At 32.9% G+C, this 57671-nt stretch carries 53 protein-coding genes and 1 tRNA gene (2 of these 54 cut by a window edge); 24 read left to right on the top strand and 30 right to left on the bottom strand.

Annotation, left to right across the window (positions count from 1 at the left end):
• A protein-coding gene (locus BOW57_RS12720) for a SusD/RagB family nutrient-binding outer membrane lipoprotein (protein ID WP_129054734.1) crosses the window boundary here: on the top strand, positions 1–1272 show its 3' portion. 231 nt of this gene lie to the left of the window's left edge; the window shows 1272 of its 1503 coding nt (coding positions 232–1503); the start codon falls outside the window, past its left edge; its stop codon occupies positions 1270–1272.
• 177 nt (positions 1273–1449) lie between these two features.
• Here the strand turns inward: BOW57_RS12720 and BOW57_RS12715 are convergent, their stop codons facing one another.
• Positions 1450–2355: a DUF6607 family protein gene (locus BOW57_RS12715; RefSeq protein ID WP_089057946.1), complete on the bottom strand. Its 906-nt coding sequence runs from the start codon at positions 2353–2355 to the stop codon at positions 1450–1452.
• A gap of 104 nt (positions 2356–2459) precedes the next feature.
• Between BOW57_RS12715 and BOW57_RS12710 the strand changes: the two genes are divergently transcribed.
• The 11 genes from BOW57_RS12710 to BOW57_RS12660 all read left to right on the top strand — a co-directional run bounded on the left by BOW57_RS12710 (position 2460) and on the right by BOW57_RS12660 (position 17032).
• Complete coding sequence (locus tag BOW57_RS12710) at positions 2460–4574, top strand: TonB-dependent siderophore receptor (protein WP_129054732.1); 2115 nt, start codon at positions 2460–2462, stop codon at positions 4572–4574.
• Between the two features lie 17 nt (positions 4575–4591).
• Complete coding sequence (locus tag BOW57_RS12705; RefSeq protein ID WP_129054730.1) at positions 4592–5683, top strand: HmuY family protein; 1092 nt, start codon at positions 4592–4594, stop codon at positions 5681–5683.
• Positions 5684–5960: 277 nt separating this feature from the next.
• On the top strand, positions 5961–7442 hold the full coding sequence (locus tag BOW57_RS12700; protein ID WP_129054728.1) for an SGNH/GDSL hydrolase family protein: 1482 nt from the start codon (positions 5961–5963) through the stop codon (positions 7440–7442).
• Positions 7443–7524: 82 nt separating this feature from the next.
• Complete coding sequence (locus BOW57_RS12695; protein WP_241687441.1) at positions 7525–8856, top strand: GDSL-type esterase/lipase family protein; 1332 nt, start codon at positions 7525–7527, stop codon at positions 8854–8856.
• Between the two features lies 1 nt (position 8857).
• Entirely contained in the window at positions 8858–10537 is a 1680-nt protein-coding gene (locus tag BOW57_RS12690; RefSeq protein ID WP_129054724.1) for an MBOAT family protein, read from the top strand.
• Between the two features lie 290 nt (positions 10538–10827).
• Positions 10828–12180, top strand: a complete 1353-nt coding sequence (gene ffh / locus BOW57_RS12685; protein ID WP_129054722.1) for a signal recognition particle protein — start codon at positions 10828–10830, stop codon at positions 12178–12180.
• Positions 12181–12327: 147 nt separating this feature from the next.
• On the top strand, positions 12328–13215 hold the full coding sequence (locus tag BOW57_RS12680; RefSeq protein ID WP_129054720.1) for a bifunctional 5,10-methylenetetrahydrofolate dehydrogenase/5,10-methenyltetrahydrofolate cyclohydrolase: 888 nt from the start codon (positions 12328–12330) through the stop codon (positions 13213–13215).
• A 219-nt stretch (positions 13216–13434) separates the two neighbouring features.
• Positions 13435–14361: a magnesium transporter CorA family protein gene (locus BOW57_RS12675; RefSeq protein ID WP_129054718.1), complete on the top strand. Its 927-nt coding sequence runs from the start codon at positions 13435–13437 to the stop codon at positions 14359–14361.
• Positions 14362–14678: 317 nt separating this feature from the next.
• Positions 14679–15293: a hypothetical protein gene (locus BOW57_RS12670; protein ID WP_129054716.1), complete on the top strand. Its 615-nt coding sequence runs from the start codon at positions 14679–14681 to the stop codon at positions 15291–15293.
• Positions 15294–15297: 4 nt separating this feature from the next.
• Entirely contained in the window at positions 15298–15588 is a 291-nt protein-coding gene (locus tag BOW57_RS12665) for a transcriptional regulator (RefSeq protein ID WP_089055859.1), read from the top strand.
• Between the two features lie 58 nt (positions 15589–15646).
• A complete protein-coding gene (locus BOW57_RS12660) occupies positions 15647–17032 on the top strand; it encodes a DUF4173 domain-containing protein (RefSeq protein ID WP_129054714.1) in 1386 nt (461 codons plus the stop codon).
• Between the two features lie 46 nt (positions 17033–17078).
• Here BOW57_RS12660 and rluF read toward each other — a convergent pair whose 3' ends face one another.
• The 5 genes from rluF to BOW57_RS12635 form a co-directional block, all read right to left on the bottom strand.
• Positions 17079–17903, bottom strand: coding sequence for a 23S rRNA pseudouridine(2604) synthase RluF (gene rluF / locus BOW57_RS12655; protein WP_129054712.1), 825 nt, complete (start codon positions 17901–17903; stop codon positions 17079–17081).
• Positions 17904–18051: 148 nt separating this feature from the next.
• Complete coding sequence (locus BOW57_RS12650) at positions 18052–18396, bottom strand: antibiotic biosynthesis monooxygenase (protein ID WP_129054710.1); 345 nt, start codon at positions 18394–18396, stop codon at positions 18052–18054.
• 66 nt (positions 18397–18462) lie between these two features.
• On the bottom strand, positions 18463–19323 hold the full coding sequence (locus BOW57_RS12645; RefSeq protein ID WP_089055863.1) for an alpha/beta fold hydrolase: 861 nt from the start codon (positions 19321–19323) through the stop codon (positions 18463–18465).
• Positions 19324–19508: 185 nt separating this feature from the next.
• A complete protein-coding gene (locus BOW57_RS12640; protein WP_089055864.1) occupies positions 19509–20288 on the bottom strand; it encodes a zinc ribbon domain-containing protein in 780 nt (259 codons plus the stop codon).
• 3 nt (positions 20289–20291) lie between these two features.
• The gene (locus BOW57_RS12635; protein WP_129054708.1) at positions 20292–21386 is read right to left on the bottom strand and encodes a Nif3-like dinuclear metal center hexameric protein; all 1095 of its coding nucleotides are present in this window, start codon (positions 21384–21386) and stop codon (positions 20292–20294) included.
• A gap of 126 nt (positions 21387–21512) precedes the next feature.
• On the opposite strand from BOW57_RS12635, the gene lpxK reads away from it, so the two are divergent.
• Entirely contained in the window at positions 21513–22538 is a 1026-nt protein-coding gene (gene lpxK / locus BOW57_RS12630) for a tetraacyldisaccharide 4'-kinase (protein WP_129054706.1), read from the top strand.
• The gene (locus BOW57_RS12625; protein ID WP_129054704.1) at positions 22510–23322 is read left to right on the top strand and encodes a purine-nucleoside phosphorylase; all 813 of its coding nucleotides are present in this window, start codon (positions 22510–22512) and stop codon (positions 23320–23322) included. The genes lpxK and BOW57_RS12625 overlap by 29 nt, the downstream gene beginning before the upstream one ends.
• Before the next feature lie 9 nt (positions 23323–23331).
• On the opposite strand, the gene BOW57_RS12620 is transcribed toward BOW57_RS12625, so the two are convergent.
• The 3 genes from BOW57_RS12620 to lipA all read right to left on the bottom strand — a co-directional run bounded on the left by BOW57_RS12620 (position 23332) and on the right by lipA (position 27477).
• Complete coding sequence (locus BOW57_RS12620) at positions 23332–25500, bottom strand: ATP-binding protein (protein WP_129054703.1); 2169 nt, start codon at positions 25498–25500, stop codon at positions 23332–23334.
• A 26-nt stretch (positions 25501–25526) separates the two neighbouring features.
• Complete coding sequence (gap, locus tag BOW57_RS12615) at positions 25527–26525, bottom strand: type I glyceraldehyde-3-phosphate dehydrogenase (protein WP_089057963.1); 999 nt, start codon at positions 26523–26525, stop codon at positions 25527–25529.
• Positions 26526–26610: 85 nt separating this feature from the next.
• Entirely contained in the window at positions 26611–27477 is an 867-nt protein-coding gene (lipA, locus tag BOW57_RS12610) for a lipoyl synthase (RefSeq protein WP_129024572.1), read from the bottom strand.
• 256 nt (positions 27478–27733) lie between these two features.
• Between lipA and BOW57_RS12605 the strand changes: the two genes are divergently transcribed.
• Together BOW57_RS12605 and BOW57_RS12600 are read left to right on the top strand one after the other, a co-directional pair.
• Positions 27734–28603 (top strand): M48 family metalloprotease, encoded by an 870-nt coding sequence (locus BOW57_RS12605; RefSeq protein WP_129054700.1) that lies wholly within the window; start codon positions 27734–27736, stop codon positions 28601–28603.
• 213 nt (positions 28604–28816) lie between these two features.
• Positions 28817–29689, top strand: coding sequence for a M48 family metalloprotease (locus BOW57_RS12600; protein ID WP_129054698.1), 873 nt, complete (start codon positions 28817–28819; stop codon positions 29687–29689).
• 71 nt (positions 29690–29760) lie between these two features.
• On the opposite strand, the gene BOW57_RS12595 is transcribed toward BOW57_RS12600, so the two are convergent.
• From BOW57_RS12595 to BOW57_RS12540, 12 genes are all read right to left on the bottom strand, one after another.
• Complete coding sequence (locus tag BOW57_RS12595) at positions 29761–30141, bottom strand: PH domain-containing protein (protein WP_129054696.1); 381 nt, start codon at positions 30139–30141, stop codon at positions 29761–29763.
• 51 nt (positions 30142–30192) lie between these two features.
• Entirely contained in the window at positions 30193–30927 is a 735-nt protein-coding gene (locus BOW57_RS12590) for a DUF4184 family protein (protein WP_129054694.1), read from the bottom strand.
• A gap of 129 nt (positions 30928–31056) precedes the next feature.
• Positions 31057–31884, bottom strand: coding sequence for an energy transducer TonB (locus tag BOW57_RS12585; RefSeq protein WP_129054692.1), 828 nt, complete (start codon positions 31882–31884; stop codon positions 31057–31059).
• A 154-nt stretch (positions 31885–32038) separates the two neighbouring features.
• Complete coding sequence (locus tag BOW57_RS12580; protein ID WP_089055874.1) at positions 32039–32590, bottom strand: RNA polymerase sigma factor; 552 nt, start codon at positions 32588–32590, stop codon at positions 32039–32041.
• Positions 32581–33687: a glycosyltransferase gene (locus BOW57_RS12575; protein WP_129054690.1), complete on the bottom strand. Its 1107-nt coding sequence runs from the start codon at positions 33685–33687 to the stop codon at positions 32581–32583. The genes BOW57_RS12580 and BOW57_RS12575 overlap by 10 nt, the downstream gene beginning before the upstream one ends.
• An 84-nt stretch (positions 33688–33771) precedes the next feature.
• Entirely contained in the window at positions 33772–34386 is a 615-nt protein-coding gene (locus BOW57_RS12570) for an FMN-binding negative transcriptional regulator (protein WP_129054688.1), read from the bottom strand.
• A 67-nt stretch (positions 34387–34453) separates the two neighbouring features.
• Complete coding sequence (murB, locus tag BOW57_RS12565; RefSeq protein ID WP_129054686.1) at positions 34454–35467, bottom strand: UDP-N-acetylmuramate dehydrogenase; 1014 nt, start codon at positions 35465–35467, stop codon at positions 34454–34456.
• 110 nt (positions 35468–35577) lie between these two features.
• Positions 35578–36681 (bottom strand): histidinol-phosphate transaminase, encoded by a 1104-nt coding sequence (locus BOW57_RS12560; protein ID WP_129054684.1) that lies wholly within the window; start codon positions 36679–36681, stop codon positions 35578–35580.
• Between the two features lie 75 nt (positions 36682–36756).
• Positions 36757–37815: a glycosyltransferase gene (locus tag BOW57_RS12555; RefSeq protein WP_129054682.1), complete on the bottom strand. Its 1059-nt coding sequence runs from the start codon at positions 37813–37815 to the stop codon at positions 36757–36759.
• Positions 37816–37893: 78 nt separating this feature from the next.
• Complete coding sequence (locus BOW57_RS12550; RefSeq protein ID WP_129054680.1) at positions 37894–38574, bottom strand: DUF2461 domain-containing protein; 681 nt, start codon at positions 38572–38574, stop codon at positions 37894–37896.
• A 10-nt stretch (positions 38575–38584) separates the two neighbouring features.
• A complete protein-coding gene (locus BOW57_RS12545; protein ID WP_129054678.1) occupies positions 38585–39283 on the bottom strand; it encodes a thioredoxin domain-containing protein in 699 nt (232 codons plus the stop codon).
• Positions 39284–39480: 197 nt separating this feature from the next.
• Positions 39481–40560 (bottom strand): DNA replication/repair protein RecF, encoded by a 1080-nt coding sequence (locus tag BOW57_RS12540; RefSeq protein ID WP_129054675.1) that lies wholly within the window; start codon positions 40558–40560, stop codon positions 39481–39483.
• Between the two features lie 243 nt (positions 40561–40803).
• Here BOW57_RS12540 and BOW57_RS12535 point away from each other — a divergent pair, with 243 nt between their 5' ends.
• From BOW57_RS12535 to BOW57_RS12510, 6 genes are all read left to right on the top strand, one after another.
• Complete coding sequence (locus tag BOW57_RS12535; protein ID WP_089055883.1) at positions 40804–41583, top strand: hypothetical protein; 780 nt, start codon at positions 40804–40806, stop codon at positions 41581–41583.
• A gap of 84 nt (positions 41584–41667) precedes the next feature.
• Complete coding sequence (gene ribH, locus BOW57_RS12530) at positions 41668–42240, top strand: 6,7-dimethyl-8-ribityllumazine synthase (protein ID WP_089057981.1); 573 nt, start codon at positions 41668–41670, stop codon at positions 42238–42240.
• 346 nt (positions 42241–42586) lie between these two features.
• Positions 42587–44521, top strand: coding sequence for a DNA mismatch repair endonuclease MutL (gene mutL, locus BOW57_RS12525; RefSeq protein WP_129054673.1), 1935 nt, complete (start codon positions 42587–42589; stop codon positions 44519–44521).
• Positions 44518–45330: a rhomboid family intramembrane serine protease gene (locus tag BOW57_RS12520; protein WP_164973705.1), complete on the top strand. Its 813-nt coding sequence runs from the start codon at positions 44518–44520 to the stop codon at positions 45328–45330. The genes mutL and BOW57_RS12520 overlap by 4 nt, the downstream gene beginning before the upstream one ends.
• A gap of 45 nt (positions 45331–45375) precedes the next feature.
• The gene (locus BOW57_RS12515; protein WP_129054671.1) at positions 45376–46239 is read left to right on the top strand and encodes a rhomboid family intramembrane serine protease; all 864 of its coding nucleotides are present in this window, start codon (positions 45376–45378) and stop codon (positions 46237–46239) included.
• Between the two features lie 18 nt (positions 46240–46257).
• A complete protein-coding gene (locus BOW57_RS12510; protein ID WP_164973704.1) occupies positions 46258–47304 on the top strand; it encodes an endonuclease/exonuclease/phosphatase family protein in 1047 nt (348 codons plus the stop codon).
• A 70-nt stretch (positions 47305–47374) separates the two neighbouring features.
• On the opposite strand, the gene BOW57_RS12505 is transcribed toward BOW57_RS12510, so the two are convergent.
• The 8 genes from BOW57_RS12505 to BOW57_RS21055 all read right to left on the bottom strand — a co-directional run bounded on the left by BOW57_RS12505 (position 47375) and on the right by BOW57_RS21055 (position 53864).
• Positions 47375–47989, bottom strand: a complete 615-nt coding sequence (locus BOW57_RS12505; protein ID WP_129054669.1) for a WbqC family protein — start codon at positions 47987–47989, stop codon at positions 47375–47377.
• An 88-nt stretch (positions 47990–48077) separates the two neighbouring features.
• On the bottom strand, positions 48078–49631 hold the full coding sequence (gene lepB, locus BOW57_RS12500; RefSeq protein ID WP_129054667.1) for a signal peptidase I: 1554 nt from the start codon (positions 49629–49631) through the stop codon (positions 48078–48080).
• 67 nt (positions 49632–49698) lie between these two features.
• A complete protein-coding gene (gene dapB / locus BOW57_RS12495; protein WP_129054665.1) occupies positions 49699–50400 on the bottom strand; it encodes a 4-hydroxy-tetrahydrodipicolinate reductase in 702 nt (233 codons plus the stop codon).
• A gap of 37 nt (positions 50401–50437) precedes the next feature.
• Positions 50438–51007 (bottom strand): DUF5683 domain-containing protein, encoded by a 570-nt coding sequence (locus BOW57_RS12490; RefSeq protein WP_089055891.1) that lies wholly within the window; start codon positions 51005–51007, stop codon positions 50438–50440.
• A complete protein-coding gene (locus tag BOW57_RS12485) occupies positions 51007–51909 on the bottom strand; it encodes a ParB/RepB/Spo0J family partition protein (RefSeq protein ID WP_089055892.1) in 903 nt (300 codons plus the stop codon). The genes BOW57_RS12490 and BOW57_RS12485 overlap by 1 nt, the downstream gene beginning before the upstream one ends.
• Before the next feature lie 5 nt (positions 51910–51914).
• Positions 51915–52682 (bottom strand): ParA family protein, encoded by a 768-nt coding sequence (locus BOW57_RS12480; protein WP_089055893.1) that lies wholly within the window; start codon positions 52680–52682, stop codon positions 51915–51917.
• A gap of 304 nt (positions 52683–52986) precedes the next feature.
• Complete coding sequence (locus tag BOW57_RS12475) at positions 52987–53391, bottom strand: septal ring lytic transglycosylase RlpA family protein (RefSeq protein WP_129054663.1); 405 nt, start codon at positions 53389–53391, stop codon at positions 52987–52989.
• 287 nt (positions 53392–53678) lie between these two features.
• Positions 53679–53864, bottom strand: a complete 186-nt coding sequence (locus BOW57_RS21055; RefSeq protein WP_129054754.1) for a PepSY domain-containing protein — start codon at positions 53862–53864, stop codon at positions 53679–53681.
• A gap of 134 nt (positions 53865–53998) precedes the next feature.
• On the opposite strand from BOW57_RS21055, the gene BOW57_RS12465 reads away from it, so the two are divergent.
• Positions 53999–56398, top strand: coding sequence for a TonB-dependent receptor (locus tag BOW57_RS12465; protein ID WP_129054661.1), 2400 nt, complete (start codon positions 53999–54001; stop codon positions 56396–56398).
• 206 nt (positions 56399–56604) lie between these two features.
• Here BOW57_RS12465 and BOW57_RS12460 read toward each other — a convergent pair.
• Positions 56605–56679 (bottom strand) — tRNA-Pro (locus BOW57_RS12460).
• Between the two features lie 177 nt (positions 56680–56856).
• Here BOW57_RS12460 and trxB point away from each other — a divergent pair.
• Positions 56857–57671 carry the 5' portion of a thioredoxin-disulfide reductase gene (trxB, locus tag BOW57_RS12455; RefSeq protein ID WP_089054099.1) on the top strand. 133 nt of this gene lie beyond the right edge of the window, so only the first 815 of its 948 coding nucleotides appear in the window; the start codon lies at positions 56857–56859; its stop codon lies beyond the right edge, outside the window.

The raw sequence follows: 57671 nt of genomic DNA, 5'->3' as shown, positions 1-57671 counted from the left end.
TATCAATGGACAACTAGAAATATCTCAGGAAATCATTGGAATGCTTATTTCTCAGGAACAACAACAAATGATGGATCTTTAAGCGATTTAGTGATGGCAAAATCAGCAGTAGAAAATGAATTTATTTTAGTTTCTGATCCTGATTTTGTATCTAAAACAGCAATAAAAAAGAACCAGCTTGCTTTAATAGATATTTTAACGGTTTACTCTTATCAGATTTTAGTTGATACTTTTGGAGATATTCCCTATTCAGATGCATTAAAAGGTTCAGGAAATTATCTTCCAAAGTATGATAAAGCAGTGAATATTTATAAGGATTTAATTGTGCGTCTTGATAAAGATATGACAGATATTGAGACAGGATATGCCGCATTTGGAAATGCAGATGTTATTTATAGAGATAATTTAACTTCTTGGATAAAATTTGCAAATAGTATTAAATTGAAATTAGGGATAAATCTTAAAGCTTCGGGTCTGGAGGATGTTATTGCAGACGCCGCAATTATTTCTGCATCAAAAAATGTATTTGCATCTAATGCTGATAATGCGAAAATAGCGTACGAGAAAAATGTACCAAATACTAATCCGCTTTTTGTAGATTTAGTTTTTGGAGGCAGACATGATTTTGTACCAGCGAAACCATTTGTAGATGCATTAGTTGCTAAGAACGATCCTAGAACAAAAGCTTATTTTGCTCAAAACTTACAAGACGAAGATGGAAATCCGTTGCCATATAAAGGCGGGGTGATTGGAGTTAAAAATAGTTTTGGGAAATTTACACATATCAGCGATCTAATTCAAGCACCTGATTTTAAAGGAACTTATTTGGATTATGCAGAAGTTGAATTTTTATTAGCAGAAGCAGTAGAAAGAGGTATTTCAGTATATGGGACAGCAGAAAGTCATTACAATAATGCGATCAAAGCTTCAATGCAAGATTGGGGAATATCAACAGCTGCTGCTGATACTTACTTAGCACAGTCAACAGTTGCTTATAGTACTGCTGTTGGGACTTGGCAGCAAAAAATTGGCGAACAAGCATGGTACGCTATGTTTAATAGAGGTTTTGAAGGATGGACGTTTACAAGAAGGTTAAACTTCCCAGCCCTTACGCCGCCGCCTAACGCTGATGCGGCTGCAAATGGACAAATTCCTTCAAGAATGGCTTACCCAATTCGAGAACAGACTTTAAATGCTACAAATTACAATGCGGCAGCGGCTGCAATTGGAGGAGATAAGTTATCTACAAAACTATTTTGGGATAAAAACTAAATAGTTTTGATCTTTCAAAGTAACTATGCATTGTTTGATTTTAACTATTTGAATTAGTTGTTGGTAAAATTATAAATGCTAAACCGTTTGAATTAAATTTCAGACGGTTTTTTGTTTACAGTAAAAAGCCGATAGTCCTAAAACTATCGGCTTTTTTACAACTAACACAAACATTTTTTATTTTACGAACTTGTTGATGATTGCATCACTCTCAGCTTTTGTTGCGTTTGGTTTTAAGTCAAACAAAAGTGAGTAAAGTGCTTTTCTGTCAACTTTAGCTTCTAAGTTTAAATCTTGATGTCTGTCGAATAAAGTTTGCCACTTATCACGAACATTTTTCCAAAGTGCATTGTTTGCAACCCACCATTTTTGACCAGCGATACATTTAATATCTGGTACTTTTGTGTAAACATCAAATCCCTTTTCTTGAGCTAACAAAACATCTTTCCCGCTGTCATCTCTAATCAATTTGTCATTATCTTGCTCATGATTCCAGCCAGTTGCCGTGATTTCATGAATGTTTCTTCTTTTTAAAACATTGTAATCATTACGGTGAGTTTGCTCTCTTCTTGGTAACGGTGCATCAGCAACATTTGCCCAATAATCTTTTCCGTCAACATGTACCCAAGTTGATGATCCTTCATATCTTGGACTGTCATCTACTTGATATACTTTTTGAGTCCATTGTCCTTTTACGGCTTTTTTATCCAGTTTTTTATACTTCCAAGAAGTTCCTTTGTCAAATGAATATAAGTCTGTGTTTTCGTAAAGCCAATCTTGTCTCCAGTGTTTAATAATCATATCATCACTAACAATTAATAAGTGCTGCATTACAATTTTGTTAGGAGTGTCTTCTAGCAATTCTACCCATTCTAAAGCAGATTCATGCTTAGTTTGTGAAGGTTTGTATGTTGCTGAATCTTTAGCATATTGAAAAGTTTCTGCAAAATTAAATTTCACTTCATAACAACCGCACATTGATTTGATCGATTTAATGTCTTGCTGTTTTTTTGCGTCCTGACTGAAACCAAGGCTGCATGTCAAAGCCATAATGGCTGAAAAGTAGAGGCTTTTTGAAATCATAACTTATTGTTTTGTTTTTAAATTTTTGCAAATATATAAATTTTATTTAGAACAATTAAAAATAGTTATATATTTGCACCGATTATTAAGATTGAATAAAAATAATGAAACTAAAATTTATCCTTTTTGCAGCATTGCCTTTTTGTCAAATTTCTTTTGCACAGCAAAAAGATACTATTGCTTCACGAGAAAAACTTTCTGAAGTGGTTGTTACCGGGCAGTTTGAGCCCCAATCAATTAAGAAATCGGTATTTAATGTACGTGTGATTTCAAATCAGGATATACAAAATTTAGCAGCAAATAATTTGGCTGATGTTTTAAATCAATATTTAAATATTACAGTAAGACCAAGTGGAACAAGCGGTCGATCTACAGTTTCTTTATTTGGATTAGATGCACAGTATTTTAAAATTTTGATAGATAATGTTCCATTGGTTAATGAGGCAGGTTTAGGAAATAATATTGATTTATCACAAATCAATTTAAATGATGTTGATCATATTGAAATTGTTGAAGGTTCAATGGGAGTTACCTATGGAGCTAATGCTGTAAGTGGTGTTTTAAATATTATAACTAAAAAATCTTCGAAATATAAATGGGGAATTACAGCATCAGTTCAAGAAGAAACGGTTAGTGATGAATATTCTCTTTTTAAGGAAGGACGCCACGTACAGGCTTTAAAAGTATCTCATACATTTAATAAAAATTGGTATTTTTCATTAGGTGCCAATCGAAATGATTTTCAAGGATATTTGAGCGATAAAAATGGAATTGATTATAGTGAAAATGATGGTACAAGAGGATATAGATGGCTTCCAAAAGACCAGTTAAACGGTTCGGCAGTAATCGCATACCATAAAGATAATTTTCGATTTTTCTACAAATTCGAGTATTTGGATGAAAATGTAGATTATTATAATAGTACAGTACAATCTGGATACAATTCTACTTTGGGTTCGTATCGTTATGCTGATGATAAACGATATTTAACAAATCGTTATTTTCATAACTTAAATGCGACGGGTAAACTGTTTTCACAATTGAATTACAATGTTTCTCTTTCTCATCAAAAACAAGCGCGTGATGTAGAAGATTTTAGATATTACTTATCTACTAAAACAGAAGCAAATAATGTTACGGTCAAAGATCAGTCGATGGAAGTACTTTATTCTACAGGAACGTTGAATAACTTTTTTTCAGACAAAAAAGTTGATCTGCAAATTGGATATGAGTTTGTCAATAATCGTGGTTATTCCCTTGTTCAAGAAGCAAATAATATTATGTCGCCCGTTCGAAAAACACTTGAAAACTATGATTTTTTTGCTTCTTCAGAAATCATGGCAACGCAGCGATTTTCTATTAGACCAGGAATACGATTTTCTGCGCAATCTCAATTTGATAATCAATATGCTTCATCTCTTGGTTTGAGATATTTGTTTGATAAAGGGATTGAACTTCGAGGCTCTTACGGAAGCTCATTTAGAACGCCGACTTTCGAAGAGTTATATTCAAAACAAATCTTTGACGGGCATTTTTTTACTGGAAACGAAAATCTTATTCCAGAAACAAGTATGTCTTATGAAGCTAGTCTTAAAAAAACAACTGTTTTTTCATCAGGAATTCAACTTTCAAACACGTTTGCTGGAAGTTATTTAGATGTTGATGATAGAATTGATATGGCTTTGGTAAGATTCAATCCTGACACAGGTAATCCAGAATACGAATACGTTAATATCAGTAAATACAGAATGTGGAATTTCTCGACAATGAATCAATTTAAAAAAGGCAATCTATCTTTTAATTTTGGTGCAGCGATTGTTGGAATTTCTCAAGAGATAAAAAATCAAGAATTTACATCAGACGATAAGTTTCTTTATTCCTTTAATTTAAATGCAAGTGCATCGTATGTAATTCCGAAATGGAAAACTATAATTTCTGGTTATTATAAATACAATGGCAGAACACAGCAGTTTGTAGAAGGTTCGTCATCTTATCTTTTATCTACAATCGACCCAAGCAATTGGCTTGACGCTTCAATTCGACAAAATTTCTTTAAAGATCAATTTGAAGTCACTTTAGGAGCAAGAAATATTCTTAATGTCACCAATGTAATACAATCAGGTACAAATCAAAATGCGGTGCATGCTTCACCAGGAGAAGTAATGCTTGCTTACGGCCGTTCCTATTTTTTAAAATTAGCATATAACCTTAATCTTTAATATAAATACAGAATACAATGAAAAAACTTTTATTTTTATCAATCGCCCTATTGTCGCTGGCTTCATGTTCAAGTGATGATGATAGTACTCCAGTTGAAGTTCCAACAGTAGGAGAAACGTTGAAAGAATCAGTAGGCGGAGCAAATCAGCCAAATCAAGTTTATCTTGATTTAAGTACTGCAGAATCTAAATCTGTAAATAGAGGAGCTTGGGATTTTGGATTTTCTACAGGTACAGATTTTAGAGTTATCCTTAATGGATCACTTAAAATGGCTGTTAAAAAATTAGAAACATCTGATATTACAGTAGCGCAAGAAATCGATACAAAAGTTTTAGCAGGAGGAGGAGAAACTCTAGCTTCAAACGGATATGTTGATAATCCTACAGGGGTTTTGGCAGGAGCAGGAGCAGGTATCGGTACTGCAATTGCAGAAATTTCGGCAACAGATGCTGATAACAAAGTATATTTAGTAAATCTTGGATATGCAGTAGGAACTGCAAAGGCAAATGTTGGGAATGTTGCAGTTGATGGAGATCCTAGAGGATGGAGGAAAGTTAGAATTTTAAGAAGCGGTAATGGATATAAAATTCAATATGCTGAATTAGCTTCAAAAACATTTACAGAAAAAACAGTTTCTAAAGATGCTGATTTTAATTTCACATTTTTTAGTTTAACTTCAGGAAATACGGTTTCAGTTGAACCAGCAAAAGCGAAATGGGATTTAAATTTTACTGTGTTTACAAATTATTTAAACATGGGACCTAGCGGTGAAGTTACTTACGGATATTCAGATTTTATTACTACAAATTTAAAAGGAGGAACACAAGTTTACCAAGTTTTAGTTTCTGCAGGAGGATCTTATGCTGATTTTACAAAAGCAAAAGTTGTAGAAGACAGCTTTAAACCTTCTGTTACAGATCAAAGAATGATTGGAGCTAACTGGAGAAATGGCGGAGGACAAAACGGTTCATTGCCAAGCATTAGAACAGATCGTTTTTATGTAGTTAAAGATGCTGCAGGAAACTATTATAAAGTTAAATTCCTTGCAATGACAAATGATGCAGGAGAAAGAGGCAATATTGTTTTAGAATACGCGATATTGAAATAATAGAATACCAAAAATTAGAAATGTAAAGGTCTCTTTGCTTCTAGTTTTTGATTTAAAAACATTAAAAATTCAGTTAATCATTAGCTTTGTTTTTTTATTTTTTTTTGATAAAGAGGTTAGAATTTTCTAGCCTCTTTTTTTTGTTTTCTTTATTGTTAAAATGAGCAAAAAATGAACGATTTAATTCTATCTTTGCGCATTATTTTTTTCAAACAGAATTAACAGGAATTTTGATAATTAATTCTTGAAATCCTACCTTTCAAATTATAATTAGTAAGTGAATACAAAATCATATTTCTTTCAGTCTTTTGCAATCGTAGCATTAGCGTTTGTAGCTTTCATCGGATTTAAGCAAATCTTGCCAGATAAGATTTTTTCTGACAGTAAAGTAGATTCAAAAAATGTACTAATCGACAGTCTGCTTCTAGAGTCTGTTGCAAAAGATTCTTTGTCATCAAAAAGCGATAGTATTGAGGAAAGCGAACGTAAACTTGGGCAGGAAAAAATTGTTTATGATGCATCTGAAGGAATCGAATTTCCATCAGAAACATTTGATAATTATAAAGGGTATCAATACCTGATTTCTTTTTACGAAAAATTATATCAGCTGGAGCAAAATCCGCAAAGTAAAGTCCGAATTGCTTATTATGGAGATTCGATGACAGACGGGGATTTAATTGTACAAGATGTTCGAACGAATTATCAAGATCGCTTTGGCGGAAATGGAGTAGGTTTTGTGCCTATAACATCAGAATCTGCAGCCTCACGCGGATCAGTAAAATCGACTTATTCTAAAAACTGGAAAACCCAATCGTATTTAAATGTAAAAAGACCAACAAGTCCTTTTGGTGTAAACGGACACGTGTTTTTTGCAAATGACAAATCAAACACAACTTGGGTTCAGTACGAAGCCGGGCTTCCAAAACATACAAAAACCTTAGATAATCCAACGTTATTTTACGGAAGATCTTCTAAAAAAGGAAATGTAAACTTTATAATCGGAAAAGATACACTGCGAAAAACGCTGGCTCCAAGTAATCTAGTAAACAGTTTAAAAGTGACTTCAGGAAGTATAAAAGGATTTAAAGCAAATTTTATTCATGCTGATTCAATTCCAATTTACGGATTTAATTTTGACAACGGCAGCGGTGTTCATGTTGATAATTTCTCTCAAAGAGGAAATTCAGGTCTTCCAATTTCTATGTTTGATGCCAATGTGATGAAAGCTTTTAATAACAGCTTAAAATACGATTTGATTATTCTTCATTACGGAACAAACGTATTGAATTATGGGACTAAAAATTATTTTTGGTATGAAAAAGGAATGACAAAAACCGTTAACAAAATAAAAGAGTCATTTCCGGGAGTTTCTATTTTAATTGTTTCAACAGCAGATAAATCGACTAAATATGATTTAGAAATGAAAACAGATTCTGCCGTAGTTCCTTTAATGAAAGCTCAAAAAAGATATGCATTAGAAACAGAATCCGGATTTGTTAATTTATATACCTTAATGGGAGGTGACGGTTCAATGGTAAAATGGGTTGACGAAGCTCCGGCAAAAGCCAATAAAGATTATACACACTTTAATCAAAGAGGTGCAAAAGCAATTGGTAATTTGTTGTACAATCAATTAAACAAAGGTTACGAGCAATATAAGGTTTTACGTGAAAAACGCGAATCAGGCGTTACAACTAGAACAAGTAAAAAGCCCAAAACAGATTCCGTATCTGTAAAAATAGACAGCGTAAATGAATAGACTAATTATTTTCTTTTGTTGTCTTTTTTTTTCAACAAACGATAAAACTCCCAAGACAGATTCACTTTCAATAACAAAAAATATGATTCATAAGATTGATACAGCAGTAATTGAGCCTATTTCAGGTAATCAAATTTATAATGCAGTTGTATTAGAGTCGTTTTTTAAGAAAGTAAAGGATAATGAAAGCAATAATAATCATAAAATAAATATTGCCCACATTGGAGATTCTCATATTCAGAGTGATTTAATGACCAATGAAATCAGGAAAAATCTCCAGCAAAAATTTGGAAATGCTGGACGAGGTTTAGTTTTTCCTTATCAATTGGCAAAAACAAATGGTTCTTACAACGAACGTTTTTATTCAAACAGAGCATGGGAAAGCTATCGTAATATTCATCCTTTTAAAAACTGTCCTGTTGGTTTAAGCGGAATTGCACTTTGGAGGGATAATGACGGTTTTGTTGTTGAATTGAATATTAAAGATGCAGCTTATAAGTTTAATTCCATTTATATTATAACACCTCAAAATCAGGATATGTTTAATTTGGCGACATCAACCCAAACAAAAACAATTCAGACAACAGAGCAAAAAGTCATAACACATAAAATAAAAAAAGGAGAAGCAATTTCGACAATTGCCGATAAATACAATGTATCGATTGCCGAAATAAAAAGAGACAATCACTTAAAATCTAATAATATTCGTGCTGGAAGAACATTAAAAATTTCAACCAACGAAACTAGACCAAAGAATATTGTAAGTTCAGAATTTGTCACTTTAGATTTAGAATCAGATTCATTTTCTCATACCTACCATTCAGAAAAACCGCTGGATAAGATTTATCTGCTTCCCAACAAAAATGCAGAGAAATATGAGCTTAACGGAATTGTTTTAGAAAAAGATGCTCCAGGGATTATTTATAGCGGAATTGGTGTGAATGGTGCAAAATTTTCAGATTATAATAAATACCCTTTATTTTTTGAACAGTTAAAATCATTGCATCCAGATTTGTTGGTTCTTTCGCTGGGAACAAACGAAAGTTATGATCATATGGAAAGTGCTGCCTATATAGGAGAATTACGTGATTTTATAAAAAAAGTAAAAGAGCATAATAGCAATGTTTCTATAATAGTTACAACTCCGCCGCCTTCGCTGCTCAAAGCTAGAAGACCAAATATTTACATCAGAGATTACGCAAAAAGTATTCTTGAAATTGCAAAAACAGATGGTTTTGCAGTTTGGGATTTATATGGAGAACTTGGCGGAATGGACGGAATTCGAAATCTGAAAACTACCGGATTAATTGGGCCAGATTGGGTTCATTATTCCAAAAAAGGATATGAAAAACAAGGCAGTTTGTTTACAGAGGCATTTTTAAAAGCATACGAAAATTTTAAATTAAAGAATTAAATTGATAACAATAGACAGCATTAATGATTGGTTCATAGGTCATTTTGGTGCAATTACAATAGAACAAGTAAAAAGCTGGTTTATTTATAATCCAGACGAAAAACTATTATTTAATACGGGATTATTCTTAGGATTATTTCTGGTTTTTTATTTTGTGTATGGTTTTTTGCGTAAAACATTTTATTTAAGATTAACCTACGTTATTCTCTTCTCGCTTTTCTTTTATTATAAGTCAAGCGGAATTTACTTTTTATTGTTGCTGCTCTCTTCAGTTGTAGATTATGGGTTAAGCCAAATTATCTATAATGAAACAAAAGACAGTCGAAAAAAACTCTATCTGGTTATAAGTGTGATTCTAAATTTAGGATTACTTGGATATTTCAAGTATACCAACTTTATGATTGCAACTTACAATGATATGTTCAATGGTAATTTTAAGTTTCATGATATATTTCTTCCCGTTGGAATTTCATTTTATACTTTTCAATCGATGAGTTATATTATTGAAATTTATCGAGAAGAAATTAAGCCTACAAAAAACTATATCGAATATCTGTTTTTCGTTTCCTTTTTCCCGCAGCTGGTTGCTGGACCAATTGTGCGTGCCAAAGATTTCCTGCCGCAGATTTATCAAAAGTTAAATCTAACAAAAGAAGATGTCAACAACGCTTTGTTTTTGATTATTGGAGGATTAATTAAGAAAACAGTAATTTCAAATTACATTTCAGTAAATTTTGTCGACCGTGTTTTTGATACACCAATGAGTTATACTTCATTCGAAAACTTAATGGCATCTTACGGTTACGCTATCCAAATTTATTGTGATTTCTCTGGATATTCAGATATGGCAATAGGAATCGCTTTATTACTCGGATTCAAATTACCAGCCAACTTTAGAACGCCATATAAGTCAACATCGATTACAGATTTCTGGAGAAGATGGCATATTTCGCTTTCAACTTGGTTAAAAGATTTCTTGTACATTTCTATAGGTGGAAATAGAGAAGGATCATTTGCAGGATATTTATTTCCGAGTTTATTCTTTTTCGGATTGCTGTTGTGGGGAATAACAAGTTACAGCACTAGTGTAATTCCGTTAATAATTGCATTTGGTTCAATTGCACTTTTTTGCTTGTCTTTTTTACTTTCAAGTAAACGCCGACAAACTTTAGTAACAAATTTGAATTTGTTTACAACAATGCTTTTGGGAGGATTATGGCATGGAGCAGGAGCACAATTTATTGTTTGGGGAGCATTACACGGTTTAGCATTAGCTGTTCATAAGATTTTTATGGAATTCTTCCCTCCTAAAAAAGAAGGTTCAAATTTCTTGTGGAGATTCTTTTCAATAGTGATTACATTCCATTTTGTGGTTTTCTGCTGGATCTTTTTCCGTGCAAGAGATTTCGAAACCGCTTTACAGGTAGTTAATAATATTGGTCAGTTAACTTTTGAGCCAGAACATTGGCAGGCCATTATTTTAGGATATAAAAATGTGTTTTTATTAATGCTTTTTGGATACATTTGGCATTTCTTGCCAGAAGTAATAACAGACAAAATGAAATTCGTTTTTGACAAAACACCATTATTATTAAAAGCAGTAATTCTAGGTTTCGTTTACTGGATTGTTTATGCAACGGCAGTAGCCGGTTCACAGCCATTTATTTACTTCCAGTTTTAAAATAACAGGTTCATAGATACAAAGTCACAAAGGCGCAAAGGTTTTATTCTTTGCGTCTTTTTTGTTTCTCGCAGATTTAGCTGATTTTTGTGTTTACTCTAAAAAGTAATCTGCCCAATCTGCTAAATCTGCGAGAGTGAAAAAATAATTTTCACAATTAGGCAAATTCGTGTAATTCGTGGCAAAAAAACTTTGCGCCTTTGCGCCTTTGTGGCAAAAAATGCGTATAAATAAAAATTGCCTGAAATAGCTATTTAGATTATCTTTGCACTTCAAATAAAGAAAATAGTATGTTTGATAATTTAAGTGATAAGTTAGATAAAGCGTTCCATATATTAAAAGGACATGGTAAAATTACAGAAGTAAACGTTGCCGATACCTTAAAAGAAGTTCGTCGTGCCTTGCTTGATGCCGATGTTAACTTTAAAATTGCTAAGGATTTTACAACCAAAGTAAAAGAAAAAGCAATTGGTCAGGACGTTTTAACAACGCTTCAACCAGGACAATTATTGGTGAAGCTGGTAAAAGATGAGCTGACAGAATTAATGGGAGGTGATGTTGCCGGAGTTAATTTATCTGGAAATCCAAGCGTTATTTTAATGTCTGGACTTCAAGGTTCTGGTAAAACTACTTTCTCAGGAAAATTAGCCAACTTCTTAAAAACAAAGAAAAATAAAAAACCACTTCTTGTAGCGTGTGATATTTACCGTCCTGCGGCGATTAATCAGTTGCATGTTGTTGGAGATCAAATAGGTGTTGAGGTTTACTCAGAACCAGAAAACAAAAATCCTGTAGAAATTGCTCAAAATGCAATTAAACATGCAAAAGCAAACGGTTTCAACGTTGTTATTGTCGATACAGCCGGACGTTTAGCAGTAGATCAGGAAATGATGGATGAAATTGCACGTGTTCACAAAGCAATTCAACCACAAGAAACATTGTTCGTTGTAGACTCTATGACAGGACAAGATGCTGTAAATACAGCAAAAGCCTTCAACGATATCTTAAATTTTGATGGAGTTATCTTAACCAAATTAGATGGTGATACTCGTGGTGGAGCTGCAATCTCGATTAAATCGGTTGTAAACAAACCAATCAAATTTGTAGGTACAGGCGAGAAGATGGAAGCAATTGATGTTTTCTATCCAGATCGTATGGCTGAGCGTATTCTTGGTATGGGTGACGTTGTGTCGCTTGTAGAAAGAGCTCAAGAACAATTTGACGAAGAAGAAGCAAGAAAACTTCAAAAGAAAATCGCTAAAAATGAATTCGGTTTTGATGATTTCTTAACGCAGATTCAACAAGTAAAGAAAATGGGTAATATGAAGGACTTGGTAGGAATGATACCAGGAGCTTCAAAAGCCATGAAAGATGTAGAGATCGAAGATGATGCTTTTAAACATATCGAAGCAATCATTCACTCGATGACGCCGGGAGAACGAAGCAAACCAGCCATAATCGATGTTAAAAGAAAAGCCAGAATCGCAAAAGGTTCCGGAACTAAAGTCGAGCAGGTAAATCAGCTGATGAAGCAGTTCGACCAAATGAGCAAGATGATGAAAATGATGCAAGGTCCGGGCGGAAAAAATCTGATGAAAATGATGGGAGGCATGAAAGGAATGCCAGGCGGAATGTCGAGATAATAAAATTAAAAGTTTCAAGTTTCAGGTTTCAAGTTAGAGACTGAAATTTGAAACTTTTTTCGATAAAATAAATTGGGTTCCGTTTCAATGTGAAACTTTAAACATGAAACCTGAAACAAAAAAAACTTTAAACCTGAAACAAAAACAATGCAGCTACTAGACGGTAAAAAAACATCTAACGACATTAAAAACGAAATTGCAGCCGAAGTTCAATCCATAAAAGCAGCAGGAGGAAAAGTACCTCATTTAGCAGCAGTTTTGGTTGGAAACAACGGAGCAAGTTTAACTTACGTAGGAAGTAAAGTAAAATCATGTCAAGAAATTGGATTTGATTCTACTTTAGTAAGTCTAGCGGAAACAATTACAGAAGAGGAACTGTTAGCTAAAATTAAAGAGTTAAACGAAGACGACAATTTAGACGGATACATCGTTCAATTGCCGTTACCGAAACACATCGACGAGCAAAAAATCTTATTAGCGATCGATCCTGATAAAGATGTCGATGGTTTTCATCCAACAAACTTTGGTAGAATGGCGCTTGAAATGGAAAGTTTTATTCCAGCGACACCATTCGGAATTATGGAATTGCTTGAACGTTACAAAGTTGAAACTTCAGGTAAACACACGGTTGTAATTGGAAGAAGTCATATCGTAGGACGTCCAATGAGTATCTTAATGAGCCGTAAAGGAAATCCTGGAGATTCAACTGTTACTTTAACTCACAGTCGTACTAAAGACTTAGCCGAATTCACTAAAAATGCTGATATTATTATTACAGCTTTAGGAGTTCCTGAATTTTTAAAAGCCGATATGGTAAAAGAGGGAGTAACGGTTATCGATGTTGGAATTACGCGTGTAGATGACGCATCAAACCCAAAAGGTTATGTGATAAAAGGTGACGTAGATTTTGATGGCGTAAGCAAAAAAGCAGCATTCATTACACCAGTTCCAGGTGGAGTAGGGCCAATGACAATCGCAATGTTGTTGAAAAATACACTTTTAGCTCGTAAAATGCGAAGTGCAAAAAATAAATAATTTGCTCCAAAATAAAACAATAAAGCCTATTCAAAAGAATAGGCTTTATTGTTTTTAGTATTTAATTAATAGTTTAAAGTTTTGGTTCTTAAAAATAAAGGATACTTTTGCACCACTTAAAAAACACTTACCCAAATGGACGATTATTATTCGTTAGTATTAAATTAAAAGCAGCTTTTGAAATTTTCAAAATGCTGTGATAACACCCTGTATTTTGAAATGAAAGCCTTTTACACAAACGACAACGGATTACTAGAAGTCTCAAAATGGACTCCAAATTGCTGGATTAATATTGAAGATCCATTCGAAGCAGAAAAGAAATACTTACTCGAAGAACTTCAAATTCCCGAAGCTTTTTACAATGATATAGAGGATATCGACGAAAGACCCCGTATCGAAATCGAAGACGGATGGACGCTTATTATCATGCGTGTTCCTGTAAAAAGCAACGATATTAAACTTCCCTTTCAGACTATTCCGCTAGGCGTAATTTTTAGAGGTGATATCTGCGTAACAATTACTTTTTATAAAACAGAAATTATACATGATTTTATGTTGTATTCACGACGTAAAAACATTCAAGTTAAAGATAATTTTGATTGGGTTTTAAGGTTGCTTTTATCATCAAGCGTTTGGTATTTGAAATACCTAAAACAAATAAATCAGAAGATAAGACTAGCAGAAGACAATTTAGAAAAGTCAATTAAAAATGAAGAACTGCAGGCATTGCTCCAAATCGAGAAATGTTTGGTTTTCTTTATTACCTCATTAAAAGCAAACGATGTTTTGTTTCATCGTATAAAAAATCTTCGAGCACATAAAGCAAGCTACGATCCGGATTTGTTAGAAGATGTAGAAATCGAATTAAGTCAGGCACAGGATACAGCCAATATTTATAGTAACATCTTAACAGGAATGATGGATGCATATGCATCTGTAATTTCTAATAATATGAATGATATTATGAAACAGATGACCTCAATTTCTATCATCCTTGTGATTCCGACCTTAATTGCCAGTGTATATGGAATGAACGTGCCAAATGGTTTAGAAGAAAGCAAATATGGTATTTGGATTATTCTTTTTATTTCATTTCTATTATCAGCATTTGGGGTGTATATGTTTAAAAGAAAAAGATGGTTTTAAAATTTTAGAATTGAAAATAATATAAATGCCTGTTCGTATGAATAGGCTTTTTTTTGTTTTACGCATTGGGCGTGACCATATTTACAAAAAGGCGCTCCAATCTTTGCGTTTATGTGCGCCTTTGTGCAAATACGGTCGGGCTATCCATGCTGCTTCGGCAGCTTATTCCTATCCCTCACGCAGCTTACCAGACCTTGTGTTTTCTTCCATAGTTTTCACAACTTTGCAGGAATCTACATTATTCACGAAAATATTTTATGCTTTTTACTTGCCAATTCAAAATAAATAATAACTTTGTAATGCAAAGTACTTTTATTATGAATCAGAAACACCAAGAAGATTTAGCACACATTCGTTCCATGATGGAGCGTTCTTCAAGATTTATATCCTTAAGCGGACTTTCGGGAGTCTTTGCTGGACTTTCAGCCTTAATCGGCGGATTGTATACTTATATGTTACTTGAAAATCGCGGAGTAGGTTATTACAGAGGGCAAGATGTAGTTCTTCCTGAAAATTTGGTTTCGCATTTAATTGTAACCGCTTTAGTAGTTTTGTTGTTTGCATTAACATTTGGAATTTTCTTTACTATTAGAAAAAGTAAAAAATACAATTTGCCAATTTGGACATCTGCAACAAAAAATATGTTATTTAATTTAGCCGTGCCACTTGTGGTAGGAGGTATATTTTGTTTGGCTTTGGTATTTCATGGAATATATGGATTAATAGCGCCTGCTACCTTAATATTTTACGGATTGGCAGTTATAAATGCAGAAAAATATACTTTCTCAGACATAAAGTATCTAGGTTTTTCTGAACTTGTTTTAGGATGTATTTCGCTTTTTTATATTGGATATGGATTGATATTTTGGATCATTGGATTTGGAATCCTGCATATTATATACGGATTAGTGATGTTCAAAAAATACAAATAACCTAATGGGAATTATTGATAAATTAAATAAAGATTTTGAAAGCCGTGTTAGATTGGGTATTATGTCCGTTCTGATGGTTAACGACTGGGTAGATTTTACCGAGATGAAAACGCTTTTAAATATCACCGATGGTAATTTAGCAAGTCATTCCTCTGCATTAGAAAAGTCACAATATATCGAAGTTAAGAAAGAATTTGTCGGCAAAAAGCCTAAAACATCTTATCAAGTAACACCGCTTGGCCGCGCGGCGTTTAAAGAACACCTTTCTTACCTCGAAAAATTAATGAAATCTTAATAACTATATTTTTTTGTCTAATTACTTTGAAATACAAAGTACTTTTAATTATTTAATCATGAAAAAGCATCAAATTATTTTAGTTTGTACAGTGGTCTTTACGTTACTTTTTTACAATCAAAATCCAGGAGTTAATATTGGTATTTTTGGTGTAATTTTAACATTGTTAACTAGTTACTTCTTTCAAGAGAAGTTTGTTGATAGATCGCATTTAATTTTGGTAATCACATCAATATTGTCATGCTTCGCTTTTGCGTGGTATGGAGATGCAGCTTCCTTTTTCGCTTTAGCGTTCTCAATTCTTTTTTTACAGTTTAAAACTCAGGAGGGAGAACTTAAAATAGTACAGATCTTTCCATTGATTTTTTTAAACGGATTTACTTCAATTGGACGTATTTTTATCTTTAGTCAATGGCTGCCTGAGCGAAAAATTCACAACGATTTTGCTAAGAAATTAGTAGCATTTGTTGTTATTCCAGTCGTCTTTTTGGGATTGTTTTTTATCGTTTATTCTTTCGGAAGTGCGCATTTCTCTTCATTGTTTACAGATTATACTTTAGATATTAATATTTTTCAGTTAATCTTAATTACGATACTTGGCTTTTATATTTCATTTAGTTTTTGGAATTATTGGGTTCCGGATGCTTGTTATGAATTTAATCCAAAGTTAAACAATGAGTTTACTGATATTTCTGAAGTAAAGAGCCAAAGTACATTTTCATTTTTAGATCTTGATTTCGAAAGAAAGAGTGGTGTAATTACTTTGCTATTGCTTAATATTTTGCTTTTAATTTTTATTGGAACATACAATTACGAGCAGTTTTTTGAAGTTGCGGATAAAGCAAATTTAAGCGCTGATACGCATGAGCGTGTAAATGCTGTGATTTTTTCAATTTTGATGGCTGTTGGTGTAATTCTGTTTTATTTCAAAGGAGGATTCAATTTTGATGAGGAAGCGATATCATTAAAAAGGCTCGCTAAAATCTGGATAATTTTAAATGCAGTTTTGATTGTTAGTACTATTATCAAAAACTCAGAGTATGTTTCTTCTTTTGGATTAACATATAAACGTTTAGGAGTTTACGCTTTTTTAATTTTAGCAATCATAGGTTTGGTTTATACTTTTTTAAAAATTACAAAACAAAAAACAAATGCTTACCTAGTCAATCAAATGGTTTGGTATTTCTACGGAACAATTTTAGTTTGCAGTTTTGTGAATTGGGGAAATCTTATAACCAATTACAATATTTCGGTAAATAAAGGAGTAGAACCGGTTTTCTTAAGCGAATTGAATTTTAACGATGATGCTCGACGTGAGTATTTCAATAAAAATAATTTAAGCGGAAAATATTCAGAAGCGGTTAGAGAAGAATCGATTTTAAATTATCAGAATACAGACTTTTTGTCTAAAGCATTGTATTATGAATTTTTGGATAAAAAGTAAATATAAACAAAAAATCCCATATGTTAGAACGTATGGGATTTTGTATTTAGTTTTCTCCTCTTTTCTTAAATCTAGGATCGTGTTTAGAAATAAAGGTTGTTCTTCTGTTAGAAGGCTTATTTTGAGTTTCAACTTTCGGTAAACTTGCTTCTTCAGTTTTACTCGAAGGTTCAATTAACTGATTTAATTCTTTAATTTCATCATCAGTCAAATCGCGGTATCTTCCAACAGGAATGTCCAAAGAAATATTGATGATTCTGATACGTTTTAACGCCGTAACTTCATAACCCAAATATTCCGCCATTCTTCTAATCTGACGATTTAATCCTTGTGTTAGAATGATTTTGAAAGTGTATTTACTAATTTGTTCTACTTTACATTTTTTAGTAACAGTGTCTAAAATAGGAACACCATTTCCCATTCGCTGAATAAAACGCTCCGTGATAGGCTTATTTACCGTAACCGTATATTCTTTTTCATGGTTATTTCTAGCGCGTAAAATCTTGTTTACAATATCGCCGTCATTGGTCATAAAAATTAAGCCTTCACTTGCTTTATCCAACCTCCCGATTGGGAAAATACGTTTGGGATAATTGATGTAATCAACAATGTTATTTCGAACTTCAAGATTAGTAGTACATTCAATTCCAACTGGCTTGTTGAATGCTAAATAAACCATCTTTTCGTGCTTTTCGACAATTAGTTTTCCGTCAATGCGTACTTCATCATTTGGTGAAACTTTAGTTCCCATTTCTGGTACAGCACCATTTATTGTAACACGTCCTTCCTCTATAAGTTTATCAGCTTCACGACGTGAACAATAGCCAGTTTCGCCAATAAATTTATTCAAACGTTTTAAATTCTCTTCCATACTGCAAAAATAGGCAAAATTTAGGACTTCTTAGATTGTTAGACTTCTTAGAATTTTAGATTTTCACAATCTTGTCAGGAATGACAAAATGAGGTTGGATTATTAAAATAAAACCTTTGTCCCTTTGTCGCTCTGAAACTTTGTCTTCTTATTTATGAAATTGAGAACTATCCTCAGGAGTTTCTTTTCGATCAAACATTCCGTAATCGCGAACAACAGTTGCAATTCTTAAATGATAATCTTTAAAAACTTCATTACGTCCTTTTGCCTGTGCGTGACGATGCATTTCAAGATTTCTCCATTGTTGAATACTTTCTTCGTCTTTCCAAAAAGACAATGACAAAATCTTATCAGGATTACTAATGCTTTGAAAGCGTTCTATTGAGATAAAACCTTCGATGTGGCCCAATTCCGGACGTAGTTTCGCTGCAATATCTAAATATTCTTCTTTTTTCCCTTCGTTAGGAATAACTTCAAAAATTACGGCAATCATTTTTTTGAATTATGTGTTAGAAATAAAATACAAAATAAGAAAAACCTTTGTTCCTTTGATTCTCTGTTACTTTGAACCTTCAGAAAAAAGAAACTCAATCACTTTGTTGTACAATGCATCATCGTGCATTCCGTGGCCTAAGCCTTTGGTTTCTATAAATTGACTGTTTTTCCAGTTGCTGTGAATTTTTTTTCCTTCTGCAAAAGCAACGACATCATCTGAAGTGTCATGCGCAATAAAACCTTCAACATTAAATTCTGAAGCAAATTTTTGTCCTGAAAAATCCTCAAGCTTAAAATTGAATCGATCCAAAAATTTACTTTCTAAAAGTGAAAACATTTTAGTATTCAAGCTTAACATTGAGATATAATTATCGATTAATGTTTTTAAGTCTGATGGAGCTCCCAGGATAACCATTTTATTTATACTGGTATTCGGAAATAAGTATTGGTGATATACGCAGGCTGCGCCGCCAATCGAGTGGCCAATTATAATTGTTGGCTGGTATTTTTCTACCGCTTTGTTTATAAATTCGGCATAAAGCGGAACATTAAATTCTTTACCGCTGCTTTGACCGTGAGCAGGAGCATCTATAGCAATAATAGTACTTCCTGATTTTTGAAGATGCGGAAGCGTTTTTTTCCATCTCGAAGCATTGCTTTCCCAGCCATGAACTAATAAGATCTTAGTTTCGTTTCCTTTCCAAATGTAAGTTTGAAAATGATGTTCGTTAAGGTTAAAAGTTTCCGTTTCTGTATGTCGCAAAATTTTTGGAAGAGCTTCTTTTTGTAATCTTCCTATTCGAGGCTGACTAAAAAGGGCATAAGAAAGCTCAACGGCTTTTTGAGGACGAACATAACTTAAAAAGTTAATGTATTGCCCAACAGATTTTAAAGTAATAAAACGGATTCCTTTTTTGATTCCCAAAATAAATAATTTAGTGGTAAAAAATAATATTCGAGAATCGATCTAAAAAAGTTTCGCCACGAATTACACAAATTTAGCACGAATTTTTATTCCATTTAGAAACAAATTAAAAATTAGTAGAAATTAGTGTAATTCGTGGCAAAAAAAAGATATAAAAAAAGTCCCGATTAAATCGGGACTTCTATTTAGAATTTTGAGAACAATTGTTCCATTTTTTCTTTTTCTTCTTCAGCTAATGCACTGTCAACTAAAATTCTTCCAGAGTGCTCATCAGTAATGATTTTTTTTCTAGAAGCAATCTCAACTTGAGTTTGCGGTGGAATAGTAAAGAATGATCCTGCTGAAGCTCCTCTTTCGATAGAAACTACTGCTAAACCATTACGAACACTAGTTCTGATTCTTGTATAAGCTGCTAATAATCTGTCTTCGATTTGGCTTGAATACTCAGCAGATTTCTCAGATAAGAAAATTTCTTCTTTTTGAGTTTCTGCCATGATAGCGTCAAGTTCTGATTTTTTATGTTTTAAATGAGAACTTTTTGCGTCAAGCTTTTCTTTTAAGTTAGATATAACTTCTTTTTTATGCTCGATAGAAGCTTTCATTTCTTTGATTTGCTTTTCAGCCAATTGAATTTCTAATTCTTGAAATTCAACCTCTTTAGTCAAAGAATTAAATTCTCTGTTATTACGAACTGATTCTTGTTGTTTTGTGTATTTTTTGATAACCTCTTTATGCTCATCAATACCATTTTTCTTAGACTTGATTTGCTCCTCAATTACTTCAAGTTCACTTTTCAGTTTCTCTGAACGCGTGCTTAAACCTGCAACTTCATCTTCTAAATCTTCCACTTCTAAAGGAAGCTCACCTCGTACGTTTCTGATTTCGTCAATTCTAGAGTCAATAAGCTGTAAATCGTATATTGCTCTTAACTTGTCCTCAACACTTAATTCTTTCGTATTCGCCATATTCTATAAGTACTTAACTGGATTTGTATTTTCTTCTGATAAAATGATGGCAAAATTAAGGATTTTTTTTCGAAGATAATCAACAATATAGTTTTTTGTATAGCGTTCGCTCTCAAAATGACCAATATCTGCCAAAAGTAATCGATTTTCAGCTTCGTAAAACTGATGGTATTTTAAATCAGCAGTCAAAAAAGCATCGGCTCCAGCGCTAATTGCATTTTTTATGGCAAAGCTTCCTGAGCCGCCTAGAACAGCTACTTTTTTTATTTTCTTTCCTAAAAAAGCAGAATGACGTATTCCGTCAGCGATCATTTTTTCTTTTACAAAAGGAAGAAAATCTTTTTCATTCATTTCAGTTTCAAACTCGCCAATCATTCCTAAACCAATATTTTGATGTGAATTCTGAAGATCGTAAATTTCATAAGCGACTTCTTCGTAGATATGATTCGCAAATAGTGCTTTAAGAATTTTAGATTGTAAGTGTTTTTCAAAAACAACTTCAATTTTTATTTCGGTTCCTGTATGTAATTTTCCTTTTTCTCCAATTACAGGATTGCTGTCTTCGTTTCCTTTAAAAGTAAAAAAACCTTCAGTGTTAAAACTGCAGTTGTCATAATTTCCAATAGTTCCTGCGCCGGCTTCAAACATAGCATTTCGAACTTTTTCAGAATTATCTGGAGTGGTATAGGTTACTAATTTTTGAATGAAATTTTGTTTCGGTATCAAAACTTTAGTATTGGTTAATCCTAAAGCATCACAGAAAATTTTATTAACACCTGCAGAATGATTGTCTAATGCAGTATGAACGGCATAAATAGCGATGTCATTTTTGATTGCTTTTAAAATGGCGCGTTCAACATAATTTTTACCCGTTATTTTTTTGATCCCAGAAAATAAAATAGGGTGAAAACAAACTACCAGGTTGCAGTTTTTTGCAATAGCTTCGTCAATCACAGTTTCTAAAGCATCATGACAGACTAAAACACCAGTGCTTTCGGTTTCAGTATTTCCAACTAAAAGTCCCACATTATCAAAATCTTCGGCGTAAGCCAAAGGCGCCATTTCTTCTAGAACTTCTATTATATTTTTGATTTTCATTATTGCTTTTTGTTTCAAGTTTCAGGTTTCAGGCTTCAAGTTTTATGCCGCGAAGGAAAACTTGAAGTGCAAAATCTGAAACAAATTCATAAAACAAATTAACGAAAAAAATTATACTTTCGTAAAATGAATATACTTCGAAAAATACTTTTCCCTTTTGCAATTTTGTATGGATTAATCACATCAATTAGAAATTTTCTTTTTGATAAAGGAATTCTTAAATCGACTTCATTTGATATTCCTGTTATTGCGGTTGGAAATTTAAGTGTAGGAGGAACCGGCAAAACACCTCAAATTGAGTATTTGATTCGATTGTTATCAAGTAAATATAAAGTGGCGACTTTAAGTCGTGGTTATAAACGTCAGTCAGAAGGATTTGTCTTGGCAGATGAAAATTCTAATGCTTCAATACTTGGTGACGAACCGTTTCAGTTTTATCAAAAATTTCCAAGTGTGCAGGTTGCCGTTGATGCAAATCGTACAAACGGAATTACTCAATTGCTTTCGCAGAGAGAAAAACCAGAAGTGATTTTGCTTGATGACGCTTATCAGCACCGCAAAGTAAAAGCTGGTTTTTACATTTTGCTTACTTCATATGGTGATTTGTATGCTGATGATTTTATGCTGCCAACAGGAAATCTGCGTGAGGCTAGAAGCGGAGCAAAAAGAGCTAATATAGTTATAGTTACAAAATGCCCTTCTAAATTGGATGAATCTGAACAGGAAAATATTAGAAGAAAGTTAAAACTAGAAGCATCACAAGAATTATATTTTACCTTTATAGCTTATGATGATTGTGTTTATTCTCAAACAGAGAAATTGACAGTCGACGAAATTAAAAATGAACAAAAATTACTTTTGGCAGGAATCGCAAAGCCAAAGCCCTTTTATGATTTTTTAAAATCTAAAGATGATGAATGTCTAACATTTCCAGATCATCATCATTTTACAGAAAAAGATATTACAACAATTGCAGAGAAAGCAAAACAATATAAAATTATTACAACCGAGAAGGATTATGTTCGTTTAAAGGACGCTAGTATTGCATCGCAATTATTTTATTTGCCTATAAAAAGTTCTTTCATCGGGGAGCAAAATAATTTTGATAAAACAATTTTAAGTTATGTGGGAAAAAGTTCAAGAAACAGTTAGTTATATAAAATCAAAAACACAATTTACACCAGAATATGGAGTGATTTTGGGTTCAGGTTTAGGAGGTTTTACAAATGATATCGAAATAGCATTTACGCTGCCGTATGATGAAATTCCTAATTTTCCTGTGTCTACAGTACAAGGGCACAAAGGTGCGTTGGTTTTTGGAACTATTGGGGATAAAAAAGTAGTGGCGATGCAAGGTCGTTTTCATTTTTATGAAGGATACACGATGGAAGAAGTTACCTTTCCAGTTCGTGTAATGAAGTTTTTAGGAGTTAATAAACTATTAGTTTCAAATGCGTCGGGAGGAGTAAATGCAGCTTACAGAGTTGGTTCGATTGTTATTATTAAAGATCATATCAATTTTGCACCGGAACATCCTTTGCGTGGTAAAAACGATGAACGCTTTGGGCCTCGATTTGTAAATATGAGTGAGCCTTATTCTCGAAAAATGATTGCCAAAACGAAAGAAATTGCATCAAGATTGAATATCGAAATTCATGATGGAGTTTATTTTGGTTTACAAGGGCCTACTTTTGAGACTTTGGCTGAATATAAAATGGTTAAAATTCTTGGCGCAGACTGCGTAGGAATGTCTACCGTTCCAGAAGTTATTGTAGCGCGCCATATGGATGTAGAAACTTTTGGAATCTCAGTAATTACCGATATGGGGAATGAGGAAAGTATAGATACGATCTCTCATGACGAAGTTCTTGAAGCAGCAAAAATGGCAGAACCTCAAGTAAGAGCTTTGATAAAAAACTTGATTATAGAATATTAAGTTTTTACTTTAAAAAAACTTGGCGATTGTGCTGTAAAACTCATCTGGAACAAATGGTTTTGTAATAACATCATTCATTCCGTAAGATAAAAGCATATCTCTGTTTTCGTCAAGCGAAATCGCAGTCAACGCAATAATAGGAGTTGTTTTGTCAAACTCTCTAATTTGCTGCGTTGCTGTTGTTCCGTTAATACCTGGTAAATGAACATCCATTAAAATCATATCGAAACGCTTTACTTTTAAAAGCTCAACAGCTTCTTCTCCGTTATCGATAATTTCGCAAGTTATGGCTTTGTTCTCCAACATTTTTCGAGTAATCATCTGATTGATTTTATTGTCTTCAATCAGTAAAATTGATTTGTGCTGTAATTGAGAATCGTCGTATGTTTTTTCTTCTTGTACAACCTCCAAAGCTTCTTTGTTAATTTTAAAATCTAATTTAAAAGTAAAAGTAGATCCTTTGCCAACTTCACTTTTTAGTTTTATTTCGCCGCCCAAAAGTTCAATTAGTTTTTTTACAATAGTAAGTCCAAGACCAGTTCCGCCATATTTTCGATTTACCTCTATTGATCCTTGCGAAAAACTCTCAAAAACAGTTTGCAATTTATCTTCAGGAATTCCAATTCCAGTATCAACAATTTCAAAATAAACCGTTGCCGTATCATCTTCTTCAGCGTACAATTTTGCAATTACATTTACATTTCCGTTTTGAGTGAATTTTAGCGCGTTGTTGATTAAGTTCAATATAATTTGAGACAATTTAGTAGGATCACCAATTAAATTGTCAGGAATTGATTTGTCTATCTCAAGATTGAAATAGTTTTTATTGGCTGTGGCCAATTCTTTTAAAGAACTTTGAATATTAAAAAGAAGCTCTTTCAAATTAAAGCTGATACTTTCAACTTCCACTTTAGTAGAATCGATTTTATTAATTTCAAGAATTTCGTTGATAAAAGTGGTCAGGTAATTTCCTGAGAATTTTAAAGATTCTAAGTATTTTAGCTGCGTTTCTTTTGGATCGTCTTCAAGTAATAAATGAGTAATTCCGTTGATTGCATTCAATGGTGTACGGAGTTCATGGCTTACTGTTGATAAAAATTCGGATCTGGCTTTTGAAGCTTTTTCGGCTTTGTTTTTAGCAAGGATTAACTCTTTGTTTTTTTCTCGTAAAAGAAGGTTGTTTTGATTTCGAATAATGTTGTTTTTGTATAAAGCTAAACTCAAAAGCGATAGAATCGAAATTAAAGCAATTGCCAAAATACTAACCAACTTAGAATAGCGATAGGTTTTTAATTGGATTTTTTCTTCGCTTTCACGTTTTATACTATTATTTAAAGATTGATTTTTTTTGAATTTCTGATATTCATTAAAATCAATTTTAGCATTTTTTAATTTTAAAATGTAGTTTTCTAATTGATAATGTTCATCTAAATAAGAATAGGCAAGATCAAAGTTTCTATTTTTTTTATAATACTGACTGATGGCTAAAACAATTTTAGATTTTTGCGGAAGATCATTTATCATCGCATTATAATCTAGTGCTTTATCAAAATAAATTATGGCAGAATCATTACGTTTAAGTGCGCTTTCAATTAATCCAAGTTGATAGTAAGAACTGCTTTTTGTTTTTAAAATAACAGGATTGTCAGGTTTTTTAGTGATTTTTTGTAAAGTCTTAGCCGCTGATCGTAAGTTTTGATTTGCCTTAAAAGCCATTGCTTTTTGATAGCTGAGAACTTCGGCGCTGTCAACAACTCCTAGCTCTTTTATAAGGTCTTGAGCTTTTGCGTAATATACATCGGCAGTTTTGTAGTTGCCCATTGCTGTGTTTGCAGCACCAATATAATGCAGCGCCAAAATTTTTGTGCAATTGGGTTTTACACTATCAAATGAGGATACACTTTTATGAAAGTTCTTTAAAGCTTCGTCGTATTTTTGCTGATTGTAAAATATTTTTCCAAGCTTAAAGGTTTGATTGGCTAGATTTTGGGTATGATGATGTGTCTCACAAAAATCAATTGATTTTTTAGTGTAAAAAACAGCATTATTGTATTTTTTATTGTTAAGATTTTTATTGGCGAGTTTATTGTAATAGGAAACACTATCCGTATTCTTTTTAGTTTGAGAATACAAAAATGAATTAAAAAAACAAACCAGAATAAGAATGTGGTATTTCATGTATTGCAATGCTTTTACAATGAATTCTATTTTTTTCTTATCAGTAAAATCAAATCTATTAATCTTGATGAATATCCAATTTCATTATCATACCAGCCCACAACTTTTACCATTTTATCAATAACAGATGTAAGTTGTGCATCAAAAAGGCACGAATGCGTGTTGCCAATTATGTCAACAGAAACGATTGGATCTTCAGTATAATCTAGTATTCCTTTTAAATTTGTTTTTGAGGCTTCTTCAAATGCTTTATTAATTTCTTCAATACTGACAGCGCGTTTTACATTAAACGTTATGTCGGTCAATGAACCATCAGGAACAGGTACACGAATGCCGCAGCCTCCTATTTTTTCATGCAATTTAGGAAAAATTTTTGTTAATGCCTTAGCTGCACCTGTAGTTGTTGGGACAATTGACTGACTTGCGCCTCTCGCACGGCGTAAATCCTTATGTGGCTGGTCGTGAAGACTTTGGTCAGTTGTGTAAGAATGTATTGTTGTAATGTAAGCTTGCTCAATTCCGCATAATTCCTCGATAATTTTTATCATCGGAGCTGCATTATTTGTTGTACAGCTTGCATTTGAAACAATGTCTTCCGTTCCGTCCAAAATAGTTTCATTTACTCCTAAAACAACAGTTTTTATTGTGTCTACTTCAGAAGGAGCAGAAAGGATTACTTTTTTTGCCCCAGCTTCTATGTGTGCATTTAATTCTTCGTGTGTTTTATATTTTCCTGTTGATTCTATAACAAAGTCGATAGAATGACTTTTCCAGTCTAAGTTAGAAATGCTTTTTTCGTGAAAAAATAAAAAGTGTCTATCATCAACAATTATCCCATTTTCATCATGAGATACCTTAAATGGCAAAACACCATGTATGCTGTCGTATTTTATTAAATGCGACATGGTTTTGTTATCAGCAATATCGTTAATTGCAATAACTTCAATTTCAGGGTGGTTTAGAAGCAGACGGAATAAGTTTCTTCCAATTCTTCCAAAACCATTAATAGCAATTCTTGTTTTCAATATTTTGTTTATTTGTTTAATCGTTCAGCCGTTTAATCGTTTAATCAATTCGATTAAACGATTAAACAGTTAAACAAATAACCTTTTATAATATGTGTTTTTGTGCTTTGTATGAAGAACGAACTAACGGACCGCTTTCTACATGTCTGAAACCTAATTCTTGGCCAAATTTTTCATATCGAGCAAATTGTTCAGGCGTAATGAACTCTTTTACTGGTAAATGTTTTTTACTTGGTTGTAAGTACTGTCCAATAGTAACAACATCAACATTTGCATTTCGCAGGTCGGTCATAGTTTGAAAAACTTCTTCTTCTGTTTCTCCAAGACCTAACATGATTCCAGATTTAGTTCTGTTTATTCCTTTTTCTTTCAAATAACGCAAAACTTCTAAACTGCGATCGTATTTTGCTTGAATACGAACTTCTCTAGTTAAACGTCGAACGGTTTCAACATTATGCGAAACTACTTCAGGATTTGCTTCCACAATTCTATCAAGATTTCTTTCCATTCCTTGAAAATCCGGAATTAAAGTCTCAAGTGTAGTATTCGGATTCATTCTGCGAATCGCTTTTACAGTTTCAATCCAAATTATTGAGCCGCCGTCTTTTAAATCATCTCTATCAACACTTGTAATAACAGCATGTTTGATATTCATGATTTTTATAGAACGAGCTACTTTTTCAGGTTCATCCCAGTCTACTGTTTCTGGTCTGCCGGTTTTAACACCACAAAAACCACAAGATCTAGTACAGATGTTTCCTAATATCATAAAAGTAGCAGTACCTTCTCCCCAGCATTCTCCCATATTTGGGCAGCTTCCAGAGGTGCAAATCGTATTTAAACTGTATTTATCGACTAAACCACGTAGTTCAGTATATTTTTGTCCAATTGGTAATTTTACCTTCAACCATTTAGGTTTTCCAGGTGGTATGTTTTCAATGACTGTTTCCATATATCATAATTCAAAGTACAAAGATACGTAATGTAGTTTATTTGGAGATGCTAATTTAATTTTCGTTTACAGTTTGTGTTTTCTGATTTATTTAAAACTATTAAATTCAGCTATTAATTACTTGTATTTAGACATTTTTCTTGCTTGATTTTTTAAAAACTAAATTTTGTCTTATTCTGCTATAAATTTAGCGTTCCAAAGCAATGTAAAATTATTCCTGTAGTAATTTTGCTGTTAATTTAAAGTTTTAAAAAACATGAAAAAGAGATTTATTGTATTAGGGATTTTGTTAACTGCTTTTAGTTTTACTAGAATGAATGCGCAAATACTTTCAGACAAAGCGATGGGAGCATTAGGCAAAGGTGTTTCAGGATTTACTTTTAGCGACGCAGATGCAGCGGCTTTGGCTAAAGAATCGGTTGCTGAATTGGATGCAAACAATCCTGTTGCGGGGACTGAGGATGGTTATTCAATTCGATTAAATCGTTTATTTGGAAAGCATACTTCTACTGAGGGTGTTAATTTAAATTATAAAGTTTATTTAGTTAGAGATATTAATGCTTTTGCTTGTGCAGATGGAAGCGTTCGTGTATTTGCTGGTTTAATGGATATTATGGATGATAATGAATTGCTTGCAGTTATCGGTCATGAAATTGGTCACGTAGTTAATCACGACACAAGAGACGCTATTAAAGCAGCTTATAAAAAAGAGGCTTTGTTAGATGCTGCTTCATCACAATCTGGAAAAATCGAGACTCTTACAGGATCTCAATTAGGAAAAATTGGAAGCGCAATGATTGACAGTAAGCATAGTAGAAAACAAGAATCTCAAGCTGACTCATTTTCGTATGATTTTATGAAAAAGAATGGTTACGATGTAAATGCGGTGGAGTCAGCTTTTAGAATTCTTCAAAATTTAAGTGAGGGTGCTGAATCTTCTTTTATGACAAAAATGATGAGTTCGCATCCAGATTCTGGTAAAAGAGCAGATGATGCTAAAAAGAAAGCAACAAAAGATGGTTTGTATAAAGCTTATCTACAGCAGAAAATTGATAATACTGCGCCTGTAAAGGCAAAAGCAGCAACAAAAGCACCAGCTAAAAAGACGACAACAAAGAAAAAGTAATATTTTTCATAAAACCTATAAACGGTAGATTCTCTAGAGAACTTGCCGTTTTTTTGTTATAGCGTTGAGTATTATGAATAATAGCTGTAGGTCGTTATAGAACTCATCAAAAATTTATATCTTTAATTTGTTAAAAAAAACAAGCTTTTCGTGAAATGAAATAGTATTTTCTTGTACTACATTTGTTGTTAAATAATAATTATGTTTAGAGATATGAAAAAGAAATTTATTGTATTAGGAGTTTTGTTTGCTGCTTTTGGATTTACAAAAGCAAATGCGCAAATTAATTTAGGAGATAAAGCAATTGGAGCGGTTCAAAAAGGAGTAACGGCTTTTACATTGACTAATGCTGATGCTGCGGCGTTGTCTAAAGAAGCAGTCGCGAAATTAGATACTGAAAATGAAGTGGCTGGTCCAACGGATGGTTATACATTACGATTAAACAGAGTATTTGGAAAGCATACTGCAGGTGATGGATATACTTTGAATTATAAGGTATACAAAGTTAAAGATGTGAATGCTTTTGCTACTGCAGATGGAAGTGTACGTGTCTATTCGGGTTTAATGGATATTATGGATGATAATGAATTGCTGGCTGTAATTGGTCATGAAATTGGCCACGTTGCCAACAATGATTCCAGAGATGCAATGCGTGCGGCTTACCAAAAAGAAGCAGTAATTGATGGAGTTTCTTCTCAATCAGCAAAAATATCTTCAGTAACCGATAGTCAGTTAGGAAAAATCGGAAGCGCTATGATTGACAGCAAGCACAGCCGTAAACAAGAAAGTGAAGCGGATTTATTTTCGTATAATTTCTTGAAGAAAAATGGTTATGATGTGAATGCAGAAGAATCAGCGTTTAGAATTTTGGCAAAAATGAGCGAAGGGGCTCAAGCTTCTTTTATTGATCAAATGATGAGCTCACATCCAGATTCTAAGAAAAGAGCAGATGATGCGAAAAAAAGAGCTGAAAAAGACGGTTTGTATAAACCATATGTGCAGCAAAAAATAGATAATACGGTTCCGAAAGCTGCAACCACTAAAAAGCCAGCTACAACCAAAAAAACAACAACCAAAAAGAAATAATAATTTCTAGTTTAAAAAAGAGAACGGCAGATCATATATGATCTGCCGTTCTCTTTTTTTGTATACTATTGTTAGCCTAAAACATGATGCGCTAAAACTTTTTGTACGTCGTAAACATTTACAGATTTGTTAAACTGCTTGACGATACTTGGATTCAGTTCGCTTGAAACCCATATTTTTAATTCAGCATCAAGGTCAAAAGTCCCAGCGGTTTCTACGCTGAAACGGGTGATGCTTTTGTAAGCAATAGATTTATATTCGGTTTTACTTCCTGTTAATCCTTGTACGTCAACTAAGATTAGTCTTTTGTTTGTAAAGATAAAAGTATCACGGATTAGTTTAAAACCCATTTCAATTTCTTCATTATCAGTTAATAACTGATCATACTTTTTAAGTAAATCGTCCTGAGTGACAGTACCTGCATTACCCATAAGGGCTGAAAATATTCCCATTTTTTTAGTTTTTAGTTTTTGAATATTAAGGATGTAAAAGTAATTTATTTGCTAATTTTTATTTGGTGTTTTTGCAAAAAAAATGGGAGTTAGTATTAGCGAAAGTAAAGCTACAGAAATTATAGAAACAATAATATTTCCATATTCTTTAATTCCAATACCTGCAGAAAAACGTAAAATTAAAATTAAGACAAAAAATAAGAATGTTACAAACCAATAATTTTTATTGACAGGATTTCTTGAAATTGTATTTTTAGGGAGTTTAAAAAGGGCAAAAAATATAATAACACTTCCTGCGAATGTACTTAAATGTTGTGCCATTTTTAATATGGGAATATCAATGCCAAATAAATAAACAGAATTTTGTAATGCAGCAATGTGATTTACAAAGTACCCGCTCTTATGAGTAAAGCTGTCCCAAAGAAGATGGGATGCAGTGCCAATAAGAATTGAAAAGAGAACTACAATCCAATTTTGTTTGAAATAGTTATTCCAATTAAATGTTGTGAAAATTAAGAGCCTTGATTGGAGGCAATAAGGTGAATTTTGAAAAAGCAGATTTTTAACTTTATTGTGAAAAATAAAAGAAATAAACAGTGCTAGAGGTAAATCAAACCAAAATACGCCGGCTATAGTATGGCTGTAAATACTTTGAATTCGCATTCTGATAAAATATTCAAAATCGGGTATCATACTGCCAATAATTAAACCGGTTAGTGAAAACCATCTTTTATTTAAAAATGGCAGAGGTAAAATTATTGCAGGATGGGCAAAAGTGAATGGCATTATAAAAAAATATTAGTTTTTTACTGCGTTAAAAATAAGATTAATAAATCAATAAAAAACTAATATTTTTTAATTGGTCGGTAGTTTGAAGCATAAAAAAAGCAGAACCTAAATTCTGCTTTTCTATTTTTATTCTACTTCTGTTTTTATTGTTATCGGGAGGTTGTAAGCAGTTCTTACTGCTTTACCGTTTAGTATTCCCGGAGTCCATTTTGTTTTTAATGATTTTAAAACTCTAATTGCTTCTTTTCCCATTCCATAACCTGGATCGTTTTTCACTAGGATGTCTGTAATTGAACCGTCTTTTTCAATTACAAATGAAACATATACTCGTAAAGTTTTTTCAGCATCCAATTCTGGTCTGTTAAAGTTGTTTCCAACATAGGCATAAAATTTTGCCATTCCACCTGGAAATTCTGGCATTTTGTCTAAAACACTTGTGTTCACAATGCCGTTTCCGTTATCAATTGGTTCAGAAGTTCCTGAATTTGCTGAGCCAGTTCCTGGCAGAACATTGACGCTAGTTCCAGTTCCTGTAGTGTTTTCTACAATTGGAACATTGTTAGCATTTGTAGCAATTTCTGGTGTCGCTTGAGCAGCTGAAGTAACAACCGGATTTGTCAATTGCAAAGCTTCAGTAACTGGTGTTGCAGCAGTTTGCTGAGGAGGTGCGATTGGTGCAGGAGGTTCAGGCTGTACCTTAATAGGTTCTGTATTGACTTGTACAACTACCAATGGCTCTGTAATTGGTGTTGCCTCGACAGGATCATGTGTCCTAAATTTATTAATCAGCATCGATACGCTTCCTAAGGCTGCTAGTAACAACAGTCCCATGAATAGTGCTGTAATAGTAGTTTTAGAATTCTCTTGGCGTAATTGATACGCGCCGTACTCTTTGTTTTTGTTTTCGAAAACAAGATCAATCCACTTGTTTTCATAGATGCTTAATTTAGACATGATTTTTGGGTTTTAAGGTTAAGTAACTTTAAATCATACGCGATAAGAATTAGGGTTTTGACAAACAACGCAGAAGTTGTTGTTTTAGTGTGTTAAAGTAAATTTTTTAAGAAAAAATCAAATAATGTGTTATTCTTTTCTTAAAGATAATAAATTATCTGTTACGATTAATGATTTCTGCTAACAATTTTTTAGCGCGAAGTATTTTTACTTTAACATTGCTTAAAGGTTCATCTATTTTGCTGGCAATTTCCTGATACGTCATTTCTTGAAAATAACGCAGTTGAATTACTTCTTGATAATGAGGTTTTAATTCTTTAATACACAGAAGCAGTCGCGATAGATTTTGTTCTTTAATTAAGGCATCTTCAGCAGAAGGAGTAGTGTCAGCGATATTATAAGCCTGCTGATCTTCGGCATCGGTAATTTCTATAAAAAGGTTGGTTTTCTTTTTACGCAATAAATCAATGTAGACGTTTTTTGCAATTGCAATCAGCCAAGTGTTAAATTGAAATTCAGAATTGTAAGAAGCAATTTTGTCAAACGCTTTCGAAAAGGTTTCAATAGTAATATCTTCAGCAGTCGTTTCGTTTTCTGTTCGCTTGAGCATGAAGCTGTAAACTTCATTCCAATAATAATCTAATAAAAAAGTAAAGGCGGCTTGATCGCCTTTTTTTGCTTTTTCTATTTTAGAATTTATTTCCAATATACAGGTTTTGAAAAGATATTAGATATAAAGATATTAATTTGCGTGAATATAAGTGCTATTTCAAGCACTGGAAACCAAATTTTAATATCATTTTCTTTTAATTTTCCTGCAGAGAATCCAATAACAGTCCAAACTATGGTGTAGCGGGTTGCAAGAATTGCCAAGACTGCAATCCATTGAAATTGGAAAGCAAGCAGAATAATGACAGATAAAAAGAAAAACAATTGCGAGCAGAAGAAAACTCCCAACTGAAACTTGTCGAAAAATTTATAATATTCAGCCGTAGAAACGTGTCTTCTTTTTTGAGTAAACCATTCTTTGTACGATTCCTTTGGCTTAGAATAGGTAAAGCTTTCTGGAGTATAAGAAATGGTTGTGTTTGATTTGTTTGCAGCCTGATTAATAAATAAATCATCATCGCCGGAACGAACTTGTATATGATCAATAAAACCATTTACATTAAAAAACTCGTCTTTTTTGTATGCTAAATTTCGTCCAACTCCCATATACGGAAATCCCGCTTTAGTCCATGAAAAATATTGAACAGCAGTTAAAACAGTCTCAAAACGAATGATTTTATTTAATAATGAACGTTCTATTTTTTCGTAACCTCCGTATCCTAAAACAATAGTTTTGTTCATTGTAAATTGCGAAGTCATTGCTGTAATCCATTCTTTTGAAGTTGGGTAACAATCAGCATCAGTAAACAATAAATACTCTTTTTTTGCGGCTTTAATTCCTAATGTCAAAGCGTATTTTTTATTTCCCCAAAAAGCTTCGTTGTTTTTTACTTTAACCAAACGAACATTAGGATATAGATTTTCAAATTCTTCAAAAACCTCTAAAGTTTCATCACTTGAAGCGTCATCAATCAAAACAATTTCAAAATCAGGATAATTTTGTTCAGCTAATAATGGGATAAATTTCTTTACGTTTTCTTCTTCATTTTTTGCGCAGACGATAACTGAAACCGGAATTCTTTTTGGTGTAATATTTTGAGGTTTAGCGAATGCAAACTTTCCAAAAATTCCTAAGTGGTAGAAAACTTGAATAAAAACAATAGCAATAAAGAAGTAAAATAAAGTTATAAGCATATGGTTTTAATGTCTATTAATATCTGAAATTTTGCGAGTACAAAGGTAGTTATGAATTAGTAAATTTCAATGATTAATACAGATTTACTTTCGGCATTTCAACATTTCCTTTGCAACAGCAATAGATTGAGGGTTTTCAGTCTTTTCTAATTCCGAAATTATGTTTTTATAATTATGATCGTCTCTATTTTGCGACAATTTTTTAGTTGCCTGAATTTCGTCAATTTCTATTTCAAAACCAAAAATTCCTCGAGCTTCACGCATTGTTTTAGCAGATAAGTCTTCAATTCTAATAGGATTTTCTGAATTTGCTTCGTATTTGTCAACTAGTTTTTTTAACTGTTCTACCGAAGTTTCGTAGTCAACAATTTTAATTCTTCCATAAACATGTACGGCTATGTAATTCCAAGTTGGTACATTTTCATGATCGTACCAAGACGAAGATATATAACTGTGCGGTCCTGTAAATACCGCTAGAATTTGATCGTTTGCTGCAAAACCTTCTGCTTGAGGATTCAGTTTTGAAATATGTCCCTGTAAAATTTCTTTTCCATCAGAATTGATTTCAAGTTCTATCGGAATATGAGTTGCAAACAATTTTCCGTTAGTTTGATTAATTAGAATTCCAAAACTGTTTTCTTTTAAAAAAGCTCTGATTTCTTCAGGATTCTCGTTTTTGTATAAATCAGGTGTGTACATATTGTGTTTGGTTTATTGCCACGGATTTTCACGAATTAAATTCGTGAAAATTCGTGGCAAAAAGAAATTAAATCACATTTACTTCCGCTTCAATATGAATTCCAAAAGTTTCAAAAACTGTTTTTTGAACTTCTTTTGAAACGGCTAAAATTTCCTGTCCGGTTGCGTTGCCATAATTTACTAAAACTAAAGCTTGGTTTTTATGAACTCCAGCTTCTCCAAAACGTTTTCCTTTTAACCCAGCTTGTTCAATCAGCCATCCAGCGGGAACTTTTACTTCGGTTTCAGAAACTTCGTAAAATTTCATAGCAGGGAACTTTTGATGAATTTTTTTGAAATCAGATTTTAATAAAATTGGGTTTTTAAAGAAACTTCCGCTGTTTCCTAGTTCTTTTGGATCAGGTAATTTACTTTGTCTAATGGCAATTACTGCATTACTTATCTCTTTCAAAGTTGGTTCAGTAATGTTCTTTTTAGCCAATTCAGCCAAAATATCGCCATAAGAAGTATTGATTTTATGATTGCGTTTGGTCAATTTGTAAATAACCGAAGTAATAATGAATTGATCTTTTACCTCATTTTTAAAAATGCTTTCTCGGTACCCAAAATTACACTCAGCATTAGTAAAAGTTTTCATTTCTTGAGTTGCAATATTCATCGTTTCGCAAGAAACAAAAGTATCTTTAATTTCGGTTCCGTAAGCGCCAATATTCTGTACCGGAGTTGTGCCGACATTTCCAGGAATTAAAGACATATTTTCTAAACCGCCAAAATTGTTGTCGATTGTCCAAAGTACAAAATCGTGCCAAGTCTCGCCAGCCTGACTTTCTACCCAAACAAAATCATCATCTTCTTTGATGATTTTTTTTCCTTTTAAATCAATATGAATAACCAGAGCTTCAATATCTTTAGTTAAAAGCATATTACTTCCTCCGCCTAAAATGAATTTTTCCTCATTTTTATTTGCTGACAAAATGGATTTTAATTCAGCAATTGAATGAACGGCAATAAATTTTTTTGCTTTGGCTTCGATACCAAAAGTATTGTAGTTTTTTAAAGAAAAATTGGATTGGATTTCCATAAATAAAAGGCTTTTTTGAGTTCCGAAACTTCGGAAAAATTCTGAGTTCAAAAGTAACGATTATAATTTATTTGAACAGATTTTCTGTAAAAAGACTTTTTTGAGAATTTTCATTTTATGGCTTCAGTAAATTGCTGCATTTCTTTCATAGTTCCTATTGTAATTCTTGTCCATTTTCCATTTTCCTCATAAATTTTTGTTCCCATTATATTGTGGTTTTCCAATTGCTTAAAGTAATCCTTTTTGTAATTTTCTAAAGAAAAATAAACAAAATTGGAATAAGACGGAATGCAGGTTAAGCCCAACCGAGTAAGTTGCTCTACGGTATATTTCTTTACTTCTTCATTTAAAGAAGATACTTCTCGAATAAATTTTTCATCATTTAAAGATGCAATTGCCGCAGCCATTGTTACCACGCTGATGGATAAATTAGGAGATGATTTTAAAATACTGAGTTCTTCAATTGTCGAAGAGTTCGCAACGGCATAACCTATACGCGCGCCAGCCAAACCATACATTTTTGAGAAAGTTTTAGTGATTATTAAATTCTTATTTTCCATTACAAGATCGCTTAATGATTGTTCTTTGGTAAAATCGATATAAGCTTCGTCAACAAAAATAATTGCTTTTTTTGAAGCTTCTTTTACAAAAGAAACTAACTGTTCTCTATCGCAGATTGTTCCCGTTGGATTATTAGGATTGCAGATATAAACCATTTTAGTATCTGAATCGATTGCTTTTAACATTGCTGTTAAATCATGCTTTTTATCAGCAGTTAACGGAACTGTGATTTTTTTAGATCCTAATTTTTCAGAAGGAAATGTCCAATAGTCGAAAGTGGTTTCGGCAAGTATAAAATTACCTTTTTTTAAAGAAGTGTATTGAAGTACTAAATCTAAAATTTCTGTTGAACCTGCGCCCAATAGAATATTATTATCTAAGACATTATTTTTCTTGGCAATTAAAGAAATTAGTTCTCCTGAAGCATTCCAGCCGTATCGATTGCTGTTGTTAATGCTTTTTTGCATGGCAAGACGAGCTAGCGGCGAAGGTCCGTACGGATTTTCATTCGACCGTAATAAAATAGGAGATTTGTCTAAACTTGGAGCGATATAATTTTCTAATGGAGGATTTGCAAATGCGTCAAATTGACAAAAGCCTAATCCTATTGTGCCTAATCCGATTTGTTTTAACCAGTTTCTTCTATTGCTCATATAGCTTTCAGAATTAAATTAGAGAATTCATTAAAACAGTATGTCGCTGAGCTTGAAAAAAAGTTACGCTTACAGTTAAATAGATCTAGAGTTGAGGAGTTTATGATATTTATCTGCAATAATTTTCATATTGGAGTTATAATTAGCATTTTCTTCTACAAATTTTCTGTTTTGCAAAATGGCATTATTTCGAGATTCAGCATTTTGAAAAGACCAGATCAATTCCTTAGCAAGTTGTTCGTTGTCATCGATTGTTATTAATTGTCCGTTTTCGCGATGCTTGATCCAACTTTGATTTCCAGGAACGTTTGAAACAATAGGATAACATTGACAAGCCATTGCTTCGAATAAAGATGCCGAAACACCTTCGGTAATAGGCATGCTGATATAGATATTTGATTGCTGTAATAATTTTGGAAGTTCTGTATTTTGGATTCTTCCTGCAAAAATTACTTTAGTTTCAATTTGTAATTTTTTTGCCAAATCTTTTAAAAACTCTAATCTTGTTCCGTCACCAACGATGGTTAAGGAAAAATCAATTCCTTTTTGATTAAGAATAAAAAATGCCATTAAAATAGAGTCATGTTGATATTCGGGTTCTAAAGAACGAGTGACAATAGCTTCTATTTTATTTGAATTGTTTGTTGAAGGCGTGAAAAGAGATAAATCGATTCCTTTTGGTAGAACTATAACTTTGTTCATGTCAACTCCAATAGCTTTCATGGAAATTGTCATTACGGGTCCCCAAGCATGAATTAAATGTGCTTTTTTGAAGGCATATTTCTGAATGATTTTTTTTAAAGGATACAAAATAGAATCTTCCGGCCATAAATCTGTTTGACCTTGCTGTGCAATGATAATTGTTTTCGAACCAGTTAATGCTGCAAGAAATCCGTAACTTGTGGTTCTTTCAGCAATAACAATGTCTGGTTTTTCTTTTGTAATAATTTTTTGGATTGAAATTGGGGCGAAAAAATACTCTAGAATACGTTTGAATCTGTTAAATTTAGAAGTGTTTGGCGTTTGAAGTTCCCAAGTAATAATTTCAAAATCGCCAAATTCTTTTAAACCGTTCCTCCAGGTTGTAGCGTCGGCACGATAAGATTCTCCAAGAAAAAGTATTTTTCTTTTCATTAGCAAAATGTTTTTCGCCACAAGTTTCACGAATTTATACTAATTGAATTCGTGAAATTTGTGGCGATTATTTTTTTTCTAAAACTCTTCGTCTGTTTCTAAAGCGCGATTGATAAAATCATTTAAAGGTTTTAGCGCGATTAATTTTTTGCTCATTTTAGAAACAAAATCTTTTTCAGTCACTTCAGAAATATCATATTTTTGAGTTGCAGTGAAGCTTTTCAGTTTTAAAAACTCGATTGCAGGATGTTCTTTTTCGTAACCTCGCGGCGGGTTTTTCAGCGAATTGTTTTCGTTTACATCTAAATTTCCAAACTCTTTCTTGAAAGTTTTATCCGCTAAAAGAGCCTCTAAATCATCATGGAAAAAAGCAATTTCTTTACGAACTTTTTTTAAATCTTCAGATTCTGGAGAGTAAAATCCGCCGGCAATAAAACTAGCTCCTTTTTCAATATGCACATAATATCCCGCTCGGTTCAAACCTTTTGTTCCGCCAGAAATCCAAACACCTAAATGTGCTTTATAGGGAGATTTGTCTTTTGAGAATCGAATGTCGCGGTTGATTCTGAAGGTGCAGTTTTTAACTTCTAATAATTCTAACGAAGAATCAAGCGGTTTCATTGCGTCTAGAAAATCACTTACCAATTGATGGTAATCTTTTTTGAAGATTTCGTAGCGCTTTTTATTGTCTTGAAACCAATCTCTATTATTGTTTTTCTTTAAATCGTCTAAAAATTGCAATGATTCTTTCGTTAGCATATTTAATGTTTTATTGCAGTTGTTTTCTTAATTCTTCTTCGCTGATGTATCCGATATTTTTCTTTTTCATTGTTTTATTTTCATATAAAAAAGTTGTCGGAAGCTGTGTTATTTCCATTTGCTGTGCTAAATCTTTGTTTTTATCTACATCAATTCTGATAATAACTGCTTTATCAGCTAATTCTTTTTCTAGTTTTAAAATGTGAGGCTCCATTTGTTTACAAGGACCGCACCATTCAGCATAAAAATCAACAAACACTTTTTTATCCGTATTTAGTAAGGCATTGAATTCATTCATTGTCATTCCGTTTTCAGAAGCTTCTGCATTTGGAGCGTTTTTATCATTCCAATTAATGAATCCTCCGTCAAGTTCATAAACAGATGTAAAGCCTAATTCATTTAGTTTTGCCGCTGCTTTTTTACTTCTTCCGCCGCTTAAACAATAAACAAATACAGGTTTCGATTTGTCGTAAGCAGCTGCTTTTGAATCGAAATCGTCGCCGTTCCAGTTTACATTTACAGCTTTATCGATATGTGCTGATGCAAATTCATCTGGAGTTCGAACGTCTAAAATTTGCGGATTTTCAGTTGTTTTAATTTTTTCGGCAAACTCTTGTGGTGAAAGTGATTCAAATGAAGTCGCTTTTTTTTCGTTACAAGAAAAGAGTACAAGTGAAACTATTACCAATAAGATTTTAGGGAATTTCATGCTGTTGTGGTTTTAAAAATGATTTAGGCTAAAATAATGATTTTTCATTTTTAAAATCTTAATAGAATTATAAAATCGAATTGATGTTTTTTGCCACGAATTAACGCGAATTTTTAATTTCAGTTTGACTTTGAGCAACTTTGTCAAAGTTTTACATGCTGTTAATCTTATAATTCGCGCTGGTTAACGGCAAATTATTATAAATTAAAAATTTTATAACTCTGATGCGTCAATTTTACAATGGCTTCCGTACGATCTGGATGTGTGTCTGAAATAAAAAGCTGTCCAAATGTTTCGCTGTTTACCATTTCGACAATTTTTGCCACTCTGGTTTCATCTAACTTATCAAAAATATCATCAAAAAGTAAAAGAGGTTTTACGCCGCTTTGTTTTTTTAAGAATTCAAATTGAGCTAGTTTTAAAGCAATTAGAAAAGATTTTTGCTGTCCTTGTGAGCCGAATTTTTTGATGGGATGCGAATCTATTTCAAACAATAAATCATCTTTGTGAATTCCAGTGCTCGTATATTGAAGTGCTCTGTCTTTATTGATGTTCTCTTTTAGCAGTGTTAATAAATCCTTTTGATACAAATGACTTTCATAAACTACCTGAACAGTTTCTTCAGATCCTGTTATGGCTTGATGATGGATATTAAATATAGGTATGAATTGTTCTAGAAAATCTTTTCGTTTTTCAAAAATAGATTGTCCAAAGGTATTTAACTGCTCATTATATATAGATAAGGTATCATTGTCGAAAGTATGATTGAGTGCAAAATACTTTAAAAGTGCATTTCGCTGTACAATTACTTTTTGATATTGTATAAGCTGATGTAAATAAGCAACGTCTAATTGCGAAATTACGCTGTCCATAAATTTACGGCGTGTTTCGCTGCCTTCTACAATTAAATCACGATCAGCAGGCGAGATGATTACTAACGGAATAAAACCAATATGATCTGAAAATTTATCATAAGCTTTTCCGTTTCTTTTTAAGATTTTCTTTTGTCCTTTTTTTAAACTGCAGACAATTTGTTCTGTTCTTTCGTCTTTTTCTAATTCAGCATCAATAACAAAAAACTCTTCTCCGTGTTTGATATTTTGAACAGCAAGCGGATTGAAATAACTTTTTCCGTAAGCTAAATGATAAATAGCATCAAGAACATTGGTTTTTCCAATTCCGTTTTTGCCGACAAAACAATTAATCTTGATGTCGAAATCAAAATTAGCTTCGGCGAAATTTTTATAATTGAATAATGAGATTTTGTTTAAATGCATTTTTTAAGAGACTCTAAAAAGAAAATTACTGTTTTTGCAACGAGTAAAATTGAGACTGTAAAATTATCTAATTTTATCGATATAAAAGGGTTTTAGCGTGTTTCAAGTTGATTTATTTTGGTGCTGATGTGAAAGGAGTTAGCATTCTTAAAAATATTTGTTTTAAAATAGTGATAAAATTGATTTTTTTTACCTCAGTTTCAATAAAAATTTTATTTTTGCCGTTCACTAAATTAATTTTAAATGGCTACTTACAATAAAAGAGGATATAAAGCACCAAAGGAGAAGGAAGTTAAAGAAGTAACTGAAGAGCAACAAGTAATTATTGACGAGAAAGACAGCAAAACTGCTGAGGTTTTTTCTAAGTTAGACGAAACTGCTTCAAGAACTGAGGATTGGGTTGCTAAAAATCAAAAAATCATTATTGGTTTAGTTGCTGGTATTGCAGTTGCTACTATTGGATATTTGGCTTACCAAAAGTTTATCGAAGCTCCTAAACAAGACGAAGCTGCAAACGAAATGTTTGTTGCACAACAAAACTTTCAAAAAGCTGTTGATGGTGTAGCAAGTGATTCATTATATAAATTGGCTTTGAATGGTTCTGAAGGTAAATTCGGATTTGTGAAAATCGCTGACGAATATTCTGGAACTGATGCAGGAAATTTAGCAAATTACTATGCGGGTATGGCATATTTAAATACAGGTAAATTTGATGATGCTATTAAGTATTTAGGTAATTTTAAATCAGAAGATTTAATTTTAAGTGCTTTAGCAAAAGGAGCAATTGGAGATGCTTATTCTCAAAAGAATCAACAAAAAGAAGCTTTAGATTATTATGTAAAAGCTGCTGAGTCTAATAAAAACGATTTTACAACACCTCGTTTCTTATTAAAAGCTGGTAAAACGGCTTTAGCTTTAGGTCAAAAAGAAGATGCGTTAAAATACTTTACAGATATTAAAGATAATTTTGATGCAACTCCAGAAGCGGCTTCTGTTGATGCTTTGATTGGATTAGCACAATAAATTATTGAAGAGTTTAGATTTTAGGTTTTAGATTTGTATTTTTACAATCAGAAATCAAGAAATATAAAATCTTAAATATAAAAGATGGCTACCGAAAATAAAAATTTATCACAATACGATAAAAACACAATCCCAAATGCGAAAGACTTTCGATTTGGGATTGTTGTTTCTGAGTGGAACGAAACTATTACAGAAGGACTTTATAATGGTGCTTTTGAAGCATTAATCGATTGTGAAGTTCCTGCACAGCAAATCATTCGTTGGAATGTTCCGGGAAGTTTTGAATTGATTTATGGCGCAAAGAAAATGCTGCAAACACAAAATGTAGATGCAGTAATTGTAATTGGTTGCGTAATTCAAGGAGAAACTAAACATTTTGATTTTGTTTGCGAAGGCGTTACACAAGGAATTAAAGATCTGAATGTTCAAACTGATATTCCAGTTATTTTTTGTGTTTTAACAGATAATAACATGCAGCAATCTATTGATAGAAGTGGTGGAATTCACGGAAACAAAGGAACCGAAGCGGCAATTGCAGCAATAAAAATGGCTTATATTCGTCAGCAGGCTTCAATGGCGCATGCTTTTAATCAGCCATTGCTTTCGTCAGGAGCTCTTCAGATAGAAGATGGTCCTAGAAAAATTGAAAAAGAATAAAAACACAATTGTTTTAAAAATAGTTAAGCCTATACTGTAAAAAAGTATAGGCTTTTTTTATGTCTTTTTTGAGGCAAATTATCAGGAAGAATAATGTATTCGGATCAGTATATAAGATTTTGTTTTTGATAAATAGAATACTTTCAATTGTAAAAGTTAATTGATTTTCTTTTAGAAATAAAATTCAATAACTTTAATCTTTCTGTTTCTTAGAGCATTGAGGTTTTTGTTTTTTTTATGATTGCAGATATTCTGAAAGCCAGTCAAAATTTACTAAATTTGTACCTCTTGGTTTAGATTTCAAATCAAAAATCTTAAATAGTTAATCTACAATCCTAAATATTAAATGTCGAGTATTATTCAATTGCTTCCAGATCACGTTGCTAACCAGATTGCTGCCGGAGAAGTGGTTCAAAGACCAGCTTCAGTCGTAAAAGAATTGTTAGAAAATGCTGTAGATGCAAAAGCAACTGATATTAAATTGATTATAAAAGATGCCGGCAAATCATTAGTTCAGGTTATTGATAATGGTGTTGGAATGACAGTTACCGATGCTCGTTTGTGTTTTGCACGTCATGCAACTTCAAAAATCCGTCAGGCTGAGGATTTATTTTCTCTTGGTACCAAAGGTTTTCGTGGAGAAGCTTTGGCTTCGATTGCGGCTATTGCCCACATGGAAATGAAAACCAAGCAGGATCAAGATGAATTAGGAACGCATATTGTAATCGAAGGAAGTAAGTTTGTTTCGCAGGAAGTAGCTGTTTTACCAAAAGGTACTTCATTTGCGGTTAAAAATTTATTTTTTAATATTCCAGCACGTCGTAATTTCTTAAAATCTGATACAGTCGAGTTTCGTCATGTTATGGATGAATTTCAGCGTGTGGCGCTGGCGCATCCAAATATTCATTTTAGTTTTTATCATAACGGAAGTGAGTTGTATAATTTGCCTGCAGCAGGATATCGTCAACGTATTGTTGGGATTATGTCTGGTAAAACTAACGAAAAGTTAGTTCCAGTTAATGAAGATACCGAGATTATAAATATTCAAGGATTTGTCTGTAAGCCAGAATTTGCTAAGAAAAATAAGGGAGAACAGTTCTTTTTTGTTAACGATCGATTTATAAAAAGCGGTTATTTGCATCATGCGGTTATGGCGGCTTATGATGGACTTTTGAAAGATGGTTCGCAGCCGAGTTATTTCTTGTATTTACAAGTTCCGCCTAATACAATTGATATTAACATTCATCCCACTAAAACCGAAATTAAGTTTGATGATGAACAGGCTTTATATGCTATTTTAAGAGCTTCAATTAAACATAGTTTAGGACAGTTTAATGTTGCTCCAGTTTTAGATTTTGAAAGAGACTCAAATTTAGATACACCTTATCATTACAAAGATTTAGAAGCAGAAACACCTACAATCCAGGTTGATGGAACTTTTAATCCATTTACAGATGATAAAACCAATCAACATTATTCAAAAGCAGCTTCAGGATCAGGTTCTAGTTATGGTTCAGGATCTTCTTCTTCGTCTTCTTTTTCATCAGGCTCCTCTTATTCGGGGTATTCAAAAAGAGTAGAGCCAACAGTGAGTTGGGAAAGTTTATACGTTGGTTTAGATACTGAAAATACAGAAAGTATTGAAAGTTCGCCTTTTAACTTTGAGAATGAAGAAGTAACTTCATCTTTATTTAATGATGATGAGGTGGAACAAGCAAGTCAGAAAACGTATCAAATACATAAAAAATATATAGTTTCGCCAATAAAGTCAGGGATGATAATTGTCGATCAGCATCGTGCACATCAACGTATTTTGTACGAGCAGTTTTTGTTGAATATGACAGTAAATCAAGCTTCGAGTCAGCAGTTGCTTTTTCCGTTGGATTTGTTTTACTCTTCATTAGAAATGAAATTGATCGAAGAATTAAAACCTTCATTAGAAACTACCGGATTTGTGTTTGAAGATGCAAAAACCGATCATATTGTAATTTCGGGAATTCCAGTAAATATTACCGAAAGTGAAGTTTCTCTTGTAATTGAGCAATTGTTGAGTGATTTGCAAGATGGAATCCCAGCGAGCAGTTACAGTCAGAATGATACTATAGCCAAATCGATGGCAAAAAGTTTAGCGGTTAAAACAGGGTCTTATTTAACCGAAAAAGAACAAGATAATCTCGTAAACGGTTTGTTTGCTTGTAAAGATCCAAATATTTCACCTTTTCAAAAACCTACATTCATCACCATGCGTGTTGAAGATATAGATAAAAAGTTTGCCTTATGATGAATATGACTCCCGTTGTAAAACAACTGCTTATAATTAATATTATATTTTTTATAGGTTCCCAACTAGTGCCAATTTCATATGATTATTTAATGTTGTATTATCCAGAAAGTGATAATTTCAGGATTTGGCAGATTATTACGCATATGTTTATGCATGCAAAATTGCCAAATTTTGCTCATATTTTATTTAATATGTTTGCATTGTATAGTTTTGGTTCTGCATTAGAGCACTTTTGGGGCGGTAAAAAATTCTTGTTTTTCTATATTTCCTGTGGATTAGGTGCCGCTTTGCTTCATACTGGAGTAAATTATTTGCAATTACAATCTCTTTTAAATTCAGTTTCTAGTTTGAATTTGTCTAAAGCTGATCTTCATTTAATTTTGAATGCGGATTATTCGTCTTTATTTGATTCAAATGGCAAAATGATACAAGGTGAAGTTGCAGCTATTTTAAATAATGCACATTGTACTCAAGAGCAGTTTAATGCCTTGGCACAAGCGAGCGGAATTGTTCAATCGCCTGTTTTAGGTGCTTCCGGTGCAATTTATGGCTTGCTTACAGCATTTGCTTTCATGTTTCCTAATGCTCAATTGGGTATAATGTTTATTCCTGTTCCTATTAAAGCAAAATACTTTGTACCTGGAATTTTAGCAATTGATTTGTTCTTAGGATTTAAGGGAAGTTCTTTATTTGGAAGTGGTGGTACTGGAATTGCTCATTTTGCACATGTTGGTGGTGCAATTGCTGGTTTTTTAATGATGTTGTACTGGAAAAAAAATCAGTTTAATAACAATCGTTGGAATTAATTTTTAACTTTAAATAATTAATTTTAGAAACCAAAAGAAGACTTTATGAATATTCTTGACGATTTAAAACTCCAATACAAATTAGGTGGAATCGCAATGCGAGTAATTTATTGGAATATTGCCTGCTTTCTTATTTCTTTAATTTTTTTCTATCAATATTCTGGTGGAGGTTTTGCTTATCCTAATTGGTTAGCATTGTCGTCAGATCCAAATGTTTTTTTGTTCAAACCTTGGACTTTTTTAACGTATGCATTTTTTCATTCCTCTTTTTTGCATTTGTTGTTTAATATGATGATTTTAAACTTTGCGAGTAACTTGTTCCTTACTTTTTTTAGTCAAAAACAATATTTAGGGTTGTATATTTTAAGCGCTATTTTCTCGGGAGTAGTTTTTGCGCTTAGTTTTTATTTTTCAAATATTGCTGGTTCTATTGTTGGAGCTTCGGCTGCAATTATGGCCATTTTGGCAGCTGTTACAACGTATCAGCCTTTAATGAACATTCGTTTGATGCTGATTGGCAATGTAAAGTTGTGGCATATTACGGGGGTAATTTTAATTTTAGATTTAATGCAGTTTCGCTTAGATAATATGGGCGGACATATTTCGCATTTAGCGGGAGCTGTTTTTGGTTTTATCTTTATTAAACTGTTGCAGCAAGGAACTGATTTAAGTAAAATTGTTTCTAAAATATTAGACTTTTTTGCTAATTTATTTAGAAAATCTCCAACAACGCCATTTACAAAAGTTCATAAAAATTATAAAAAACCGACAGAAAAAGTAACTTCACGAATTGTTACTAAAGATAAAACACAGCAGCAAATTGATGAGATTTTAGATAAAATCAGTCAATCTGGTTATGATTGTTTGACTAAAGAAGAAAAAGAGTTTTTATTTAAAGCAGGGAAATAATCCTTTCAGCCAAAAAATATGAAAAACCTTTCGTGGTTTAATAAAGTAATGTTCTTTTTGAATATAGTGTTAACTGTACTTACATTCAGCATCTATATTTTACCTTTTCTAGCACCTAAAAGTTTTCCTCTTTTATCGGTGCTTACACTGTTTATGCCGGCTTTTTTTGTGATGAACGGATTCTTCTTCGTTTACTGGGCAATTCAGTTTAAAAAGCGCCTTATTTTGTCTGGTTTGGTTTTGTTAACCGGGATAACGTTTATTAGTAAATTCTACAAGTTTTCGGCGAAAGAGTATGTTAAAAACGAAAAAGATTTCTCGGTAATGAGTTATAATGTTCGTCTTTTTAATGTTTTTAAATGGTTAGATCGCGATGATATTCCTTCAAATATTAAAGCTTTTATTGACGAAAAAGATCCTGATATTTTGTGTATTCAAGAGTATTCTAATTCAGCTCATCTTGATTTAAAAGTGTATCCGCACCGCTATATTTTTATAGATGGGAAAAAGATCAAAACAGGTCAAGCCATTTTTTCGAAATTTCCTATAATCAACGAAGGGAATATTATCTTCCCTAAATCGGATAATAATGCAATTTACGCAGATATAAAACGCGGAAAAGATGTTATTCGGGTTTATAATATGCACCTGCAGTCAATTAAAATTTCGCCTGATGTTAACGAAATTTCAGATGATATAGATAATGTAAATCAGAAAAAATCACAGCGTATTTATGCTCGAATCAGTAAGGGATTTACGCAGCAGCAGGAGCAAGCGGAGATTTTTAAGGAAAATATTAAACAATGTAAAAATCCAATTATTATTTGCGGAGACATGAATAACAGCCCGTTTTCGTACGTTTACCGAAATATTAAAGGAAAGCTCAAAGATGCTTTTGAAGAAGCAGGTGAAGGTTTTGGAGCAACTTATAAATTTAGATATTACCCAGCACGAATCGATTATATTTTTACAGATAGTAAAATGAAAGTAAAGAATTTTGAAAGCTTTCCTGACTTCGAAAATTCAGACCATTATCCTATAATGGCTAGACTTTCAATGGAATAAAATTGATATTCTTGAATTTTTTAAATTGCTTTAGCTGTTCGCCGTTACTTGGCAAAAATTCGGAAGAATATTATAATAGTTTCTGTGTTTTTAAATAATCCATCGCAAATTTCCCTTCATTAAAAAGTAAATCTAAAACACTTAAATTGTTGATAAAACCATGTTTGTCATCAAAAACCTGAGTGTATTTTTCGAATGAATTTTGATCTTTTTTTCCATTTGCTAAATATCTGAAATCAGAAATATTTTCTATCTCATGAAAGTATTCAGTTGTTTTGCCGAATTCTAATTTCATTCTTAGACATTTTGTGGTAATGTCTAAAACTTCCATATTTAAATCCATTAAAAAAGTGTGTTTTTTCTCGAAAATAGGAGTAATGTCATCTTCAAAAAATTCGAAGAAAGGCGAGCTTCTATATGCTGCTTCCAGTGATTTAAAGTGCTGTTTCTGCCAGTCAAATTCATTTTCGATCAAAACATCCTTTGTTTTCTGATGTGCAGATTTAGAATGTTTAACAGGAATGTTTAATAATTGAATTCCGTTTGGACTATAGATATATGTGCGGTTTCTATTAGTCTGCTTTTGAAAATTATCTTCCATTTCAAAAGTTACATTCTCAGATTGTGCCATAACAGCAAAGTGGCTGATTGATGGAAAATAAGTAGGAAGTAATAAAGAGTTCATTGTGGTTTTTGTTTAATCGGTAAATCGTTTAATCGTTCTTTTTGAGAAACAATTAAACGATTTACCAGTTCAACGAATTGACGTTTTTTTATGCTTTGTTTTCTTTTCTTTTTCTCCAGAAGAATTCTCCAACGAAGTAAAGACCAAGAACAATTAAGAAATATTTGAAGTAAGATTGTGGCTGTCCTTCACCATCAACAGTTGTGAATACACGGTTCCAACGTATTTTGTTGATGCCTTTTCCGTTTGTATCCCAGCTCATCCAAATAAAAACTGGTTTTCCAACAATATGATTTTCTGGAACGTAACCCCAAAAACGGCTGTCTTCAGAGTTATGGCGATTGTCTCCCATCATCCAGTAATAATTTTGTTTGAAGGTGTAAGTATTAGTTTGTTTCCCATTAATAAAAAACTGAGAATTTTTTAATTCTAAAGTGTTTCCTTCGTAATTGGTAATGATGTCTTTGTAGAATGGTAAAGATTCATTTGTTAATGCAACTGTTTTTCCGGCTTCTGGAATATAAATCGGACCGTAGTTGTCTTCATTCCATTTATTGATATGTGGGAACACAGCATTGTTTGTTCTTGTCTCGATTTTTCGTACTACTGCGGTAACACCCGGAGTGTTTTTTATACGTTCAGCGCTTGCTTCGGTTAATGAACCAAAATAAAGAGTGTCTCTTTTTTCGCTTCTAAAACCTGCTGGATCTGTAATGTCTAATTCTTTAAGTAATGATTCAAAATCAATACTTGTTTTTCCGTCTAAAGCTACAGCGTAAGAATATTGTGGTTTAGCTCGCTCTGGTAAAACTAATTTTTTTCCGTTAATGTAAACAAAACCATCTTTTATTGATAAGCTGTCTCCAGGAATACCAACACATCTTTTTACATAATTTGATCTTTTGTCGATAGGTTTAATAACGCCTGGTCTTCCTTTTGGTTCGTAAAAATAATGTACGGTATCAACAGGCCAGTTGAAAACTACAATGTCTGTACGTTTGATTTTTTCTAGAGCAGGCAGTCTAAAATAAGGTAATTGAGGCCAGCTTAAGTATGATTTTCTTTTCGTTAACGGAATAGAATCGTGTACCATTGGCAATGCAATTGTTGTCATTGGTACTCTAGGGCCGTAATTTATTTTACTTACAAATAGGAAGTCACCAATTAAAAGGGATTTTTCAAGAGATGATGTAGGAATTGTATAAGGCTGAACAACGTAAGTGTGTACTAAGGTTGCAACAATAACCGCAAAAAGTAATGAACTGATTGTATCGGCTGTTTTATTATCAGGTGTCAGTTTTCTATCTGCATTATACTCTAATTTTTGAGTATAGTTTACATAATAAATATAAAAACCAAGAGTAAATAGACCTAGTATAGTATCTAATGTAGATTTTTTGCCAAAAGTTCTTAAAGTTTCAACCCAAACAACAGGAAACATAATTAAGTTGATAATTGGAATGAAAAGCAAAAATGTCCACCAAGTTGGGCGACCAATTATTTTCATTAAAACAATCGAGTTATAAACTGGAATTGCAGCTTCCCAGCTTTTTCTACCAGCTGCCAGATACAGTTTCCAAGTTCCCGCAAAGTGGATGATTTGTACTGCTAAGAAAAATACGAACCAAGAATATAGTGTCATAGTTTTTGTGTTTTTATGTTTTAAACTTTAGATTGTTCTTATGTAGAAGTCTTAAGTTTGGTGTGTTTTATTTTAGATTTAATACATCTTTCATGCTGTAGATTCCTGTTTTACCAGCAAGCCATTCAGCAGCGATTACTGCACCTAGAGCAAAACCTTCGCGGTTGTGAGCAGTATGTTTTAGTTCGATGCTGTCTACAATTGAGTCGTATGTTACGGTATGAGTGCCGGGAACGTCTCCAATTCTTTTCGCTTCAATATGAATTTCGCCTTGTTTAGCATCATCTAAAGTCCAATTTGCATAATTGCTGTTTTCAATAACGCCTTTTGCTAAAGAAATAGCTGTTCCGCTTGGAGCATCTAGTTTTTGAGTGTGATGAATTTCTTCCATCGATACTTTGTATGAATCAAATTGCGACATTATTTTGGCTAAATATTCATTTAGTTCAAAGAAAATATTAACTCCTAAGCTGAAATTTGAACTTGAAATAAATCCGCCTTGTTTCTCGTTGCAGAGAGCGATCATTTCGTCAAAGTGTTCCAGCCAACCAGTTGTTCCAGAAACAACAGGAACATTTGCGTGAAAGCAGTTTGAAATATTATCTACGGCTGCAGTAGGAACACTAAAGTCGATAGCGACATCAGCAGTTGAAAGTCCGTCGTAAGTATTGAATTCATCTTTCTTTAAAACAATTTCATGACCTCTTTCTAAAGCAATTCTTTCGATTACTTTACCCATTTTTCCGTATCCTAAAAGTGCAATTTTCATTTTATATATTTTTTGTTTTAAAAGCCTTTAAAGACTGTTAAAAGTGGTAATTAAAAGTTAGTCCAACATTTGGTTTAAAAGTTACATCGGCAGGATAAATTTCCGGGCGTAATGATAGTCTTTCGTTTACGTTGAATTGAATCAAGGCGGCATCGACGTTGGCATCGATAATGTTTAAAGCGTAAAAGGCAACAACAAAAAGGGCTGATAAATCTCGGTTTCGCTGGTAGAATTTTTGACCAGCAATAAGCCTGCTGTCATCTAGATAATCGTACTTTCCGCCAGTTCCAGGTCCGTAGCCTTCAAGTCTGCGTTTGTATTCGTCACGATAATCATGGTACTTTTTATTATTATCGATGTAAAAGTATAAGCTGGTTCCTATGGCACCGTAAACTAACGGTATTTTCCAGTATTTTTTATTATAGGCTTGACCTAAGCCAGGTAGAATTGCAGAATAAAACGCTGCTTTTGCTGGTGTCAAAGGGTCAATTTCTTGTAATTTACTTGTGTCTTTAACAACCAAAACCGTGTCTTTTTTTGTTTGAGCAAAAAGAGAAACGGTTCCTATGAGAAAGAACAATAAACTTATGGGGACAATCTTATTCACTATCCGTTAATTAATTTTATAATTCGATTAAAGTCGGCTTCAGAACTAAATGGAATTGTAATTTTTCCTTTTCCGTTACCTGCGACTTTTATATCAACTTTTGAACCAAAATAATCATTGAAAGAGTTTTTTTGAGTTTCTCTAACCATAAATGAAGAATCAGATTTTGGTTTTTGTTCTGCTTTTGGTTTTAAACTTTCGTGATAATTTTTTACTAAAGTTTCAGTTTCACGAACAGATAAATTCTGACTTACGATTTTTTGATAAATATCAGTTTGAACATCTAAGTCTTCAATATTTATAATAGCGCGTCCGTGTCCCATGCTGATAAAACCATCTCTAATTCCAGTTTGAATAATTGGATCAAGTTTTAAAAGGCGTAAATAGTTGGCAATTGTAGAACGTTTTTTTCCAACACGTTCGCTCATTTGCTCCTGCGTTAATTGAATTTCGTCAATTAAACGCTGGTATGAAAGTGCAATCTCGATTGGGTCTAAGTCATGACGTTGAATATTTTCAACCAAAGCCATTACTAAAGACTCATTGTCATTTGCAATACGAATGTATGCAGGAACGTGAGTTAAACCTAATAAAGTTGAAGCACGTAAACGACGTTCTCCAGAAATTAATTGGTATTTATTGAAATCTAATTTTCGAACAGTAATAGGTTGAATTACACCAAGTTCTTTGATAGAAGTGGCTAACTCGCGTAATGATTCTTCGTTAAAATTGCTTCTAGGCTGAAACGGATTTATTTCGATAGCACTTAGTTCAAGCTCAATAATATTTCCAACAACCTTATCAGCATTTTTATCTTCTACTGATACAATGTCGTTTTCCGGATCTTTTAATAATGCTGATAATCCTCTTCCTAAGGCTTGTTTTTTAATTGCTTTTGTCATAAAAACTATTTACTGTTTTTCTTTATAATTTCTTGAGCAAGGTTGATATAATTAACTGCTCCTTTGCTGGTTGCGTCATAATTAATGATGCTTTCGCCAAAACTTGGAGCTTCGCTCAATTTAACATTTCGCTGAATTACGGTATCAAAAACCATATCGTTAAAGTGTTTTTGAACTTCTTCTACAACCTGATTTGATAAACGTAATCTTGAATCATACATGGTAAGTAATAATCCTTCAATATCAAGATCTGGGTTGTGTATTTTTTGAATACTTTTTATGGTATTCAATAGTTTTCCTAATCCTTCAAGTGCAAAATATTCACATTGAATTGGAATTACTACAGAATCAGCTGCTGTTAGAGCATTCAAGGTTAATAAACCTAGCGAAGGAGCACAGTCGATAATGATATAATCATATTCTTCTTTAACACTTTCTAATGCTTTTTTAAGCATGTATTCTCTGTTTTCCTTGTCAACCAATTCAATTTCGATGGCAACAAGGTCAATGTGAGCAGGTATCACGTCAACATTTGGTGCTGTGCATTGGATGATAGTTTCTTTTGGCGTGTGGCTATGTTCAAGTATTTGGTAAGTTCCAATTTCTACAGTTTCAACATCAATCCCAAGGCCAGATGTAGCATTTGCCTGAGGATCAGCATCAATAAGTAATACTTTTTTTTCTAAAACACCTAATGAGGCAGCAAGATTTACTGATGTAGTTGTCTTTCCAACGCCTCCTTTTTGATTAGCAATCGCAATGATTTTGCCCATTTATTTTCTGAATTTTGAACCGTAAAAATACAATTATTTATGGTTTTTGAAAATCTATTTTGTAAACATTTAATAAACGTTGGTTAATCGTTGTGCGGTGCGTGTTTTACAGATTTAATTTTTAATGTATGTTTAAAAGAATAACGAAATTTTGCACAGTTTCGTCTTTTGATTTGGCAAAAAAGCAGGAATTGTAAATTGATTTTTGAGATCAACTCAAAAAATAAACGTTTCCCTTTAAAATTTTTGCTAATGCCCGGCAAGGCAGTCAGACTGAAATTGTTCTAATTGATTTGTTTGGAGTTTAGTTTTTTAAAACTTCAATTTTGACTTTAAGCGAACCGCTTCCTTTATTTGAGGCAATTTTCATAAAAGCTTTTTTGGTAAGATCAATTTCTCTTCTTTTGCTGTAAGGTCCTCGATCGATAACTTCTACAATAACTGATTTATTATTTTTTTCGTTTGTGATTTTTAGTTTTGTTCCAAATGGAAACTTTTTATGAGCAGCCGTAAATTTGCTGTTGTTGAACCTTCTGCCACTGGCTGTTCGTTTTCCATTGAACTTGTCGTTGTAATAAGAAGCATGAGCATGGGTTTTGTATAAAGTGTATTTTTCGGTCTTTTCGTTTGACTCTTTAACGGATGTTTTTTTTTGTGCAACCGCTAATGAGGAAATAATTAAAAGAATAAAGAGGGCTATTTTTTTCATTTTAAATTTTCTTAGGGTTTGCAAAAAACGCTTATTTCAAAAAATAAACCAAACGCATTAGGTTATATTTATAATATTGGAAGGCACTTCTACAAAAAGAGAAGCTAATTGTGAAGGCTTTAATAGGTATGTCAGGAATATATAATTATTTCTTAATTCGCTGATTTTGTTAGTGTTTTAAGTGCTTTTCTAAAAAGGTAGCGGTGTAAGGATTTAAACTATTCTTAAAAGAGGCGAAAATAGAATTTTGGAGGGAGGATAGATGTAAACAGATCCAGAGGTTCGTGTTAGGATTTGTTTTTTCTTTTTTTACCAAGCCAAATAAGCAAGCCTGTAATCGGCAGAAACAAAGCAGATAGTGTCACTATAAAAGCAATAATTTTGGTCGGATATCCGTAAATGCTGCCTGTATGAATCGGATAGACAAGTCTTTTTGCTTTGTCGCCGCGGCTAAATGACTCATAGGGTCTGATCTATATATACTTGTAGGTGAAAAATCATAGAAGAAATCTGATTAAGTCTTGTTAAATTGGTGTTTATCTTTACATTTGCATTGTTTTTAATTGTTCTAAATAAAAACAATAAAGTAGTAACCAATCTAAAACTAATGAAAAATTTTAATGCGAGAATAGCTAAGTTTTTGTTTATATTTAGTTGTTTGTTTTCTTTCTGTCTTGTTTCCGCTCAACAAAATCAGGGGAAAATAAAAGGTAAAATTATTACCTCAGATGGTACTCCAGCGGCAGGAGTTACCGTTAATTTAAAAAAATCGAAATACACAACAGTAACAAATTCAGAGGGGAGTTTTCTTTTTAGTGAGATAAAAGCTGGAATATATGTACTGCAAATTTTTTCTAAGGGATATCAGTCTTTAGAACAAGAAATCGCCGTAAATTCAGGAGAAACCCTTACAATTAATCTTCAGCTGACTGTTTCGGATAAGACAACGGAACCTGGCAGCATGGAATATCTTGATAACGGTGATGAGCTTAAGGAGATAGTTGTCTCCGCAAGCAGAAAGATTGAAACATTATCAAAAACACCATCTTCTGTAACGGTAATAACATCAAAAGAAATTGAAGATCTTTCAATTGTTAGTCCTAATATAGCAAATATCGTAGCATACGCTGTTCCGGGGTTAGGGTCGGCAACAAATAATACAGGTAATTACGGTCAAACTTTACGCGGGAGAAATCCACTAGTTCTTATTGACGGGATACCACAGTCAACGCCTTTAAAATCGGCAGGAAGAGAGATTCGTTCAATTGATCCTTCAGTTATTGAACGTATTGAGGTTATTAAAGGTGCTACTGCGATATATGGAAATGGTGCTGACGGAGGATTAATCAATTATATAACCAAAAAGCCTAAAACTCAGAAGAAATTTGGAGGATACAGCGAGGCGGGAACTTCTGGAAATGTACAAGGGGACAGTGTCGTTGGGTACAGGTTTGTGCAGCAGTTTTATGGAAAAATCAATAAGTTCAGTTACATTGTAGCTGGTTCATATGATAGGACGGGTGTTTTCAGGGATGCCAAAGGTGAAGTGATTTCACCTGAATATGGATTGGGAGAAACTAAAACCTATAATGTTTTTACAAAAATAGGCTATGATTTTACCGATAAACAGAGGGTGGATGTAATGTATAATTATTTCAGCTCGAATCAAGACTCCGATTATATTCTTAAAAATGGTATATACGGGGTAAGCCCTGCCATTGGGATTCTTGGAAATAGACCTGGTGTTGATGAAGGTACAAAATACAATCACAATGCCAATATTCAGTATTTTAACAGGGAAATCTTTGGAAATACAAGTCTTACGGCTAATATTTATTTTCAGGACTTTGAAACAGTCTTCTCTAATTCAACATTCTTTTATGGAGGAGGACAGTCTCAGACTGCATCAACTAAAAAAGGATTCAGATTATACTTAAATACTCCTTTTGTTCTATCCTCAAAAATTAACGGAGATGTTACTTACGGGGTGGATATTCTAAATGATAAAACAAATCAAAAATTGGTAGACGGCCGTGTTTGGGTGCCGAATATTGATATGGTTAACCTAGCACCTTATATGCAGTTATCAACACAGTGGTTTGATGATTTTACAGTAAAATTCGGTGTTCGTGCCGAGAATATAAAAATTGACATCGAAGATTACAATACCATAGCTAAAGGTGCTGGTGGCGCTGGAAGTATTGCTGTTAAAGGTGGAGACCTAAGTTATGATGCTTTTGTTATCAATACGGGAATCAGATATTCAAGATTTAAGTTCTTTAATCCTTTTGTAAGTTATTCACAGGCTTTTTCAATATTTGATTTAGGAAGGGTGCTGACGGCGGCTACAGAGGACGCTGTGTCAAAATTACAGACTAAACCCATAATTGTAAACAATTACGAAGGAGGCTTTAGCAGTCAGCTTGGAAAACTGAATCTGAGTGCGGCATTTTATTACAGTACTTCAAAACTTGGAACCAATTTAATTCAGGTTGACGGACTGCTGGTAGCCGAACGTTTGCCGGAACGAGTATGGGGTAATGAGTTTCAGTTGGATTATCAGGTACATAAACAGCTTACTATTGGAGGAAATTACGCTTATGTACAGGGCAGGGGAGATAAAGATTCTGATGGAACTTTCTATGGTCCGACCGATATTTATTTAAAGTCAAATCGTATACCGCCGGTAAAAGTGACTGGTTACGCAAAATTCGGAAACGAAAAATTAAATCTAGAATTGTACTATATGTATGTTGGGGATCGAGATGTTTTTATGCCAAATGCTAAAGGAGCTTATGCTATTGGTGAAGGTCCGATTAAATCTTTTAATTTGTGGAATCTTGCTTCTGCATATAAAGTGACCAATCAGATTAGAGTGAAATTTGGTCTTGAGAATATTTTCAATACGGCCTATTATCCGACTACTTCACAGTTTTACGGAAGCAATGCGAATTATACTAGAGGGAACGGACGAAGATTCAATCTGGCACTGGGATATAGTTTTTAAGTCATTACTTTTTTCCGATTACAAAATAGAGGTTTCTGATTTTATCAGGAACTTTTATTTTATAAGGGTGTTTGTAAAAACTCCAGTGTAGTAGGCTGTAATTTGCTGTGGTCTTCCCGATCAAAATCGGGATGCGATAGCTGTTCAATTGCATTTTAAGTTTGAAGCAAAAAAAAAGTCTTTCCAAAAAAATGAAAAGACTTTTGTCGGGGTGGCAGGATTCGAACCTGCGGCCTCCTGCTCCCAAAGCAGGCGCGATAACCGGGCTACGCTACACCCCGAAGATGTATTTGTTGTACTGCCCGTAAGCGGATGCAAATATAGTAATAAATTTTGTTTACAAAAGGAAAAATGAAAAATAAATAAAACTTATTTTGAGATAGTTATTTCGGATTTATTTTGGGTGTTATTTTTTATAATAAAGTTTACATTTGCATCACAAAAAAACTATTCACATTATGTCAGATACAATCGAAAAAATTAAATGCCTTATTATAGGTTCTGGTCCTGCGGGTTATACTGCAGCAATTTATGCAGCCAGAGCAAACATGAATCCAGTGTTATATCAAGGAATGCAGCCTGGAGGTCAGTTGACTACCACTAATGAAGTTGAAAATTTCCCAGGTTATGTTGATGGTGTTACGGGACCAGAAATGATGATTCAATTACAAGAACAATCAAAACGTTTTGGTGCTGATATCCGTGATGGATGGGCTACAAAAGTTGATTTTTCAGGCGATATTCATAAAGTTTGGATTAATGATACAATCGAATTACACTGTGAAACGGTTATTATTTCTACAGGAGCATCTGCTAAATATTTAGGATTACCTTCAGAACAGCATTATTTACAAATGGGCGGCGGAGTTTCTGCTTGTGCTGTTTGCGACGGATTTTTCTACCGTAATCAAGAAGTTGTGATTGTTGGAGCAGGAGATTCTGCTTGCGAAGAAGCACATTATTTATCTAAGCTTTGTAAAAAAGTTACCATGTTAGTAAGAAGCGAAAAATTCAGAGCTTCAAAAATTATGGAAGAACGTGTTCGTAAAACTGAAAATATCGAAATTTTAATGAACCATGATACAGTTGAAGTTTTAGGTGATGAAAATGTTGTTCATGCGATAAAAGCTAAAAATAAAACTACTGGTGAAGTTTTTGATATTCCTGCGACTGGATTTTTCGTAGCAATTGGTCATAAACCAAACACAGATATTTTTGCAGATTATATTACTCTTGATGAAACAGGTTATATTGTAAATACTCCGGGAACATC

This window comes from Flavobacterium sp. YO64 (assembly GCF_004119505.1).
In the GTDB taxonomy this organism is placed as follows: domain Bacteria; phylum Bacteroidota; class Bacteroidia; order Flavobacteriales; family Flavobacteriaceae; genus Flavobacterium; species Flavobacterium oncorhynchi.
This window is presented reverse-complemented; position numbering and strand designations above follow the sequence as displayed.

What these genes read in the sequence shown, in the direction of transcription:
- BOW57_RS12590 (WP_129054694.1), bottom strand. Translation starts at nt 30,927, where the DNA reads ATGCCATTCACTTTTGCCCATCCTGCAATAATTTTACCTCTGCCATTT.
- BOW57_RS12475 (WP_129054663.1), bottom strand. Translation starts at nt 53,391, where the DNA reads ATGAAAAAAATAGCCCTCTTTATTCTTTTAATTATTTCCTCATTAGCG.
- BOW57_RS12575 (WP_129054690.1), bottom strand. Translation starts at nt 33,687, where the DNA reads ATGCTTATAACTTTATTTTACTTCTTTATTGCTATTGTTTTTATTCAA.
- BOW57_RS12505 (WP_129054669.1), bottom strand. Translation starts at nt 47,989, where the DNA reads ATGAACTCTTTATTACTTCCTACTTATTTTCCATCAATCAGCCACTTT.
- BOW57_RS12680 (WP_129054720.1), top strand. Translation starts at nt 12,328, where the DNA reads ATGCAGCTACTAGACGGTAAAAAAACATCTAACGACATTAAAAACGAA.
- BOW57_RS12640 (WP_089055864.1), bottom strand. Translation starts at nt 20,288, where the DNA reads ATGGCGAATACGAAAGAATTAAGTGTTGAGGACAAGTTAAGAGCAATA.
- BOW57_RS12520 (WP_164973705.1), top strand. Translation starts at nt 44,518, where the DNA reads ATGATGAATATGACTCCCGTTGTAAAACAACTGCTTATAATTAATATT.
- BOW57_RS12555 (WP_129054682.1), bottom strand. Translation starts at nt 37,815, where the DNA reads ATGAAAAGAAAAATACTTTTTCTTGGAGAATCTTATCGTGCCGACGCT.
- BOW57_RS12660 (WP_129054714.1), top strand. Translation starts at nt 15,647, where the DNA reads ATGAAAAAGCATCAAATTATTTTAGTTTGTACAGTGGTCTTTACGTTA.
- ffh (WP_129054722.1), top strand. Translation starts at nt 10,828, where the DNA reads ATGTTTGATAATTTAAGTGATAAGTTAGATAAAGCGTTCCATATATTA.
- BOW57_RS12625 (WP_129054704.1), top strand. Translation starts at nt 22,510, where the DNA reads ATGTGGGAAAAAGTTCAAGAAACAGTTAGTTATATAAAATCAAAAACA.
- BOW57_RS12570 (WP_129054688.1), bottom strand. Translation starts at nt 34,386, where the DNA reads ATGTACACACCTGATTTATACAAAAACGAGAATCCTGAAGAAATCAGA.
- rluF (WP_129054712.1), bottom strand. Translation starts at nt 17,903, where the DNA reads ATGGAAGAGAATTTAAAACGTTTGAATAAATTTATTGGCGAAACTGGC.
- BOW57_RS12605 (WP_129054700.1), top strand. Translation starts at nt 27,734, where the DNA reads ATGAAAAAGAGATTTATTGTATTAGGGATTTTGTTAACTGCTTTTAGT.
- BOW57_RS12515 (WP_129054671.1), top strand. Translation starts at nt 45,376, where the DNA reads ATGAATATTCTTGACGATTTAAAACTCCAATACAAATTAGGTGGAATC.
- BOW57_RS12480 (WP_089055893.1), bottom strand. Translation starts at nt 52,682, where the DNA reads ATGGGCAAAATCATTGCGATTGCTAATCAAAAAGGAGGCGTTGGAAAG.
- BOW57_RS12560 (WP_129054684.1), bottom strand. Translation starts at nt 36,681, where the DNA reads ATGAGCAATAGAAGAAACTGGTTAAAACAAATCGGATTAGGCACAATA.
- BOW57_RS12595 (WP_129054696.1), bottom strand. Translation starts at nt 30,141, where the DNA reads ATGGGAATATTTTCAGCCCTTATGGGTAATGCAGGTACTGTCACTCAG.
- lpxK (WP_129054706.1), top strand. Translation starts at nt 21,513, where the DNA reads ATGAATATACTTCGAAAAATACTTTTCCCTTTTGCAATTTTGTATGGA.
- BOW57_RS12585 (WP_129054692.1), bottom strand. Translation starts at nt 31,884, where the DNA reads ATGTCTAAATTAAGCATCTATGAAAACAAGTGGATTGATCTTGTTTTC.
- lepB (WP_129054667.1), bottom strand. Translation starts at nt 49,631, where the DNA reads ATGACACTATATTCTTGGTTCGTATTTTTCTTAGCAGTACAAATCATC.
- BOW57_RS12710 (WP_129054732.1), top strand. Translation starts at nt 2,460, where the DNA reads ATGAAACTAAAATTTATCCTTTTTGCAGCATTGCCTTTTTGTCAAATT.
- BOW57_RS12705 (WP_129054730.1), top strand. Translation starts at nt 4,592, where the DNA reads ATGAAAAAACTTTTATTTTTATCAATCGCCCTATTGTCGCTGGCTTCA.
- BOW57_RS12675 (WP_129054718.1), top strand. Translation starts at nt 13,435, where the DNA reads ATGAAAGCCTTTTACACAAACGACAACGGATTACTAGAAGTCTCAAAA.
- BOW57_RS12485 (WP_089055892.1), bottom strand. Translation starts at nt 51,909, where the DNA reads ATGACAAAAGCAATTAAAAAACAAGCCTTAGGAAGAGGATTATCAGCA.
- BOW57_RS12715 (WP_089057946.1), bottom strand. Translation starts at nt 2,355, where the DNA reads ATGATTTCAAAAAGCCTCTACTTTTCAGCCATTATGGCTTTGACATGC.
- lipA (WP_129024572.1), bottom strand. Translation starts at nt 27,477, where the DNA reads ATGGAAACAGTCATTGAAAACATACCACCTGGAAAACCTAAATGGTTG.
- BOW57_RS12545 (WP_129054678.1), bottom strand. Translation starts at nt 39,283, where the DNA reads ATGAAATTCCCTAAAATCTTATTGGTAATAGTTTCACTTGTACTCTTT.
- mutL (WP_129054673.1), top strand. Translation starts at nt 42,587, where the DNA reads ATGTCGAGTATTATTCAATTGCTTCCAGATCACGTTGCTAACCAGATT.
- BOW57_RS12540 (WP_129054675.1), bottom strand. Translation starts at nt 40,560, where the DNA reads ATGCATTTAAACAAAATCTCATTATTCAATTATAAAAATTTCGCCGAA.
- BOW57_RS12665 (WP_089055859.1), top strand. Translation starts at nt 15,298, where the DNA reads ATGGGAATTATTGATAAATTAAATAAAGATTTTGAAAGCCGTGTTAGA.
- BOW57_RS12600 (WP_129054698.1), top strand. Translation starts at nt 28,817, where the DNA reads ATGAAAAAGAAATTTATTGTATTAGGAGTTTTGTTTGCTGCTTTTGGA.
- BOW57_RS12510 (WP_164973704.1), top strand. Translation starts at nt 46,258, where the DNA reads ATGAAAAACCTTTCGTGGTTTAATAAAGTAATGTTCTTTTTGAATATA.
- murB (WP_129054686.1), bottom strand. Translation starts at nt 35,467, where the DNA reads ATGGAAATCCAATCCAATTTTTCTTTAAAAAACTACAATACTTTTGGT.
- BOW57_RS12670 (WP_129054716.1), top strand. Translation starts at nt 14,679, where the DNA reads ATGAATCAGAAACACCAAGAAGATTTAGCACACATTCGTTCCATGATG.
- BOW57_RS12695 (WP_241687441.1), top strand. Translation starts at nt 7,525, where the DNA reads ATGATTCATAAGATTGATACAGCAGTAATTGAGCCTATTTCAGGTAAT.
- BOW57_RS12465 (WP_129054661.1), top strand. Translation starts at nt 53,999, where the DNA reads ATGAAAAATTTTAATGCGAGAATAGCTAAGTTTTTGTTTATATTTAGT.
- dapB (WP_129054665.1), bottom strand. Translation starts at nt 50,400, where the DNA reads ATGAAAATTGCACTTTTAGGATACGGAAAAATGGGTAAAGTAATCGAA.
- BOW57_RS12650 (WP_129054710.1), bottom strand. Translation starts at nt 18,396, where the DNA reads ATGATTGCCGTAATTTTTGAAGTTATTCCTAACGAAGGGAAAAAAGAA.
- BOW57_RS12635 (WP_129054708.1), bottom strand. Translation starts at nt 21,386, where the DNA reads ATGAAAATCAAAAATATAATAGAAGTTCTAGAAGAAATGGCGCCTTTG.
- BOW57_RS12550 (WP_129054680.1), bottom strand. Translation starts at nt 38,574, where the DNA reads ATGCTAACGAAAGAATCATTGCAATTTTTAGACGATTTAAAGAAAAAC.
- ribH (WP_089057981.1), top strand. Translation starts at nt 41,668, where the DNA reads ATGGCTACCGAAAATAAAAATTTATCACAATACGATAAAAACACAATC.
- BOW57_RS12535 (WP_089055883.1), top strand. Translation starts at nt 40,804, where the DNA reads ATGGCTACTTACAATAAAAGAGGATATAAAGCACCAAAGGAGAAGGAA.
- BOW57_RS12620 (WP_129054703.1), bottom strand. Translation starts at nt 25,500, where the DNA reads ATGAAATACCACATTCTTATTCTGGTTTGTTTTTTTAATTCATTTTTG.